This is a genomic window from Lysinibacillus parviboronicapiens, assembly GCF_003049605.2.
GTDB lineage: Bacteria > Bacillota > Bacilli > Bacillales_A > Planococcaceae > Lysinibacillus > Lysinibacillus parviboronicapiens.
Genome location: NZ_CP073713.1, coordinates 222672 through 280342, shown reverse-complemented (window position 1 = coordinate 280342; position 57671 = coordinate 222672). Strand labels below are relative to the sequence as shown.

Below are 57671 nucleotides of genomic sequence, written 5' to 3'. Positions count from 1 at the left end.
TTCAGATTCCACCTGTTGTAATCTATTTGCCAGCCATGTTTCGGACTCATTTTGTTCTGATTGATAAAGTGCTAAAAACCGCTGTACCTCTAGTAAATTCATGTCGATTTCCTCCATCTATTCTCATATTAGAACAATGGCACAGGATTCACCATGAAAAAATCTACTAGAAAACATACATATTGCATATATGAAATACTTTGTTCAAATTTAAGCTCATACTTTTTTCAATTATATTTTTGCCACTATAAAATCTTAGACTTTATCTCCATTAAAGAATGATGAAAAAGATTGTTATACCCCTCTACAATCTATAACTGTAGGCGTAAACTCACGTAGGACACAAAAAAATCAAAAAAAAGCATATAGCAACAACATGCTACATGCTTGATGACCCCTACGGGATTCGAACCCGTGTTACCGCCGTGAAAGGGCGGTGTCTTAACCGCTTGACCAAGGGGCCATGGCTCCGAAGGCAGGACTCGAACCTGCGACAACCTGATTAACAGTCAGGTGCTACTACCAACTGAGCTACTTCGGAATAATGGTGGGCCTAAATGGACTCGAACCATCGACCTCACGCTTATCAGGCGTGCGCTCTAACCAGCTGAGCTATAGGCCCATTTTGGAGCGGGTGATGAGAATCGAACTCACGACATCAGCTTGGAAGGCTGAGGTTTTACCATTAAACTACACCCGCATATATGGTGGGTCAGGACGGAATCGAACCGCCGACACTTAGAGCTTCAATCTAATGCTCTACCAACTGAGCTACTGACCCATACGTTCCATGCTAAGCTGCAAATATCTTTATCAGCCAGTCTCGTTTATTCAGTCACGTACTTAAGTACGCTCCTTCATGCACTCGTTTGCTTCTTCAATCTTTTTGCTTATCATGAATCTCTTATTATAAAAATGGCGGTCCCGACCGGGATCGAACCGGCGATCTCCTGCGTGACAGGCAGGCATGTTAACCGCTACACCACGGGACCATTTGGTTGCGGGGGCCGGATTTGAACCAACGACCTTCGGGTTATGAGCCCGACGAGCTACCACTGCTCCACCCCGCGATAATATGAATCGTTATAAATAACATGATGATACGCTTAATGTAAGATGACGTCTTCCACGCTTTGCTTGCGTCGACGTTAATCGCAATATTCGTATTGCGATTTGCTCCACCCCACGACAATATTATTTATACCGAGCTTTTAGAACACCATTTATAAAATATAAACTGGAGGAGGTAGAGGGATTCGAACCCCCGCGCGGTGTTACCCGCCTGTCGGTTTTCAAGACCGATCCCTTCAGCCAGACTTGGGTATACCTCCGTAACAATATATAAATGGTGGATTTTGTAGACCTGAACCTTTTTATAATAAATCAAAATTCATTGGCTTACAACTTGCAATATTCTAAAATGGGGCGACTGATGGGAATCGAACCCACGAATGCCTGAACCACAATCAGGTGCGTTAACCACTTCGCCACAACCGCCATGAAATTAATTGGCAGGGGCAGTAGGAATCGAACCCACACCAAAGGTTTTGGAGACCTCTATTCTACCGTTGAACTATGCCCCTATGAATTAAAAACTGGTGGAGGGGGACGGATTCGAACCGCCGAACCCTAAGGAGCGGATTTACAGTCCGCCGCGTTTAGCCACTTCGCTACCCCTCCGGCAATACATGGTGCCGGCGATAGGAGTCGAACCCACGACCTACTGATTACAAGTCAGTTGCTCTACCAACTGAGCTACACCGGCAAAAATGGTGGAGGATGACGGGCTCGAACCGCCGACCCTCTGCTTGTAAGGCAGATGCTCTCCCAGCTGAGCTAATCCTCCACATAAAAAATAAGCGAAGCGACGTCCTACTCTCGCAGGGGGAAGCCCCCAACTACCATCGGCGCTAAAGAGCTTAACTTCCGTGTTCGGTATGGGAACGGGTGTGACCTCTTTGCCATCATCACTTCACTTATTTAGTTAAAAGAACTTATTCTTTCAAAACTGGATAAACGGTGCATTGAATGTTTCAAACATTTTGGTTAAGTCCTCGATCGATTAGTATTCGTCAGCTCCATGTGTCACCACACTTCCACCTCGAACCTATCTACCTCATCGTCTTTGAGGGATCTTACTTACTTGCGTAATGGGAAATCTCATCTTGAGGGGGGCTTCATGCTTAGATGCTTTCAGCACTTATCCCGTCCACACATAGCTACCCAGCGATGCCTTTGGCAAGACAACTGGTACACCAGCGGTGTGTCCATCCCGGTCCTCTCGTACTAAGGACAGCTCCTCTCAAATTTCCTACGCCCACGACGGATAGGGACCGAACTGTCTCACGACGTTCTGAACCCAGCTCGCGTACCGCTTTAATGGGCGAACAGCCCAACCCTTGGGACCGACTACAGCCCCAGGATGCGATGAGCCGACATCGAGGTGCCAAACCTCCCCGTCGATGTGGACTCTTGGGGGAGATAAGCCTGTTATCCCCGGGGTAGCTTTTATCCGTTGAGCGATGGCCCTTCCATGCGGAACCACCGGATCACTAAGCCCGTCTTTCGACCCTGCTCGACTTGTAGGTCTCGCAGTCAAGCTCCCTTGTGCCTTTACACTCTACGAATGATTTCCAACCATTCTGAGGGAACCTTTGGGCGCCTCCGTTACCTTTTAGGAGGCGACCGCCCCAGTCAAACTGTCCGCCTGACACTGTCTCCTGCCCCGCTAAGGGGCATGGGTTAGAATTTCAATACAACCAGGGTAGTATCCCACCGACGCCTCCTTCGAAGCTGGCGCTCCGAGATCTCTGGCTCCTACCTATCCTGTACAAGTTGTACCAAAATTCAATATCAGGCTACAGTAAAGCTCCACGGGGTCTTTCCGTCCTGTCGCGGGTAACCTGCATCTTCACAGGTACTATAATTTCACCGAGTCTCTCGTTGAGACAGTGCCCAGATCGTTACGCCTTTCGTGCGGGTCGGAACTTACCCGACAAGGAATTTCGCTACCTTAGGACCGTTATAGTTACGGCCGCCGTTTACTGGGGCTTCAATTCGCAGCTTCGCTTGCGCTAACCACTCCTCTTAACCTTCCAGCACCGGGCAGGCGTCAGCCCCTATACGTCACCTTACGGTTTTGCAGAGACCTGTGTTTTTGCTAAACAGTCGCCTGGGCCTATTCACTGCGGCTCTCATGCGCTTGCACGCTCAAGAGCACCCCTTCTCCCGAAGTTACGGGGTCATTTTGCCGAGTTCCTTAACGAGAGTTCTCTCGCACACCTTAGGATTCTCTCCTCGACTACCTGTGTCGGTTTGCGGTACGGGCACCTCTCACCTCGATAGAGGCTTTTCTTGGCAGTGTGAAATCAGGAACTTCGTCCTTAAAGGACTCGCCATCACAGCTCAACGTTACAGTGTGCGGATTTGCCTACACACACGCCTTACTGCTTGGACGCGCACAACCAACGGCGCGCTTACCCTATCCTACTGCGTCCCCCCATTTCTCAAACGGTGAGGAGGTGGTACAGGAATATCAACCTGTTGTCCATCGCCTACGCCTATCGGCCTCGGCTTAGGTCCCGACTAACCCTGAGCGGACGAGCCTTCCTCAGGAAACCTTAGTCATACGGTGGACGGGATTCTCACCCGTCTTTCGCTACTCATACCGGCATTCTCACTTCTAAGCGCTCCACCAGTCCTTCCGGTCTGACTTCAACGCACTTAGAACGCTCTCCTACCACTGACATCGTAGATGTCAATCCACAGCTTCGGTGAATCGTTTAGCCCCGATACATTTTCGGCGCAGCGTCACTCGACCAGTGAGCTATTACGCACTCTTTAAATGATGGCTGCTTCTAAGCCAACATCCTGGTTGTCTATGCAACGCCACATCCTTTTCCACTTAACGATTACTTTGGGACCTTAGCTGGTGGTCTGGGCTGTTTCCCTTTTGACTACGGATCTTATCACTCGCAGTCTGACTCCCGTGTATAAATATCTGGCATTCGGAGTTTGTCTGAATTCGGTAAACCGGGATGGCCCCCTAGTCCAAACAGTGCTCTACCTCCAGTATTCTCATCACGAGGCTAGCCCTAAAGCTATTTCGGAGAGAACCAGCTATCTCCAGGTTCGATTGGAATTTCTCCGCTACCCACACCTCATCCCCGCACTTTTCAACGTGCGTGGGTTCGGGCCTCCAGTAAGTGTTACCTTACCTTCACCCTGGACATGGGTAGATCACCTGGTTTCGGGTCTACGACCACGTACTAATTCGCCCTATTCAGACTCGCTTTCGCTGCGGCTCCGTCTTCTAAAACTTAACCTCGCACGTAATCGTAACTCGCCGGTTCATTCTACAAAAGGCACGCTATCACCCATTAACGGGCTCTAACTACTTGTAGGCACACGGTTTCAGGATCTCTTTCACTCCCCTTCCGGGGTGCTTTTCACCTTTCCCTCACGGTACTGGTTCACTATCGGTCACTAGGTAGTATTTAGCCTTGGGAGATGGTCCTCCCAGATTCCGACGGAATTTCACGTGTTCCGCCGTACTCAGGATCCACTCAGGAGGGAATGAACTTTCGACTACAGGGCTTTTACCTGCTCTGGCGGACCTTTCCAAGTCGCTTCATCTAACTCATTCTTTTGTAACTCCGTATTGAGTGTCCTACAACCCCAAGAGGCAAGCCTCTTGGTTTGGGCTCTTCCCGTTTCGCTCGCCGCTACTCAGGGAATCGATTTTTCTTTCTCTTCCTCCAGGTACTTAGATGTTTCAGTTCCCTGGGTCTGCCTTCAAGACGCTATGTATTCACGTCAAGATACTACGCGATTAAACGTAGTGGGTTCCCCCATTCGGAAATCTCCGGATCAAAGCTCACTTACAGCTCCCCGAAGCATATCGGTGTTAGTGCCGTCCTTCTTCGGCTCCTAGTGCCAAGGCATTCGCCGTGCGCCCTTAATAACTTAACCTACGTCGGCTTCCAATACACTGCGTATTTCGTTGTCAGCTTCACTCGTTCAGTCAGTCACGTACTAAGGTACGCTCCTTTCCTCTCTCGCTTGCTTCCTAGAACTACTTGTGTCTTGAAACCCTACATTATCTGTTATTAAGCCTAAAAAACTTAAAAAATAAATGTGTTTGTTACTATTTCAATGTCGTTTTATCCAGTTTTCAAAGAACAAGTTTTGAAGTTATTCATTCAGAAGAATGAACCTTCAAAACTGAACGCAAAACGTAATCTTACAAACCCAAGGTTTGTATTCCGAAAATATCCTTAGAAAGGAGGTGATCCAGCCGCACCTTCCGATACGGCTACCTTGTTACGACTTCACCCCAATCATCTATCCCACCTTCGGCGGCTGGCTCCAAAAGGTTACCTCACCGACTTCGGGTGTTACAAACTCTCGTGGTGTGACGGGCGGTGTGTACAAGGCCCGGGAACGTATTCACCGCGGCATGCTGATCCGCGATTACTAGCGATTCCGGCTTCATGTAGGCGAGTTGCAGCCTACAATCCGAACTGAGAACGACTTTATCGGATTAGCTCCCTCTCGCGAGTTGGCAACCGTTTGTATCGTCCATTGTAGCACGTGTGTAGCCCAGGTCATAAGGGGCATGATGATTTGACGTCATCCCCACCTTCCTCCGGTTTGTCACCGGCAGTCACCTTAGAGTGCCCAACTAAATGATGGCAACTAAGATCAAGGGTTGCGCTCGTTGCGGGACTTAACCCAACATCTCACGACACGAGCTGACGACAACCATGCACCACCTGTCACCGTTGTCCCCGAAGGGAAAACTGTATCTCTACAGTGGTCAATGGGATGTCAAGACCTGGTAAGGTTCTTCGCGTTGCTTCGAATTAAACCACATGCTCCACCGCTTGTGCGGGCCCCCGTCAATTCCTTTGAGTTTCAGTCTTGCGACCGTACTCCCCAGGCGGAGTGCTTAATGCGTTAGCTGCAGCACTAAGGGGCGGAAACCCCCTAACACTTAGCACTCATCGTTTACGGCGTGGACTACCAGGGTATCTAATCCTGTTTGCTCCCCACGCTTTCGCGCCTCAGTGTCAGTTACAGACCAGATAGTCGCCTTCGCCACTGGTGTTCCTCCAAATCTCTACGCATTTCACCGCTACACTTGGAATTCCACTATCCTCTTCTGCACTCAAGTCTCCCAGTTTCCAATGACCCTCCACGGTTGAGCCGTGGGCTTTCACATCAGACTTAAGAAACCACCTGCGCGCGCTTTACGCCCAATAATTCCGGACAACGCTTGCCACCTACGTATTACCGCGGCTGCTGGCACGTAGTTAGCCGTGGCTTTCTAATAAGGTACCGTCAAGGTACAGCCAGTTACTACTGTACTTGTTCTTCCCTTACAACAGAGTTTTACGAACCGAAATCCTTCTTCACTCACGCGGCGTTGCTCCATCAGGCTTTCGCCCATTGTGGAAGATTCCCTACTGCTGCCTCCCGTAGGAGTCTGGGCCGTGTCTCAGTCCCAGTGTGGCCGATCACCCTCTCAGGTCGGCTACGCATCGTTGCCTTGGTGAGCCGTTACCTCACCAACTAGCTAATGCGCCGCGGGCCCATCCTATAGCGACAGCCGAAACCGTCTTTTAGTCTTTCACCATGAAGTAAAAGAGATTATTTGGTATTAGCCCCGGTTTCCCGGAGTTATCCCAAACTATAAGGTAGGTTGCCCACGTGTTACTCACCCGTCCGCCGCTAAATCAGAGGAAGCAAGCTTCCTCATCATTCGCTCGACTTGCATGTATTAGGCACGCCGCCAGCGTTCGTCCTGAGCCAGGATCAAACTCTCCATAAAAGAAATTTGATTAGCTCAAATTGTTTTGCTGGCATCAATTTTGATGTCCAAAATTTTGTTTTATTCACTAACCGAAGTTAGCTACTAAAAACGTTATTGATTACGTTTTGCTTGTTCAGTTTTCAAGGTTCATGTTTTGCTTGTTTTACCGTGTCACCTTGGCGACTCATATAATACTACACACATTTTTTAAAAAGGTCAACACTTTTTTAAAACTTTTTTTAAAGTTTAAAAACCTTCCTATTATAAGGACAATATTTTTTTAATACGTTAAACACTTTTTTAGTATTTCATAGGGTTTCGCTTATCGCGTTAGTTTATGATTTTAACATATCTCTCTATAAAAAAACGAGCAAAATTTTTTGGTTATTTTTTTATTTAAATATAATGATAGAGGTTGAGTCTATCTAGATTGTTCATGCGGATAAAAGAAAAAACTCGGTATAAAACCGAGTTTTTAAAATGGGAAGAAGAATGGAACAGCTATCATCATGACAATAAACATCACAACCTGTAGTGGTAAGCCGACTTTTACAAAGTCCATAAATTTATAGCCCCCTGCAGTCATAACAAGTGCATTCGTTGGCGAGGCAATCGGTGTAGCAAATGCCATACTTGCTGCCACCGCTACACCAATCATAAATGTAGTAGGGTTTGCATCCATAGCGATTGCTGCATTCATAGCAATTGGTGCAAACAGGACAGCCGTTGCGGTATTACTAATAAACTGACCAAAAACAACCGTTAAGAGATAAATCCCAATCAGCACCCCATAAGCGCCATAACTACCAAGCACATCAATAATACCATTCGACAAAATGACCATACCGCCGGTTTTTTCTAAAGCCGTGGCCATTGGAAGCATTGCTGCAACAAGGACAATACTTTCAAAATTCATATTGCTATATGCATCTTCCATATTACGCAGACAGCCTGTTAAAATCATTAGCACTGCACCAATCATCACAGAAATAACGGCCGGAAATACTTCAAAAGCCATCAAGATAATCATGAGCAGCATAATGGCGCCCGCAATACCTGCCTTACCAGTGGCAGCCGCCACACTTGCATGTTCTTTTGGCTGACCAACAACAACAACGTCTTGTGTTTCCCTTGCAAGTAGTAAGATTTCATCCCATGCACCCTGCACGAGAATGGCATCACCGAATTTCAACTTATGTGAAACCATATCCTGTAACTTATAGCCACCTTTGCGATTAATGCCAATAATATTGAGATTGTATTTTTCACGGAAGCCCAATGAGCTGACAGTCTCATTCGTGAAGCTAGAATTTGGCGTTAGTAGTACCTCTGCAATGCCGAGATGCTTTGATACCAATTCATCAGCTTCTCCCTCAACCAGTTCTTGCATCTCTAAGCCATAATCTAAAGCTAAGCGTCGAATGTCTTGTTCCTCACCTTGCACATAGAGTTCATCCGTAGCATGTATAACGCTTGTTGGACCAGCCATTTCCTGATAAGTCATTGGTAATAAATTTATACCTTCTTGCGATTTACGATGAATTTTCATCATACAGAGCGCATATTTCGCAGGTAGCTTCAATTCTGCTAGTGACATGCCAATAATGGCAGCGTCCTCAGGTACATATATTTTAAACAAACGATTGTTCAAATCATATTGCTTAATAATTTTCTTTGGCGAGAGTTTGTAGCCTGCATTTGTTTGGGCACGATTTTGTTCATTGGGCAATAATATATTTCGCACAAGCACCAAATAGATAATGCCGACAATCATCCCAACAATGCCTATTGGTGTCACTTCAAAAAAGCCCAACTTATTATAACCACGATCCACCAAAAGCTGACTAACAATTAGATTCGGCGGCGAAGCAATCAATGTCATAAGCCCGGAGAGACTTGCTACATAAGAAAGAGGTAACAAAAATTTGGAAGGACTTTCCTTCATACTAATTGCGATACTAACGACAATCGGCATCATTAAAGCTACTGTACCCGTATTACTCATAAAAGCGCCGACAGAGCCAACAATGACAAGTAGTAACACAAATAACTTCAGTTCACTATCGCCTGACCATTTCAACAATAGCTGCCCTGCCATCCCCGCAAGTCCCGTACGCAATATCCCAGCACCCACGACAAAAAGCCCTGCAATCATTAGTACAACAGAGTTCGAAAAACCTGCTAGCGCCTCAGCTGGCGTTAAAATATCCGTAATAATAAATGCGAGGAGCGACACTATCGCAACCAGATCAGCTCGTACACGATTCGTCATAAATGCAAATATCGTTGCTCCTAAAATGATAAATGTTAAAGTAAGTTGCAAATCTAATAATTTCCTTTCCATAAAGATGACAGTTCTATTTTATATTAAAAAGAGCACAAATAAGTCTATTTCAACTTATTTGCGCTTTTTTATTAAATATAAATGTATAAATCTAGACACAATTACCAATAAACGTTGCCTTTTTAACGGTAGGTTAAACCCCATTATCATTATGACCATCTAGACAAATTTTTTCTAGATATTAGGTAAACAGTAGCTAGATAAAATACGATAGATTATTTATAGAAGAATGCCATCCTGTACGACAATTCGACCATTTTTAATGACTGTATGGGTGTGATTCATACCGTAAAAATATTGTAGTTGCTTATAATTAGCAACATCGAGCATGATTACATCTGCTTGCTTTCCTACTTCAAGTGAACCAATTTGATGTCCTCGATTAAGAGCATATGCTGCGTTAATAGTCGTCGCTGTTAATACTTCCTCCAGCGTCATGCCCATATGCATACAAGCTAAATTCATGATAAACGGCAGACTCATCGTCGGGGAAGAGCCAGGATTAAAATCGGTGGAAATAGCAACAGGTACCCCTTTATCGATCATCAGACGCCCTCTTGCGAAAGGAGCGCGCAAGAAAAATGCGGTTCCAGGGAGCAATACAGCAATTGTACCTGTTGCTGCCATTTTTTGAATCCCTTCGTCTGAAGCAACTAGTAAATGCTCTGCCGAGATTGCACCCACTTCAGCAGCTAACTCCGCTCCTTTATATGGCTCAATTTCATCGGCATGGATTTTCGGTGTTAGCTGCAACACTTTCCCTGCCTCTAAAATACGGCGGGATTGTTCTGGTGTAAATACACCTTTTTCACAAAATACATCATTAAACTCTGCAAGCCCTAGTTCAGCGACTTTAGGTAGCATATCATCAACAAGTATGTCGACAAATTCATCTTCACGCCCTTTATAATCTCGCGGCACTGCATGAGCACCCATAAATGTACTCACTATATCTATAGCATGTGTAGCATGCAGCTTTTTAGCTACTTCTAATTGCTTTCTTTCATTTTCCCAATCCAAGCCATATCCCGATTTTGCCTCAACAGTTGTGATACCATGCTTTAGAAACACATCTAAATGGCGCAGCGTCTTTCCGTACAATTCATCAAAGCTAGCCTCTCTTGTTTGCTTCGTGGTTGCATGAATTCCACCACCTGCATTCATGATATCCATATAAGTGGAGCCATTTAAACGCATATTAAATTCCTGTTCACGTGTACCTCCATGGACTAAATGCGTATGGCAATCAACGAGGCCAGGCATAACGACCTTCCCTGTAGCATCAATAACCTCTGCCACAGTTAGTAAATCAGGGTAGTCTACTTCCAACTGTGTGAAGGGACCAATTGCAACAATACGGTCATTCTCTATTAAAACACTGCCATATGGGATAATTGCAACATCTTGCATTTGTTCTTTTATGCGAGGACCTTGCGCTACACTCTTGAAGGTAATGACCTCATTGGCATTTTTTATTAAAATCGTCACTTCGCATCATCCCTTTGCTTTAGCATAGGCATATGCACACCTTTTTCCTTTGCCGTATTGATGGCGATCTCATAACCAGCATCTGCGTGACGCACAACCCCTAGCCCCGGGTCTGCTATTAATACCCGAGCAATCTTATCTGAAGCAAGCTGAGAGCCATCTGCTACTAATACTTGACCTGCATGCTGCGAGAATCCTATTCCTACGCCACCACCATGATGGACACTTACCCAACTTGCTCCACTCGCCGTATTAACTAGTGCATTTAAAATAGGCCAGTCAGATACTGCATCCGAGCCATCTTTCATACCCTCTGTTTCACGATTTGGAGAGGCAACAGAGCCAGAATCTAAATGATCCCGCCCAAAGACAATCGGCGCTGATAACTCACCGCTAGCAACCATTTCATTGACCTTCAATGCAAATCGATGACGATCACCATAGCCTAACCAGCATATTCGGGCGGGTAATCCTTGCCATTTCACCATTTTTTGTGCCATATCAATCCAATTCACTAAACCTTTATCATGTGCAAACATCTCTTTTGCAAGTGCATCTGTTTTATAAATATCTTGTGGATCACCGGAAAGTGCTGCCCAACGGAAAGGCCCTTTTCCCTCACAGAATAACGGACGGATATATGCTGGCACAAAGCCCGGGAAATCAAATGCATTGGCTACACCCATTTCTTTTGCATATGCACGTATATTATTACCATAATCAAATACTTCTGCACCCGCCTGTTGAAATTCAAGCATTGTACGAACATGCTCTGCCATTGTTTCTTTTGCTCTTTGCTCATAGGTTTTTACATCCTTTTTACGCAAATTAAGCGCTTCTTCAAATGTCATCCCGTTTGGAACATAGCCATTTATCGGATCATGTGCAGATGTTTGGTCTGTTACAAAGTCAGGAATAATAGCGCGATCAAGCAGCTCACGATTTACATCTGCACAGTTGCCAACGAGGCCAATTGATGCAGGCTCCTTTTTTTCACGTAGTGCATTTACTAATTGAATGGCTTCCTCTACCGATTCAACAATATAATCACAGTAGCCTTCTTTTATTTTGCGTTCGATTCGCGCTCGATCTACTTCCACTACTAAAATCACGGCACCAGCCATTTTGCCAGCTAAAGGCTGGGCGCCACTCATGCCGCCCATTCCCCCAGTTAAAATGAATTTACCGCGCAAATCAGCTGTACCAAATACTTTTTTGCCAGCCTCCACAAAGGATAAGTACGTTCCTTGTAAAATACCTTGTGCACCGATATAAATCCAGCTACCTGCTGTCATTTGACCGTACATCATTAAATCGCGGTCCTCTAGTTCATAAAAATGCTCCCAGTTTGACCAAGCTGGCACTAGATTTGAATTTGCAATGAGAATGCGCGGTGCATTTTCATGCGTACGAAATACAGCAACCGGCTTTCCAGATTGAATGAGTAACGTTTCATCATCCTCTAATTTTTTCAACGAAGCAATAATTTGCGCGTAGCTTTCCCAATTGCGAGCTGCTTTACCGATACCACCATAAACAATTAGCTCATCCGGATTTTCCGCTACTTCAGGATCTAAATTATTCATTAGCATACGCATAGCTGCTTCCTGTATCCATCCTTTACAAGTAAGCGTTGTTCCTCTTGGTGCACGAATATTTGTTTGTGTCTCCATACTGCCATCCCCTTTGCTATTATTTCGACATTGCCACTAACTCATCACTCGTCAATAAATAGTTCGCTAACGCTTCTATTTCATCTCCAATCGGCTGATCGGTTGTAAGCGGTGGACAAATTGCACGTACCTTTTGCAAAAATTGACTTGTGGCCGGTGCTAATTGTTGCTCTGCTCTATCTAAATGAATGGCTTGCGAAGCGCAAATCATTTCTATCGCAATGACACGAGCAGCATTGTGCACAATTTGGCGTACTTGACGAGCAGATGTCGTCCCCATACTGACATGATCTTCCTGATTACCCGATGTAGGAATCGAATCTACACTTGAAGGGTGTGCCAATACTTTGTTTTCCGACACGATTGAAGCTGCTGTATATTGCGCAATCATTAGCCCACACTCAATCCCTGGATTTGTTGCTAAAAATGGCGGTAAACCCTCATTAAGTTGTGGATTAACCATACGTTCCGTGCGTCGTTCGGAAATATTGGCCCATTCACATACACCAATCTTTAAAAAGTCCATCGCCAGGGCAATTGGCTGTCCGTGGAAATGCCCACCAGATAATACTTCTCCATTCTCTAAAACAATAGGATTATCTGTCGTTGCATTCATCTCAGTTTGCACACGTTCCTCCGCGTAGAAGAATGACTGCCATGATGCACCGTGTACTTGTGGAATACAACGAAGTGAATAGGCATCTTGCATCCGGATTTCACCCTGCTTTGTCACTCGTTTACTGCCATCAAGCCACTTGCGAATTCGCCCGCCCACAAGCTCTAATTCCGGGTGTGGTCTTACAGCTAAGAGCGCTGGATCAAATGCTGCAGTAATACCTTTCAGTGCTTCAAGGGACAAACTTGCAGCCATATCTGCAGCAAGCCCTATACGTTCTGCCTCATTTAATGTTAATACACCAATACCTGTCATTGCCTGTGTACCGTTAACAAGCGCTAGCCCTTCTTTCGCTTGTAGTCGTACAGGTGTTAATCCCGCCTGCTGTAACGCCATACCACCACTTACAATCTCACCTTCAAACTCCGCCTTCCCTTCTCCTACAAGCACTAAAGCCAAATGTGAAAGCGGCGCTAAATCACCACTTGCCCCAACCGACCCCTGTGACGGTACTATCGGATGCACGCCTTTATTAATGCAATCCAGTAATAGCTGTACGGTCTCTTGTCGAATTCCAGAAAACCCCCGTGCTAATGCATTAGCACGTAAAATCATCATGGCGCGAACAACTACTGTCGGAAAGGGTTCGCCAACACCAGTGGCATCTGAGCGCAGTAAGTTCAACTGTAATAATTCATTATCCGCCTCATCAATACGAATATGACTAAGTTTTCCAAATCCTGTATTCACACCATAAATGGCTTGCCCTTCAGCTAAACGCTTTTCAATGCGCTCCCTACTTAATTGAATGCGTTTCTTACTTTCAGTGGATAACACAACAGTGGCATGCCCTTTCACGATTTCTTCTACTTGCTGTCTTGTTAATGTATTGCCATCAAGCTCAATGATAGACATCATTTAATATCCCCCTTGTTCTATATCTTGGGTAAATTATCTATATCGATAGAAATTCCTCTATTTACATTGTACAAACTCCCTTTTTCAGAAAATAGAGAATTTTAAAAGAGAAAACAGGAATTATTATTGATTTTTATGTTATTTTTAATAATATAATATTACTTTTTTACGAAACTAGATTATTTTAAGGCGGCTGATTGTTATGCGAATTTTATTGATTGATAGAGACCCTACAGAATTATCAGGTATTCGGTGGTTTTTACAAACTTACTTCCCTGGAGATATTGTAGTTGAAATATGTACGGCTATTTCTGAAGCAGCTGAAAGCGTTCAACAGTTTGAGCCTGAGGTAATTTTACTGAATATCGATTTAATTTCTAATAACCGTTTAACGAAGCTTTATCAGCTATTAAAAAAACACTCAGGCACTATTTTTGCAATAACGACAGAACCATTATTTAAAAATGCCATGAAAGCAATTGAATTACAGGTTGCACACCTTTTTGTAAAACCCATTGATTTAGAAATTTTAAAGCAAAAGCTCGCTACAATTTCGATCCATACAGCGAAGGAAAAGAAGGCCTATACCCCAGATACAGATGAAACATTTTACTATAAATTATTTTTAGATAGTGAGACTAGCTCTTTAGATACAGATATGCACTTCACAATGATTGAACCTGAGCATCCTGAAACATTAAATAAGTTGTACAATTGGATTCAGCAAACGCCAATTTACCAGCATATGAAAATATATCCATTATCAGATGGTATTGTCTGTCTATTTCAAATACATGATATGAAAACGGTAGAAAAAGATGTGCGCACATTGATGAATGAATGGAGACTCACGAATAATAGTTCTCTTAATATCGGGATTTACGACTACACACCTGCAACATTAAAAAATATGTATACCTTAACAAAGCGCGCACTTCATCAAAGTTTTTACGAAGGCTTCGGTCATATTTTTTATGCGACAAGACAGTTAGAAACGCAGCCATTCGATCCGTTATTAACACCAGAGGAGCAGCAGTTACTCATTAAAAGTTTAGAAGACGGTAATCTTGAGGAAATCAAAGCCTTTTTATATCGATTATCTAATGAAGGGATTTATTACGAACAGGATGACTTACGAATTCATTTGACGAGTGTTTTGGCTCAAATTCGACGCTTTATGCTGAAATATAAATTACACGAGAAAGCTGTGATTGAACAAAACTATCGTCAGCTTTTTCATCTAATCATTGAGCACCCCATACTTTATACAATACTTAATGGCATTATTGCTTTCACACAAACATTGATTGCTTTAGCTCGGCACGCTCGGATGGAGAAAAAAGCAGACTATGTAGAACTGGCACTAGAAATTATCGAGCAACAGTTTCAGGATAGTTCATTGTCCTTGCCTTTCGTCGCTTATAAATTAGGCATTAGCCCCAATTATTTGAGCACAATTTTCTCAAAGAAGCAGGGCTTGCCATTTAAACGCTCTTTACAGCAAATACGCATTCAAAATGCCACAAAAATGCTAGTCGAAACCGATTTTGCGATTAGCGAAATCGCACTTTTAAATGGCTTCGATGACCCAAACTACTTCATCAAAATTTTCAAGCAGCAAATAGGTACTACACCTAATCGTTATCGTAAAACTTGAAAATAGAGCCACTTACATTCACTATATTTTCAATTAGCATAATCTATTTTCAACACGTGTATAGTAGAAACGAAATAGAAGTATTTACTTCTATCTCGTTAAAAGTCATTCTATTTATTTATAAGCTTCACTACAGAAAGCGCCAACTAACAGTGTTAACGTCATTCAAATAAATCTTTTTAAATTGTTTCAGTCATCAAAATTGATGCATATACTTATTAGACTACGCATATAATAATAGTTTATATCTTAATATAGAAATTCTTTAACAATAATTATTATAATGTACTAGCAATTCTATTTTGGATTTGCTATAGTTATTAGTGAAGAGTTTGACTCACAATTTTATTCAGGAGGTAAACTAATATGACAAACACAAATGATCGTAGCCGTCGCTTTACAACAGCAGGTGGTGCACCAGTAGTTAGTAACCATGACTCAATGTCAGCAGGTCCACGAGGTCCACTTTTACTTCAAGACGTATGGTTAGTTGAGAAATTAGCCAACTTCAACCGTGAAGTTATTCCTGAACGTCGCATGCACGCAAAAGGTTCAGGTGCATTTGGTACTTTCACTGTTACCCACGATATTACTCAATATACAAAAGCAAAAATTTTCTCTGAAATCGGCAAGAAAACAGAAATGTTCGCCCGCTTCTCTACTGTTGCAGGTGAACGTGGCGCAGCTGATGCAGAACGTGATATCCGCGGATTCGCACTTAAATTCTATACTGAAGAAGGCAACTGGGATTTAGTTGGTAACAATACACCTGTATTCTTCTTCCGTGATCCACTACACTTCACAGATTTAAACCATGTAGTAAAACGTGACCCACGTACAAATATGAAGAACGCGAATTCAAACTGGGATTTTTGGACTTCATTACCGGAAGCCCTTCACCAAGTTACAATTGTTATGTCCGATCGTGGTATTCCGAGTGGCTTCCGCAATATGCATGGTTTCGGTTCTCACACTTACAGCTTTATCAATGCTCAAAATGAACGTGTATGGGTGAAATTCCACTTCCGTACAGAACAAGGTATTAAGAATTTAACGGGTGCTGAGGCTAATGAGGTAATCGGTAATGACCGTGAATCTTCACAACGCGACCTTTATGGCGCAATTGAAAAAGGCGATTTCCCGAAATGGAAAATGTACATTCAAGTAATGACAGAGCAACAAGCTCGTGAATTACCGTACAATCCATTTGACCTAACAAAAGTTTGGTACAAAGGCGACTTCCCACTAATTCCAGTTGGTGAATTCGAGTTAAACAAAAATCCAGACAATTACTTTGCAGAAGTAGAACAAGCAGCATTTGCACCTTCTAACATTATCCCTGGTATTAGCTTCTCTCCAGATAAGATGCTACAAGGTCGTATCTTTGCTTACGCTGATGCTCAACGTTATCGTTTAGGCGTAAATCACTATATGCTACCTGTGAACGCACCAAAATGTCCATTCCGTACATTCCATCGTGATGGTGCTATGCGCTTCGATGGCAATCTAGGTTCAACAATGAGCTATGAGCCGAATAGCTATGGTGAGTGGGAACACAACTTAGACCACAAAGAGCCTGAATTACGTATCGATGGCAATGCTGGTATTCACGATTTCCGTGAAGATGACAACAACTATTTCGAGCAACCAGGTAAGTTATTCCGCTTAATGACTGCGGATGAACAACAACGTTTATTTGAAAATACAGCAAATGATATGGCTTCAGTTGAAGAATTCATTAAACGTCGCCACATTTTGCACTGTTATTTAGCTGATCCAGCATACGGTGAAGGCGTAGCAAAAGCTATGGGTCTTTCATTAGAGGGTATGGACCTTACAAATCCATACATTAAACAACCAACTAACGTTTAACCATCCACTTATTATTGATATCCAAATCCAATTTTTTACCCCATGCGAAATTTGCATGGGTTTTTTTTGATAGAATGTATTGTTGTAAAACCACTTCTATATATTAAAAAAATTAAAAGGCAGCCTAGATATAACTAGACTGCCCTCTTGCTTTCTTATTGATAAAGTAACATAAATAATATTTTTTCTTTTAGTTATTGATAAATTTGACTGCCCGCCTTTTTAAATTCTTCAGCCTTTTCCTGCATGCCTTGGTGAATGGCTTGTGTCGTATTTAAATCTTTTTCTTTTGCATAGTTGCGAATATCCTGGGAAATTCTCATACTACAAAACTTAGGACCACACATCGAACAGAAATGGGCTGTTTTAGCGCCTTCTGCCGGCAATGTTTCATCGTGGTAATCCACTGCTCGCTCAGGATCTAATGATAAATTGAATTGATCACGCCAACGGAATTCAAAACGTGCTTTTGATAGTGCATCATCCCTTACCTGTGCCCCTGGATGACCCTTTGCTAAATCAGCAGCATGTGCAGCAATTTTATACGTAATGACTCCAACACGAACATCTTCACGATTAGGTAAACCGAGATGCTCTTTCGGCGTTACATAGCAAAGCATTGCTGTACCAAACCAACCAATCATTGCTGCGCCAATGGCCGATGTAATATGGTCATAGCCAGGAGCAATATCGGTTGTTAAAGGGCCTAACGTATAGAATGGCGCTTCCTTACACACCTCTAATTGCTTGTCCATATTTTCTTTAATGAGATGCATCGGGACGTGACCTGGCCCTTCTACCATGACTTGCACATCATGTTTCCAGGCAATCTGTGTTAGCTCTCCAAGTGTTTCAAGCTCCGCGAATTGCGCCTCATCATTGGCATCTGCAATAGAGCCTGGACGTAAGCCATCCCCTAAAGAAAAAGCTACATCGTACGTCTTCATAATTTCGCAAATTTCTTCAAAATGACTATATAAAAAACTTTCTTCATGATGAAATAAGCACCACTGCGCCATAATCGAACCACCACGCGAGACAATACCGGTTACACGATTAGCTGTTAGTGGTACATAACGTAGTAATACCCCTGCATGAATAGTGAAGTAATCAACACCCTGCTCGGCCTGTTCGATTAATGTATCTCGGTACACCTCCCACGTTAAGTTTTCCGCAATGCCATTTACCTTTTCTAGCGCTTGATAAATAGGCACTGTTCCTACGGGTACAGCAGCGTTGCGAATAATCCATTCACGCGTCGTATGAATATGCTTACCCGTAGACAAATCCATAATATTATCTGCACCCCAGCGTGTTGCCCATGTCATTTTTTCTACTTCCTCAGCAATGGAGGAGGATACAGCTGAATTACCGATATTGGCATTAATCTTCACATGGAAGTTACGGCCAATAATCATTGGCTCTGCCTCTGGATGATTAATGTTTGAAGGCATAATTGCACGACCTTCAGCAATTTCAGCACGTACGAATTCTGGATCTAAATTTTCGCGAATGGCTACAAACTCCATTTCTGGTGTGATAATGCCCTTTCTTGCATAATGAAGCTGCGTTACATTGCGCCCTTTTTTCGCACGTAAAGGTTTTCGATAAAGCCCCGGAAAAACATTTTCTTTAATACGTGGATCATCATCATTACGAAAGCCATTATCCTCGGGCTTAATCTTACGGCCTTCATATTCTTCTACATCCCCACGCTCTTTTATCCAACCGCTTCTCAAAGCAGGCAAACCTTTGGTAATATCTACTTTGTAAGTAGGATCTGTATATGGACCACTTGTATCATATACACGCACTGGCGCATTTTCTTCTTCCCCAAAGCTCCCAGTTGTTGGACTTAGCATAATTTCACGCATTGGCACTAAAATATCTGATCTTGAGCCTTCTACATACACCTTTTTGCTTCCATCAAAACTAGTCATAATGTTAATGTTTTTTTCGCTAACTGTTGTCATAAACTACTTCGCTCCCTTTTACATATTTTAAGAAGGACCGAATCTAGCTCACCCCAACAATTTACTTTGCTACATATGAAAAGCCGAATCCAAAAAAATTTGGATCCGGCTGTGAATGTAAGGGTTTATTATCGCAAAGTATAAGTACTGCGATAATCATTAACTTTCCCACGCTGGTATGAGCCAGATCAGGTCCAAAGGGTCAAGAAACCTCAATGCGTTTCCCTCTCAGCCTGACTCATCAGACTCCCCTAGTTAAAGCTATTCAATTTGATGTTAGTGTAGCAGATATTACTAATAGATGGAAGTTATATTTTAAAATCATAACAATTAATTAGTACACTTTATATTTTGGCACAAGCTATTTCATATATGACGAAGATACTTTATGTAAAAAGTATTTCTGCCACGTAAATGACGAGCGTCACTGTGATACAGCTAACAATAGTCGAAAATAACACGGTTTGTGCTGCAGTGGCTGATTCAACATCGTATTCTAAAGCAAGGCTTGAGCTATTGCGTGACGTCGGAAAGGCACTAGCTATAAAGAGTGACTGAGCTACAACACCGTCTAAGCCAAGCGTAAAAATAATGACAAGCGCCACAGCTGGTCCAATAATCAGCCGTGTAAAGCAACTGACAAAAACGGTTTTATTAAACATCAACTTGATTTCAAGCTGGGATAGTTGCGCTCCAAGCGTAATAAGTGCCACAGCGATAAAACCATCTGCTACATGGTCGATTGGAATACGAATAAACTGGGGGATACCAATATTGAAGAAATTCATTGCCACACCAATAATAAGCGCATGTATAATAGGCATTTTCAAGAAGTCCTTTATAATGGCGAGCCCAGATTTTGTCGAGGAAATAAGATTATATAAACCATATGTATACGTTGTCATATTTTGGAAAATAACTAGAATAACCTGAATGGCCACTCCTATCGGCTGTGTTGCGAATATCATTTGCGCAACCGGAATACCATAGTTACCTGAGTTAATGAGCACAACGCTGTTTTTAAACACTGCTGTTTCTGTTTTTGCTAAACCAAGTCCCTTTGCTAAAAAATGACTGAGCACCATTTGACTCCCGATAAAGAGAATAATAAACACCGCGACCTGTCCTAGTACCGACAGCTCCACAGTCGTTTCATATAAATTCATAAAAACCGCAGCCGGCATAAAGCAATATGTAATAAGTTGGGATAATGCTTTTAAATTAAATCGAAATTTTTTCTGCAAGACTGCTCCAAGTACAAGAAGCACTAAAATTGGGGCAACAATTTGAAAGAAAATCATACCGAGATACATCATGTAGTTTATCCCCCCTCATCTCTTTCTATAGTAGTGCTATCTGCGAGCTAGGTCAATGTGCTTTGCTTGACCCTTCTAATGACTTTAAAAACGATTTCATGTCATTGCTCGTAGTATTTTCGAATAACAAAAGAATCTGAAGACCCCTTCAGGAAAGTAAGTTAGGCAAGCCCCCTGGGTTGAGGAGGCTTGCGGCTTACTAGCGGCTTGACAGATTTCCTTTTCACTTTACTATATTCTCATTATAGAAGGATTTAGTACCAAAGCCATTTTTATAAAGAAGAGGAATTAAGCGAGTTTAAAGCGTTTAACAACTTCTTGTAATTCTTGTGAGATTTTATTCATATTATTTATTGATTCTGCAACCTTTTCTAGCTCTGCCTGCTGATCAATTGTTGAAGCACTTACTTCCTCGGCAGAAGCGGCAGTCTCCTCTGAAATAGCTGAAATGCTTTGAATAGCCATAAGTGCTTGATTTTTGTGCTCTAACATACCAGAAAGTTTAGCGAGTAACTCGTTAATTGAGGTTGCAATAGAACTAGAGAGCTCACTATTGTCCTTAAAGGCTATTTCCGTGCTTTGTACGGATTCATTTTGCGCTTGCATTAAGCTAGCATTAGCAGCTATTACTAATACTGTTTGTTTAGAGTTTTCTAATATACTATCCACAGTTGTCTTAATGACATCTGTTTCATTTCTCGATTGCTCAGCTAGTTTTCTAACCTCCTCGGCTACCACTGCAAAGCCCTTCCCATGTTCTCCTGCTCGAGCCGCTTCAATACTTGCATTAAGTGCAAGCAGATTTGTTTGCTCCATAATACCATGAATAGAGACAATAACTTGGTTGATATTCGCAATATTAGAAGATAATGATTCTATTTGCTGTTGTATTCGTCCATTCATTTCATTGGTTTCTGTATTACGTACACGCAAACTATCGACTTCTTTCATACCCTTTTCAGTTGTTGTTTGCGTCTTAGCAGACAGTTCTTCCATTTGAGAAGACAACTGTGTAATCGTATCAATCTGTTCGGATAGGTCCATCATTCGATAGTTTGTTTCTTCCGTATCTTCAGATTGCTTAGAAGCACCTTGAGCAATTTCGTTTATTGCTACTGTCACTTCTTGACTAGAGGCTACAATCTCATTAAATGCTTCATGGACATGAGTTGATGATTGGTTAAGCAAAGTCGTAGATTGCAATACCGTATGTATAGCATCATTCGTTTTGTCTAACATATTATTATAGGCAACTGAAACTGCGCCTATTTCATCTGACTTAATATATTTTTCGTCAATTTTTTTCGTTAAATCCCCATCCGCTGCTGTTTCTATTGATGCACGTAGAAGCTTCAACGGCTTCAATTGTCTATAGATAAACCATGCACTTACAGTTGCCATTAAAATAACGATGATAATTGCCGCTACAATCGTGAATATAAGTACCTGATTATAGGTTTCAAGAATTTTAGATTTTGGTACAACTAATTGAATCGTCCAAGTCTCATCAATTCCGTCTAAAATCATTGGTGCAAAAGCATTATATGATTTTTCTCCTAATTGTTTTGAATCCACATACATGGTGTCTGGTTTACCATCTTGCATAGAACTACTAACACTTGCCCAGTCGATTGCATCTTGCATATTTGTTCCATCTAATTTTTCGTTAATACTATTTACACTAAGTATACCGCCAGCAGTAATGATGCTCGCATATCCGCCATCTGGCTTGATGGCATCAACTAGACCCTTTAAAAAATCAATCGATAAATCAGCGGTTAACACACCAAAAAATGTCCCTGAGGCATTCACTAATGGGACAGATATCGTTGTCATCGAGATTGTTTCGCCATTAACCTTATAATCATAAGGTTCCGTTAGTACAGCTCGCCCCTCTTCTTTAGGAACCCAATACCATTGGGCACTACTCTTTTCTTCAATTCCTTCAATAGCAGTAGTTGATATATCATTACCATTTTTTGATACATAAGGTACGAAGCGTTCTTGCGTATCAATTAAAGAAACATCAATAGTTGGTTCGATTTTCGTGAAATCTTTTTCTAAAACAGCTCCTGCCGCAATCAAATCATCGCTCTTTGTTAGATTTACTTCCAGTATATTCATTAAACTTTCAGCTGAAAGTTCGCCATTATTATGCATCGTCTCCACTATGCGTTTAGTTGTTTGTAATGTATCATTTGCTTTCTTAAAACGTTCGCTCATCTTAGCAGCAGAAAATTGAGCATTTTGAAGTGTCGCGCTTTCTGAATCATCTACACTTTGATTATATAACATGAAACTTGTTACTACTGTATAAGTAACAAATAGCACTAAAAATAATCCGATGATTAAAGAAGATAATTTTAATGCAATACTTTTGGATTTCTTCATTACAAACACCCCCATTTTTTATAAATAATCATAATGTATGGATGTTCTTATCACAATAAAAGATTTATAATCTTAACATAGAAAATTAAAGTTTATTCGAGAGATTTCCCTACATTTTTAAAATTACTAGTTAGACAATACAAAAGGGCTTGTTTCAGCCCAAAATATCAGCTTCAGACGCAGCCCTTTTCTTCTTCCAACTAGTAAACCAGCTTTCGATTTTCTCATTCGGTTCTAGAGCTAATTGCTCCTCTAGCATTTTTTGCAGCGATAAGTATTGTTCCTCCACAGCATGGTATTGTTTCATACTTCATACAATTTCATAAGTGTAAAGTAACTATCCTCTTCGTCTGGGTGAATAAACTGTCGCCTTTCCTCTATTTTTACGGCAGCCCATTTTTCAAAATACGAACATGAAATGGTGGCTACTGAAATAAATTCTCTTGTAACAAGTCGTTCACACATTCTAATTGTTGATAATGATGCTGTTAATTTGCAGATACTAGCCAACGTGCTATCTACAGAGCCCTATGATATTGAAATTGCATTGAGTGGTACTGAGGCGCTTAAAAAATTGGAAGAAGCAACCTTTGATATGGTCATTTCTGACTTGAAGGTTCTATCCGTCACTTCCACCATTCTATCCGTCTCTCCAGTTATGAAAACAGCAGGCTACGGGAAAAATCCATAGCCTGCTCATTATTCTATAAAATTTCATTGTTCATAATAGTATATAAGATACACTTTCCATCAAAAAATATACAAACCATCTACCTATTCATCCAAAAAATGCATAAAAATATCCTAAGCTATGATAAAATTAGTAATTATAGAAATAGGAGGTTCTCCCATATTATGAAACATAAAAGAAGCCTTGCCTTATTTGCTTTAGTAGCAGTTCCTTCGCTCATTTTTACTACACCTACTACGTCAGCATCTGCTGCTGGTATCTCGGCAAATTCAAAGACAGCTTACATATACAATTACAATTACAATTACTATTATTACAACTCTAATGTTTCGAACGTTATACAGCTCATTAATAACATTAATGATACTGCTTCATCATTCCAACCAACATTAGAGGCAGCTAACAAAGCCTACAATGCTTTAACAGAAACAGAGAAGCAATACGTAACGAATTACAGCACACTGTTAAATCACCAGCAAACAAGGGTGGCCTATCGTCGACTGGCGACACAGATTGAAGAAAAGTTAGCTTCTGTCGAATCGACATCCATTAATTACTATCAAAACGTGATTGAAACGAGAGATTGGTATAACACATTAAATGCCGCACAAAAGTCCTTTGTTAGCGCAGATACACAAAAAATACTGACATCTTCTATCGCGCCCAATACATCCGTTGATAAAGTTGTTAATAAAATCCAATTATTGAATTCGTCTCGCATTAGCTTCCATAAAGATGTCGCAGAAGCACGAGCTGAATACAATGCATTACGTAGATTTTCAAATGTTTCTTTCCCTAGCGGTACTGAAAAACTATTACTAGATGCTGAACAACTTGTATTAAAGGATAAAGCAGCAGCTAAAGAAGTTGAAAACGCCATTGCTGCTTTATCGCCAAAGACTTCCACTAATCAAGATGTCCAAGCAGTAAAAACAGCCTTTGAAGCGTTAACACCTGTTCAACAGCAGCTTGTGCCGAATGTAGGGACATTAGTAGACTATGTGAATGGCAAATACAAACTTCCAGCTAAGGGGAGTACGATAAAAACCCCTATATTATCGGACACAGCAGCAGTACCAGGTAAAAATACAGCTATGTCCAAAAGTAGAAATACCTATAAAGCAAAAATCAATGTTGCTGACTCTGAAATCAGCACAGAGCGCTTTGTTTTGACGACAAAAGCAAACATGACCGTCATCGTTCCACCACTAGGGACGCTAGTTAATGGGGACGCTGGCGTAATGGATATCCAGCTCACAAGAAATCTAAATCGTATTACCTTCCAAGCAACTTTGAATAAAAAACCTGTAGAATTCGTGGCAGATATGGAAATAATCATTGAGAATTTACCAAAGGATGCTTCTATTGTTCGTATCAATGAATTCGGTGATCACGAACCGGCTTCTTACTCAGTCAATGACAATCAACACATCATTCAAACGAAAACATCTGGTACGTTCCAAATCATTAGAAATTAACATCCCCGTAAAGCGGCAATTTCACAATCACAAATTGAGGAGAGCATAATGCATGCCCTCCTCTCTTTATTACATTCACTATTTGCATCTAAACATTTTTTTTGAAGATGGTGCTTGATAAATTTCACATGTAGGGTAAATCAAATTATTTTCTTCCAAATGAAAAGAAGCACCATCTGCCATAAAGCTAACAATGGTGCTTCTTTTTCAATTACTCTACTTCTAATCACTAATTTTAATTTTTTGATTTGTTAGCCACATTGTTAATTCCTCAACCTGAGCTAAAACAGCGGTCGGATCGTAGTACCAAGAACGCTCCTCCGGCCAAACATAAAGACGATCGTTTTTTACCGCAGGCAAAGTTCCCCATAGTGGATCCGCCTTGAAATCTTCAACCGTTCGACTGTTAGAAGTCATAATAATATAATCACCTGCATAGCTTGCCAACAATTCCTCTGAAATTTGAGCCCATTGTTTCTCCATAATTTCATCTGCTATATTTGCAGGAGGCTTACGTCCAAGCGCTTGATAGATGGGCTGTCCCCCACGACCGAAATTATCTCCATACACATAAGTCTCCTTATCAGTGTATTCCATGATAGAGAAGCTTAACCCTTCGTCAAGAACTGCATCAACCTTTGCTTTAGCATCTGCAATTTTTTGATCGTAATGATCTAACCATGCTTCAGCTTCTTTTTCTTTTCCGAGTAATTGACCGAAATAAGTTAGTTCTTCATGAGCATTTTTTAGTTCACCATATGGCACAACAACTGTAGGGGCTATTTTACTTAACGCCTCATAGTTATCTCCATTCCCAGTTATGATTAAATCTGGGCTAAGCGCAAGAACACTTTCAGTAGATGGCGCGCTGTAATCACCTATATCGTCAATTCCAGTTAGCGCATCTTTGAAATAATAATTTTTAAGCGTTAATCCAGGGGCTCCTACTGGAATTATGTCTAATGCGATTAGACTACCTATGTATTCCACGGCTACAATACGCTTTGGGTGAATAGGGATTGTCACCTCTCCATTTACTGTTGTAATCGTTTTTGTCACGGCAGTTTCTTGTGTTTCTTCACTTGCCTTAGGTTTCCCCGTATTATTTGTTTCTCCACATGCCGTTAACATTAATAGCAAGCATAGAAATAACGGAACGATGAATTTCCTATATTGATATTGTTGTAAGCGCAATTTAAACCCTCCATTTCTAACTATTGATAACGATTCTCAATTGTTATTGTAAATTGGCGAGTAAACATTGTCTATGCACTAAAATGATTTATTACCGTTCATTATTATGATGTTAACACCTTCATTAGTTCATATAGCTGTGCTTTCGAAGACAACGGATCATAGCCATAAAACATGTTTGATTGGTTAATCACATATACTTGCTTCCGCTGCACAGCCTCCATCTTAAGCCAAGACTCTGATTGAAACAAATGACTCACACGCTTTTTGCCTGCTTTATTCAATGGAAGTGCTGTAATAAATATATGATCAGCGGGGTAATTTGCGATAGCTTCAATATCTATCTCAATATAGCCACTTTTTTCTATATTATGATGAAGCATAGAAATAGGTAAATGAAATCCCATATCGTCATACAAAATTTGGCTTCCTCTTCCAAAGCTGCTATTTATACAATATGCGGTATTTTCACCGATTTCCCACACAATGGCTGTCCCCCTTATGCCCAGATAGTGATCAAGTTGCTCGTTACATTGCGAAACCAAGTGATCATATTGGCTAAACCAAGCCTCCACTTGTTGCTGTTTATCTACAATATCTGCAATAAGGCGAAACTGTTCGCGCCAACTGATATGCATAAAAGGAATTTCAAGTACAGGAGCCACTGAAAGTAAAGACTTATTGTTCTTAGCTGTATTATAGTTGATGATTAAATCAGGTCGAACTGCTGCGATATTTTTATAGATGGATGTTGTATCCTGTTCATAATTATTTAGCTTGTATACGGGACTTACTTGCTTAACATCGTCTAGCCACTCAGAATACACCCCCAATTCAGGTATAATACCAAGTGCAAGTAGACACGCAGTATGATTCGTATTAAGAGAAACCACTCGCTTTTTCTTATTATAAAAAGCGGAAGGAGACATCCCCACTAACTGCTTAAATTTGCGGCTTAAATAGGTACCTTCTTTGTAGCCGACTTCCTGCGCCAGATTATCTAATTTAGGCATGTTATATAGCAACTTCTGCTGAGATTCACGAATCCGTAGTAAGGCAAGATAGGCACTAAAAGTTAGGCCTGTCTTTTTACGAAAAGCACGTGAGAAGTGCTCTGGGCTGACTTGTGCTAATTGGGCCATCTGTTCCCGTGTTAAATCTTCATGAAAATGTCTATCCATATAATTGAGTATTTGTTCTAGCCAGGAATCACTAGGTCGAATTCTATCTTCCATTTCCTTGTAAAGTGCTTCAAGAAGTTCTAAAAATAATTTTTGAAAATGAAATGGGTTACTGTTCATAGATTCGCTCGATATTATTTCTAACTCTGAAGCCATACGAATTATCTCGTAAGAGCAGTCCGAAAGCGGTTCGGAATGCTTCAATATGCTCGGTTCAGATTGGTCGTTCGTTAAACCATGGTATTGGATTAGCGTTCCTCGAAGTCCAGCATGTAACTTGGTTGTGATGTCTAATTCTTTTGCATTATGCCAAAGTACCACGCATCCACGTGATAGCCTGTATTGTTCTCCCTTTAAAGTAAGAAATCCATGTCCTTCATAAATAACTAAAATAGATGGTAACGAAGAAATTTCCTCAGATTTACTAACGACCTTTTCTAACCTAGCAATTTGTATCGGATAATAAAATGTTTGCGATAAAGGTGTTGCATCTTGTGAAATCAGATTAGCCATCTATGTCCTCTACAATCCTTTTACCTCTAACAAAATTGCTAGGATTGATTCCATATTTATCTTTGAAAGTTTGTGCAAAATAACTAGGGTTAGCGTAGCCTACTTGACTAGATACTTCATTCACATTCATCTTCCCTTCCTGTAATAATAAATACGCCTTTTCCAAGCGTTTTTCTCGCAAATAACCAAAAACCGTTGTGCCAAACATTTAATCCCGAAATCTGAATTCCTCTAACACCTTGCATACAAAAGCTAAGTTCAACCATTGGCTGTTTCGTAGACATTTGCATCTGATAATTTTGATAAAAAGCATAGTCAGAGATGACCACTTCTAAATCTGAACGCGGAATCAAGCGATGTATCGTTCCCTCTTTAACATTGGATTGGAATGCCATATACTCTGTTGGGGCGCCGTGTTTCTTTGATATGTCCAACGCATTGAAAAAATGGCTAAAGTTCTGATGAAAGTTAGTTGTCAATGTTTCATCACACCCTTCACAACTTTTATTGAGAATGATTTTCATTATCTGTTGAAAGTATAGCAAATTCAAAACTCTTTTGCTATTAAATAAAAATAGAAAAGGAATAGGTCAGAGTACTTTATTGTTACTAACAATGCCTTTACTGCACTTCTTTCGATTGAATCATCATGGCAAGAAGTACACACAAGAAGAACATAACTGCACCGAAACCGTATGCAGATATATAACCACCAGCGTATTCTATTAGTCCACCAGCAAGCACAAGGCCAATCATTTGGCCAACTGCATAAAAAATAGATATAAAACCAATTGCAGTCGCAACATACTTAGGTTGCACTTGTTGACTGGCTTTCATTTGAATTAGCACGAGAACACCACCAAGTGAAGAACCCCAAATAACTGCTGATACAATAAATCCTGCTATAGTTCCTTATACAATTGGAAGAATATCTCCAACCACAGACATTACTAAAGCAGCAAGTAACGTTGTTTTTACACCTATTCGATCAGCGAGCATTCCCCATAACGGAGCACCTCCAATTGAAACAATACCCGCTATCGCATAAACAGTTCCTGCCATTGCGTTAGAAAGTCCAAGCTCTTTCATATAACTTGTTTGATATAAATTCGGTATTAAATAGACAATACCAACAATAAAATAGAGCACTGCAATGAAATACAGTTCTTTACTTCTCCACCCCTTCGTTTTTTCGTCACTATCAATGTAGAAAAAACATTAGCTTTAAAGCCTGACCTTATTATCATTGCGACTACTGATGAAAAAACGTATTCACAGCTTGCTAAAATAGCTCCAACAATAGTGATTGATACATTTGCTCCTTTAAACAAACGTTTATCCGTACTTGGTGATATATTTGGAAAGCAACAACAAGCAACAGAATGGTTAAACAACTATAATGAAAAAACTGAAAAAATGTGGAAATCACTAGTTGATGACGGCACTTTCCAACCCAATGAAACAGCTTCAATTTTGACTTATTATCCTGGCGATCGTTTATTTGTCATGGCTCGTACTGGACTATCACAAGTACTTTAACGATTCGAATGGTGGCTTTAAACCAGGTAAAAATATTCAACAAATTCTTGATGAAGAAAAGGGCTTTGTTGAAATTTCCACTGAACTTCTTCCTGAGTATGCCGGAGACCGAATCTTCATACTGACACCAGTAGATGATGAAGCGAAACAGTCAACAAACGATATGATGGAAAGCACTATGTGAAAAAACTACCAGCTGACAAAAATGGACATTTCTATACGATTGATATCCAAAAGAGTGACAGTGATGCTTCTACAAGAGAATGGTTATTAAAAGAAACCCCTGCTTTGTTAAAAAAATAAATAATTTGTTAAGGGGCATTTCACCTAGTTGAAATGCCCCTTTATATTTTATACAATACTATTAATTGATAATCATTTTCACTTACATAAAGGAGCGAAAAAGTTGGACCATAAAAAGCCGATTTCTTGCGAAACAGCATTGCTTTTTTTCTATCCGATATTGACTTTTTTACTCGCTCCGTACATATCGAGTTTTATCAGAAATTGCTCCTACTGTTACGCATAACTCATGGGACACCCTTGAAAAGCGTATTGCTCTATTAGGACAATGGCTTGGCAAGTAACAAGTGGCGCAAGATTGGCTTTATCGTTTCAAAGAAAAGGAAGTTATGATGTGGCAACAATTACAAACAACTCTTGCACCTGGTGAAACAGCCTCTGTTTTTATTTTCGACCGAGGGAAACGTCTATTTGTGATGGGATGCACAGGTCTATCAACTGCTCTCTATCATCCATATGGTTTTCAACCAAACCACTTAATTAAAAATTTAATTCAATCCGGCGAAGGCTATGAAGAGATACCGTTAAATTTAATGCCTGCCTATGCAGGTGATCGAATCTTTCTGCTGTTCTCAGATAATCTTGAATCAAGACTAGCTACAGAGGCACTCATCAACAGCTCCCTCTGGAAAAGCCTACCTGCAGTGAAGAAAGGTAATTTTTATTTAGTAGACGCGAGAAAATGGAATTATAGCGATGCTTACACAAGGGAAAAGTTACTTGGGGCTTTGCCTCGATTGATTGGATATTGAAAGTTACTCAATTAATGCCGCCAATATTTAACCTGATTATAGATTTTTGGCTGAGAGGTGGATTCGCATGTTGCATAACGAGAAAACTCATAGCACTAAAATCGGGGACGTTGTACAGATGTCTCTAGACGATGTGCGAATTTTTATGGCAAATCATTTTGATCTACCATTAACTATTGATTATCTAGCGTTGATAACAGGCTTGAGCCCAAACTATTTTGGCGAAGCGTTTAAGAAATCATATGGACAAAGTGCTACCGATTATTTGACCGAACTTCGTATCGGACAAGCGAAACAGTTGCTTCGTGAAACAGATTTTTTGTTACGAGACATTGCACAAAAAGTCGGCTATAACGACGAGTTTTATTTCAGTCGAAAATTTAAGAAAGAAGTTGGTGTTTCTCCATCCTTATATAGTAAGGCTTTTCGAAAGCGAATTTCTACCTTTTGCGTTTCAGTAATCGGTAACCTACTAGCACTCGGTGTCATACCAGTAGCTGCCCCACTCAACGCTAAATGGAGTCCCTATTATTACTACTATTACCAGTCTAAAATTAACATCCACTTAAATATTTTTGATGCTGAGTCACAGGAAAATTTTAAAAAGCTAGCATCTGCGAAACCAGATATTGTTATTGTTCATGAAAAAACCTCTGTAAGTATGACTAATTGGCTTGAAAAGGCAGGTATCCAAATAATCAGTATAGGTAATGGAAATTGGAAAACACAGCTTAGAGAAATAGCTTTTGAAGTAAAGAAACAAAGTCAATGTGAAGACTTCATTCAATCTTACGAACAAAAAGCTTTGCAGGCACAGAAGGCTATTAAACACAATGTTGGAGAAGATCGTTTTGCTGTTCTCAGATTATCAGGAGATAAACTATATTTATATAGCAACAATGGGATACGAGATGTTATTTCTCAAGATTTACAGCTAAATATCATCGATGTACAGAAGGAACCCTGTAATGAGCAAATCTCCATTGACCAGCTGCTGGAGTTGAATCCTGATCGTCTGCTAATTCTCCTTTGCCCAGACACTGATACTCGGGTTTATTGGCTTTCGCTACAGCATCTTATTCACTGGAAAAAACTGAAGGCCGTACAAAATGGTTATGTTTATCTCATACCGTCTAATCCTTGGTTCGAGTATTCCGCCATTGCCATTAATCGGATGCTGGACGAAATGCTGTTAATGTTAACCGGAAAAAATCCAAATCCTTTTCCTGTTCCCGTCCATGGAGTCTTACCTAACACTGATTTATAATTCTATGTAAGAATCATTATCAGTGAAGGGAGATTTTAATTTTATATGCACCAAATTCTTAGCAATAAATACAGTTCGATTTTTAGGGCTTTCTGCATTCTAACAACCCTGTTAATTACACTCGTAATGCTCACTGCCTGCAACTCTAAAACAGTAGATAAGGAAGATACATCAGCCAACGCAATGGAAGCATCAACGGTTAACAATGCCGAGGAAAAAGACATCTATCCACTGACGGTAACAGACGAGCTTGGCAACGAGTTAACACTCACGACTAAACCAACTAAAATTTTTGCACCTGTGATGGAGGACTCCTTGCTTGCTATAGGAGTTAAGCCGATTGTGCAATGGTCGAACGGTGTTAAGCCGCAACTCTATTTACAAAATCAGCTAAATGATGTTCCAGAGATTAGCTTTGCAAGTGGCCCCCCATCTGCAGAAGCAATTCTGGCTTATCAGCCCGATTTAATTATTTTGCACAACGCCAATTATGCCGAGAAAGGTGTATATGACAAATACGCAAAAATTGCCCCGACCTACGTGTTCAAAAACGCACCTAGTGATTTAAACAATTCTATTAAAATTTTGGGCCAACTAGTCAATGAACCAAAAAAGGCAGAACAAGCTCTACAGCGTTATCGGGAAAAGGTTGATGCTGCGAAGACAAAGCTGACTGCTGTGGAAGGGAAGAAAGTAGCTTTAATGCGATTTAATGCAAAAGGTATGTTTTTTATGAATGATGACTATTTTGGAGGCTATGTGCTATCACATGAATTAGGATTTGAACAAAGCAACTTAGTGAAAAGCGGCGCCTTTGAAGTATCGTTGGAAATATTACCTGAATTGGACGCAGATTATATTTTCCTTATTAATGACGGAAATCTAGGCGATGAATACTTAACAGAATTAAAGGAAAGTAGCATTTGGCAAAGTACAGCCGCCGTCAAAAACAATCAAGTTTTTGAAACTTCAGGTGATTACTGGCTGAATGGCGGAATTCAAGCTCAAGGCGAAGTGATAGAAGACGTATTGGAGTTCCTAGCGCCATGAGTAACATGACTGGACTACCTTATAGACAAGAGAGCTATTTTGAACTGCAAATGACATCCCGTAGGAAACTTGACTACAGAATTTTGGTCGCGGCTCCAATGGATGAACCCCCTCCCAATGGCTATGCAGTTATCTATGCCTTAGACGGGGATGCCCTTTTTCAAACGCTTGCCGAAGCAGTAAAACTACAAACAAGAAAACCTAAAGGCTTTGATCCGATAGTAGTGATTGGAATCGGCTATCCTTCGCGTGAACCATTTGATATGGATCGACGATGTCGTGATTTTACAATGCCAGTAAATGAAGCTAGCCTACCATCCCGTTCTATAGGCAAACCATGGCCAACTAGTGGCCATGCTGATGACTTTCTAGACTTTATTGAGCAGGAACTAAAGCCTGCAATTGCCAAGGAATGGCCAATTAATGCTGGAAAGCAAGCTATTGTTGGTCATTCACTAGGCGGGCTTTTCACATTGCATGCACTGTTTGCAAGACCTCACTTATTTACCCATTATGTAGCCGGTAGCCCCTCTGTTTGGTGGGGAGAAAATGAAATACTAAAGGAATTAGACATGTTTAAGGAAACATGGAAAGGTGAGTATCCACTCAACCTTCTGTTAACGATCGGCGCGGAAGAGCTACCGGATATGCTGGATGGAGCCGAGCAGGTTTTTGAGCGAATGAAGGATCTAGCGGCCAGTGACATTCACACGAACTATGTAAAATTTGCTGAAGAAGAACATGTTAGTGTGCTCCCTGCAATGCTTAGCAGGCTTCCTCGATTTCTAAATTCCTAATGACAGGACAAAACCCAAGTGGCGGTGACTCCACTTGGGTTTTTACACTTCAAAATATTGTCGACTGTTAACCTAGCTCAAACTATATAGCACGAAACAATCTGGGTTTAATCCTGAATACCTGTTATGCATTAAAATGTTGGAAATAGCGTAGGACTAACGCTATTTCGCTAACATATTTGGCAATCCTCCAACAACATTTCACTCGTTGTCATATCATCATAATTCCATTTATCCTCTATATAATATACTTGATTGTTTTTTTACGGCAGGCAAAGCGTTCCACAAAGGCTTTTGCTGTAATTCTTCAAAGGCTTTTTGAGCCTCTTTATCCGCAGAAAGTAATACAAATAAATAATTACCAACAAGCGTATCATGCATGGATTCTTCAGAAATGTGAATATACGGCCCACTGTTCGGCTGTAACGCTTGTACCTTTTCATCCATAGCAAAACCTTCAGGTTGATACAATAAATCAGCTACCCCACCTGTTTTCATCACATACATATTTTTATTCCAAAAATATTGAAGTACCACAGCAGTTTCGTCTTCAGCCACTGTACCATTTATACGAAGCTTCTGCATCTTCTTCATACTGCTTCAGTTGTTGCTTTCCTTCTGCTTTTTTACCAACAATATCAGCAATAATAGGGAAACGTTCCTTTAATGGGAGCATACCATCGAAAAAACGACCATTTTACTAGTTGCAACATTTACTCATGATAAGTAAGCGGTTTATTCCCCACGATCGAATATGTCGCTGTACTTCTGCCTCTTTGACCAACGAGCAATAAGGTTTATCACAACAAATTTTTGCATAAAAATTAAATTCTAGTGGTCTAAGTTGATATCATAAAATAGTATGTACTCATGTACATTACGCCGTTCTTAAACTGTATGGTGAGTATAACGAGATTTAATCTTGAAGAAAATCAAAAAACCCGAATAGTCCACTTTAAGTGTCCACTATTCGGGCTCTGTCCATAATGAGATGAATGTCTTGTTATATTGTCTACTTATAGGGTTTAGTTTATTATTAGCGACTTATAGCCTTTTCGATTTCCTAGTTAAAGCTTTATATACTATAATCCACTATACCCAAAAGGAATGGGTATTATTTCGATATCTTATCTTGCACAAGATGCTTATTTCCATATTTATCAACTATAACGATGACAATATAATCTCCCTCAATGAATGGGAATATATTATTTGTAATAGGCTGCACTGTTCGACCATTTGTAAGTGGTGTCTTGCCTTTACCATCACTGAGGCTTGTTAATGCGCCTGAAGTGTTTGGATCAATGACCTCAATTGGTTTTACTTTATCGATGTCCGTTTGTGAATATGTCTTACTGTATACTTTGTAGTAGAAGTTGACCTCTTCGCCTGGTTGTACAGAAGGATCAGCAAACGTAAAGTCAAATGTTGCATTAATTTTATTACTTCTATCTACAGAAATTGGTTCTTGAAGCTTAGCACTTTCAATATTCGTCGTAAGGGTTCTATAGATATAAGATGCCGTTGGTTTACCATTCGCAAATGGTAGTTGTGTATTTGCAATCACTGCACTGCCTTTATCGGTAATATTCGCATTAACCGTTAAAGCAAAACTTTGATTCACTTCACTATTAAAGGTAATAATCATCTTACGTGGCTTCCATGTTTCTCGTGTCGAAGCACCATCTTCCCATGCCCATGCATAGCTTGGTAAGGTAGCTGTTGTCCCATCTAAATTAGTTAAATTAAAGATTGGTTGGTTGTTAGCAATGATGCTTCCTGGACTGGATGGGTCACCAACTGCTTCAGAGAATGTGATCTCAAATGTTTTCCCATCGATTCGCTTGAAGATAGGGTCTTCTACACGCGGTGCTGTGCCATCTGAGTAGAAATCTTGCTTCATCCAACCTGCATTCGTTTCATCATGATTGTCTCCTGCTGCATTGGCTTTGTAGACCGTGATATTACCGTAAGTATCCTCTGCACCTAAATAGACAACGTAGTCTGTATGTGGCGTTGCTGTGAAACCTGAGGCCTCTGTTAATGGGAATGTCCCTTTACCACTCTTTGTCACAGATGGACTAGATTTAAGTTTTTCCTCTAAGAATTTGCGTTCTGCCGGCGTGTTAATTGTTAAATTAGCTGAATCATTTGTTGTGCCATCTGTATTTTTTTTCGGTACAAACCAATAATGGAGTTTTGTCGTTTCATCGGTATTGAAACTAATCATAGCCTTTGTATCATCGTTTTCCTTTGGTTTCACTACTATATCTTTAATTAATGGTGCTTTCGTATCGCCAAGTATTTCTTTTGATGCTATTTTCGAGATTTCCCCACCACGATCCTTTAAGACCATATAAACAGAATAGCTTAAGAATGGATTAAGTTTGTCTTTTGAAATAGAAATTGGGAATTTTTTTGTTTCTTCCTCTAAATCTGCTGGCCCAGAGCCACGTTCAATATAAATATCCTGCCCGCCAAGTTGGAAGTAACCAGACTTTAATGATGATTCAATCGCAAATTCATTAACGAAATCGCGTTCTGTAATACCCTTATCTGTTAAATATTGCTTAAAGGTTTTTGTTTCACCATTGTCTACGACTATATCCGGTAACACCATGTAATAGTACGTACCAGCCTTGTTTGGTTTAAATTCAACTTCTACACGTTTAAAATTATCAGATTGGTCGGGTTTGCTAACAACATTTTTAATTGAAATAACTGGCATATCTAGTTTTTCATGCACGTATTCCGCATAGTTTCGAATATTTTTACCAGGCTGAACTGTATTTGCATTTTCAAAATCATTATCCGCTAAATCTTTTACGCTAGGTAATACCGTTACCCTTAATGTATCACCATAGACAAACCCTGTTCCAGATGGGATTGTTAATAATACTTTTTTATCGCCTTCTTTATATTCCACTGCAGAAGGCTTAATTTTATTTTGACCAGTTGTATTTACAATGACTGTTCCAGATAAATCATAGTTATTTACATTTCGGGCACTTTCAGGATCTAATGCTTCGTTAAAATACACGTAGAATTGGTTTTCCTTACCGGCTGGTTCGAGTTTCGTATTTTCCACAAACGGATGAATATTATCCAATGCACCTGTTTTGAATTCTTTTACAGCCTCTTTTGGAATCGGATCTACTGAGTTATTTCCAGAGTTGTCCTTCATTACTACATAAAGTTGATATTCTGTTTCAGCCTCTAAGCCTGTTAGAATTTCCGTAATTGCTAAATCACCTGCAACTGCCTTACCTTTTCCTGTTGGATTGGCAATGACATCTGCGGTTGTCGGATCTGCAGCGGTTGTTTTCTTACGTACATAGTAATAGTAATCTCCTGGCTCACTTGCTACGAATTTCATTTCCGCCCGTTTACCACCATGCAGAGGTAACACGGTTAAACTACTCACTTTCGGCGGCGAAGCATCCTTCATTTGGAATGTTTGTGATACAATGTCGGAAGCATTTTTCGCACCGTCAACTACCATCACGTAGATGACATATTCTTTTTTCTCTCCTAAATTAGATACTTTGATGGTATTCGTGCCGTTTACTGCTGCACCTGTTCCGTTCGCCACATTCTCAACAGAATGACGGTTCACCATTTCTCGTTTTGTCGGTACTTCAGCGCCTTTTTCACGGACAATATAGTAGTACGTACCGACTTCGTTGGAGTGGAAGTCTGCTTGAATCTCACTGCCGTTCAGTACCTTGACACCTGAGATGCTAATAATTGGTTTCGTTTTATCTGACGGTTTTTGATTGTCGATATCGTCCTTATCGATCGGTTTGCCGTCTGGGTCTGTAATACTTCCTACGTTATCTTTGTCTTCTAGGAAGTCATCGAATATATTATTTGGTGATTCGCCCTTTGGAATAATGACTTTGTCAATATACGTATAGTCGCCGATATCAATCCAACCATAAGCATTATCAACGTATAACGTACCTACTCGACCATCTATGTATAGCTCTAAATCCGTAAAGCTATTGTAATTGATCCAGTCGATATTACTATCTCCGTATATTGTCAGCTTTGTCTCTGTATCAAGATTGAGTGTGCCAATATTACCTTGAATTTCAAATTCACGGATATTGCCGATAATATCTACACGTGGTAATTTTGTATTCGTTTCGATTTTCGTACCACTTTGAGACACGACAAGGCGTGACACCGAGCTATTGTAAAATTCGATGTGCTTTTCAACATTTTTCATCGTCACCTTATCTTTTGACCAGTTGACAAATGGCTTGTCTTTATCAGGGTTCTGATTTGTCCAATTTTGCAGATCTGTTGATGGATTATTATTTGTCGAATTATCCTCTTCTGGTTTTTCTGGGTTAGACCAGTTGATAAATGACAGATTATTGCTTGCCACACGGCCAATGGCTAATGGCTTATAGGTAGAAACATTTAAATGTAAAGGTGGACGTACAGTTTCATTGACAAGCATGGTGCCTGTTAATGTTACATTGGAGAATTCAATATAGTTGCCATTGACAACGATTGTTGCGCCAAAGGATCCATTTTCTCCATCTAGCTCTAAAAATCTTGAACTCGTTCCGCTCGCATTTAACGTTAACTTGGACACAGAATACAGCGTTTTACCCGAAAGGTCTCCTTCAATAAGAGCACCCTTCAACACATCTGCGTTATACTCGTTAAAAATATGAGCAAGACTTTCTGGTACTGTGTATGGTTCAGCATTTATGTAGATAATGTCATCTTCAACACCTGTAACCTTGTATGATGTGGCATTACTCTTTTTGTCTTGAGAACGCACTATAAATGATGCAATTTGTCCACGTGTTACCGCATTGAATGGAGAGAATGTGACAGGTGTTGTCCCTTCCGTCACTTTTAAATCTACTAGAGTTTGAATATAGGCTGCGTTACTTGTTTGACTCGTGACGTCTTGGAAACTGTGGTTGTAATTAGAAGCCACTTCAAATTTAAAGCCAAGTACTAAAATTTTTGCTAATTGCCCTCGTGTTACAACTTCATTTGGCATAAATGTTCCATTTGAATAACCAGACATAATTCCTGCATTTTGAAGAGCAGCAACATATTTATAGTATTCGTTACTTTTTGGAACATCTTTAAAGTAAGGATCTTCGACATTTTTTACATCCAATTTTAACACCGTCGCCAGCATTTTAGCAGCTTGGCCTCGTGTTACATTTTGATTTGGACGGAAAGTTTTATCTGCAAATCCACTAATAGCACCCTGTGAGTATAATTTTAAAATATTTTCATAATGGCTAGAATACTGGTTAATATCTATAAAGGGTGAAGTAGCAGCCGCTGCCTTTTGCGGTGGGGGTATCACAACTGCAATTCCACTTGTAGCAAAAACAGTCGCAATAAGCGCCTTGTTTACTTTTTGGATTTTTGTTTTATCCATCTCACTCTTCCTTTCGATTAAAGATTGATGCGTGCAATATTATTTTCATCATACCCTTTATATCGACAGGTTGATAGCGTACCTTCATAGATAATTCTAAAATAATAGTAGGAAAAGCAAGGATACTTTCCTAGGTGTAAGTGGATTTTCTACCACCAAGCATTAGCTAATAAAGCTGTCGTTCCTAGCCAATAAAAAAACAGTTTGGACACTGTACACCGCAGTCATCCAAACCGTTCCACTAACCAACCACTTATCTTTTCCCGTATTTTAATCCCTTCAATCTAAATATACATCAGCCTGTATTGCACCAAGAGAATATTCCGATAGCTGTCCGAAAATGGCTAAATCGAGTTACACGAGTTTTTTGTGCAATATAAAAAGCCAAGAAGCATCGGTGCTCTCTTGGCCTTTACGATATATAGGCATACATCTAGTCGTCCTTGTAATGTCATAAGGGAAAGGGGGATAACCTTACGTCTTGCCAAGTCGATCGAGAGATGTGTCCCGAGTTTACGTATTATTTGAACGAAGTTATGAAGTCATCTGGTGAATGACTAAAAATAGCTTGCCCAAATGATCGTCGCATTAATCATGTACCCCATAATTAGAAATGTAAGCCTATCTATTTTCATTATTTTGCATTTGGTGTTGTCCGGGCCACCATAACTTGATTTCGTCCAGCTTGTTTTGCTCGATATAAAGCACCATCTGCTGCCTCGATAAGCCCTTCAATCGTATCAGCCATCTGCGGATACACGGCAATCCCTGCTGATAACGTTACTGGACGGCCACAAGGACTTATGGAATTAGCTAAATTTCCACGTAGTTGCTCTGCCACTTGTGCCGCTTCCTCAGCTGTTGTATTCGGCAATAGCATGATGAATTCTTCACCACCGTAACGACAACAAATATCTCCATCACGTGCAACGGTCTTCATATTTTGCGCTAAATATTGTAGTACCTTGTCCCCCACGGCATGACCATACGTATCATTGACACTCTTAAAATGATCTAAATCCAACAAAATAATTGCATGTGGTAACAGTTCTTCCTGCCATTTTGCAAGTACAGTATCCATTGTCCGGCGGTTTGTTACACCTGTTAAAGGATCAGTAGTAGATTGATCCTTAAAGTAAGACACTTGTCCCTGTAAAAACGACAAGCTTCTAACCAGCGCACTTTTCAAATAATAGGCTTCAAAATACCAGCTGCGAACAGATTTCAATCCCTCTACATTTTTCTTATTCAAGCTCTCCTCTGTTAATGTCGCTAATTGTTGCAATGGATGTGCAATACGTGTTGCTGCCCAAAGTACAATAATGATGGACACCAACATAAGAGGTAACGCTTTTATCCCTACATCCTGTACCCGATCGAATGACGGTTCTAATGCAACATTTAATGGTCGCTGTGAGACGACACCCCAGCCTGCTAACGGAACTGCACTATAACCTGCAAGCATTTCCACACCTTTTGTATTAACAACCTGTTGTGACCCGTTGTTTCCAGCAACCACCGCCTGAACAACTTTATTTTCAATCGCGATATCATTAATGCGGCTTGGATTTTGGTGATAAATAATACGTCCATCCGCGTCCACTACATACACATAAGAGCCATCATGGTAAAAATGCTCTCCAAGGAGGGAATAAAAGACGTTTTGCTCCTTCAAATAAATTGTTCCAGCCACCATCCCTAAGTATTCATCCGTCTCTGAAAAAATCGGATACGAAATAAAAATAATCAGTCGTCCTGTTAGCCCCTCATAGGGCTTGGAAACAAGAGGTTTTCGCTTAGATAATGCTTCTTTTGCTCCAACAGAAGTTAACACTTCCCCCTTCACTTCGACAGAAGGTGGAGAAACCGATAACACAAGACCGTCTGCATTGGTGACAAGTACTGAATTAAACATATTATTTTGCATTTTCAGGCGTTCTGTTACTTCATTTAATGCATTTTCATCATCCATTTTAGACTTAATGGTACCAGCACTATAGCCTAAGATCTGAAACGATTCCTCTAAATACGAACTCGCAGTTGTCGCTAACTTTTGCGCATATACACGATTTGTTTCTAGAGAATTTTCCCTTATGGAATCGACATTCATACGATAGCCGCTCCAAATGCTACCTATACTCGTGAAAAAGAATGCAGCCATCGCCACACTCATTATCAAATGCTTCAATTTTATTTGTCTTGATTTCATCTCTATTCTATGCCCCTATTTATAGTATTTCATTTAATGTATGACCATCTTTCCACAATAAAAATTCCGAAAATCTTTTCACTATTCCTCTATTAAAACACAAAATATTCCCAATTAAGCACAATTCATTGTTTTTTGTAGAAAAGAATATGTCAAAATAGTGTTGTTTTTAGAATGATGCTATAACCAAAGTCATATAGTTGGAGAAATACCAAAATCTTTTTATCGTATATCAGGCAAAAATATAGTAATTTTATATCTATAAAGCTACTATACTTTTGATATATTTCTATTATAATTTGTAATTTTACAAAAGAGGGTTTGATATATATGTTGCGTAAAACTGCTCCAATGCTTTTCAGCTTTAGTATGGCTTTTTGGGCGAACGCTTCGCTTGTTCACAAAAAAGGCGCAAATTCAAAAATGGCCGGAAACAATAGTCAATCTTTGGCATTCATGTCTCAACCGCTTGTAAGATACCAAAGTGAATACAACATGGTATGGAATCGTTATTATGATGATTACGCTCAATTTCATCTTATTGGTACTCAACATGGTAAAGCGGTTGGTGGCTATGAAACACGTCCTGGGTATAAAGTTTTTGGTATTCAAATTGGCGCTAATCGTACGGATGTAGAAAAGAAATATGGCTCGCCTCTCACGGCCATTCACCGTCATCGCACGAGTTATTTGCTTACTTATCATGATCCATCTGGTAGCCCTACCCATGGAACTTACCTAATTGATCAACACTATGTCACGTTTTTCTATGATTTGCATAAAAGTGATCTTGTTCGTTCTGTAACTTGGGTATCCACTGCAACTGAAATGACCAAGCCTGGTTATTATAATGGTCCTTCAGAAATTTTACGCACAGGGTTTGAAGATTTGATGGTTGAACTCATTAATCATGATCGTGTATGCGAAGGATTGCAGCCTCTAATTTATGAAAGAAAATATAAACATATTGCTCGTCAGCATAGCAGTAATATGATTACACATGACTTTTTTAGTCATAAGGATCATCTAGGTAATCATTCCAATGATCGCCTAGCGGCTGGTGAGGTAAGCTACTACTGGTATGGAGAGAATATTGCTTATGGTCAGTTTAATAGCATCTTTGCCCATGAAGCATTGATGAATTCAACAGGACATCGGAGGAATATTTTGAGAAAAGAATTCACACATGTTTTTGTCGGGGTTTCTTTTAAGGATAATGGTGCACCGTATTACACAATTAATTTCTATTCTGAGTAAAGGTACTATTTACGATTTTCACAAATTATAAGCGATGATTTACGCTGAGCGTTACATCTGAAAAATCTCTATGTACAACCCTATACCTAGAGATTTTTGTGTCTATTGTGTGACTGAATTTTCAAATAATAGACATTTGTTGTCTGAATTTTGCTAGAAAATCTATATTCTAAATTTTTTTACTTTTATTGTTATGCTGACATATAATTTTCTGACAAATTATTTTATAATGAAATTTAACATAGTCAAGTCAACTGCACATCTGTTATAATACTGATAAATTTATAATATTCTGTATTAATACAGATTTTAGTAAAACACGCTTTTCACAATATGGGGATAATGAGAAAAGCGCTACAATGGCTTCTTGCTTTTGTAGCCTACACAAAAAGGGGTTGGGAGATTTGGGTATTTTAAAGGGGTTAAAAATTCTCGATTTTTCTGCATTACTACCAGGGCCAATGGCGACAATGATATTTGCAGACCTAGGTGCCGAGGTCATTCATGTTGAATCTTCTAAACGAGTAGATTTAACACGTATTATGCCTCCATACGATGAAGATCATGAGGCTTTTATTCACCAACATTTAAACCGTTCCAAAAAGTCTCTTACATTGAATTTAAAATCACCAGAGGCTGTAGAAATAGTAAAATCTCTTGTTCAAGAGTACGACGTGATAATTGAAGGATTTCGCCCTGGAGTCATGCAACGTCTTGGCATCGGCTATGAAGCGTTAAAAGAAGTGAATCCTAAGTTAATTTATTGTGCCATTACAGGTTATGGTCAAACAGGCCCCTATAGCAATCGGCCTGGGCATGATAATAATTACCTGTCACTTGCAGGGGTACTCGATTATTCACGTCATAAAGACAAAAAGCCTGTCTCCATGGGCATTCAGCTTGCAGATATCGCAGGGGGCACAATGCACGCGGCAATTGGGGTACTTGCTGCTGCATTACATCGTGAAAAAACAGGGGAGGGGCAGTATGTCGATATTAGTATGACTGATGCTGTCTTTTCACTCAATGCGATGTATGGCTCGGCCTATATAGGCGGAAATCGTGTACCACAACCTGAACAAGAAATTTTAAACGGTGGCAGCTATTACGATTTCTACAAAACAAAGGATGGACGCTTTTTCTCCGTGGGAAGCTTAGAGCCACAGTTTCGTAAGCTACTTTGTGAGGCACTTGATATTCCTGAGCTAATTGATAACACGTTTAATGATTCGTACTACACACAAATACGTTTTAAAGAGGCAGTTCACGATGCATTTTTATCAAAAACCTATGAAGAATGGCTTGAGGTCTTTAATGAAAATTTCGAAGGTTGTGTGGAACCAGTATTAACCTTCCCAGAGGCATGTAAGCATCCACAGCTACAAGCTCGTAATATGATTGTTGATATTCCAAAAAACGACGGCTCAACGCAAAAACAAATTGCCTCAGCTTTTAAATTCGACGGTTATCAGCCTGTATACAAACATGTTGGCGCTAAACTTGGCGCGCATAATGAAGAACTTCTTAGCGCACTTGGCTATAGTAGTGAAGAAATTGCTGCACTACAAGAAAACGGTGTTTTAGAATAAAAACAGAGTGTCCTCGGACGTCTTGATAGGACGCATTGGACACTCTGTTTTTTTAAAAATTACACATACGCGCTTATAAACGTTCGAAGCTTCCCAAAATGATCGTCAATGAGTAAATATTTTTTATATACTTCCATTAATTTTTCAAATAGCTCATATTGTTCAGTCACAAATAAAACCTTTAATATATTCACCATGTGTAAAGACGAACTCTGCGCTACCAAATAATAAGGTGCATCTGGCTCACAGTAATTTTGACGCCACTCCTCCACAGATAGACCAATGTGTTGCAACGAATTGTTTACTTGTAGAGCAATATCTTGTTGTACTGACGCCTCCATCGCTATAAATTGCTCATTACTAAAGTTTTGTTGCACTAATGCCGCATGTATTTTTTTGTTAGATGCTAGCACATTCTCTTTGATAAGCGTTAACCCTTCATTATAGCGCTCCATTTTCACATAATTATCAAGTAATACAGCATACATATTTTCTAGATAATTGAGCGCATAATTTTTTATAATCGCCGGTGGTGTTGGCTTTCGGTTGGGCAGTAAATCTTTATATTCTAGCATAATCTCTATTGCGTAATTATTCAGTCGTTCATCCTCTAGTAAGTACTCCCCATAATGAATAACAGTTTCATGATCCTGCTCCCCATGCCCCATATGCAATAGAATGTACGCAATGAGTACTTTCTCTTTTTCAGTTAACGCATACATTGAATAACGCCAATCTGCTTCAAAAGAAGTAATCAAATCCTTCACACATTGAAAATCCCCTGCCGACAAACGGTAGTGCGTCACAATTTGATAAAGACGAAGTTGCTTTTTTGCCAAACAGCTAGCATTATGGTTATCCACAAAAGTTATGCACTTATCCAGATTTTTTCTGTAATTATGCACAAAGTTATTCACATGTGCATAAGTTATTTGCGCTGAATGTTCAAAATGACGCATCATTTCGTGGATAAATGTGAATTGTTCTAATGGTCTGTGGATAAGCAGTGAATAAACTTTTTTAGTAAAGAGCCAGTGCCAAAATAAAGCTTCTTCTTTATATATCATATGCACAAAATACTCATCTTTAAATTTATATAAAAATATTGTTTGTAAGTCATTCACAGGCAGCGTTACCTGCCAACGCTTTCCGAAAATAAGCCAGATTAACCGCTCTAAGTCCATCGTATGCTGTGCGAAAAGTTGCTCAAAAAAAGTTTCTTTCCCTTTTTGCGTATAAAAAAAGGCATTGAGTCGGTCATGGACAAATTTTTCATCAAGTCCATGCTTCTCAAAAAAAAGTTGCAGTTCGGTGGATACTCGTCCCCAGTATTTTCGAGCTGTAGAGAAAGCAATATTCATTGCCGCTTCTTCATTGACCAAAAATAAGTTTGGTGACAGCGTCATTCCTAATATTTTGGGATCCTTTTGTGTGCTGATTTCCGCCCATTTTGAAAGTAATTTTTCTGCACCCTTTTCGCCACTTTGACTATATGTCATGAATAAATGCTCATCACAATCCAACAGCATACAACCGGAGCCCCCCATCAAATTCTCCCAACAAAGATCTTCCCCTGTCATGTAAAAATACGTTCTTCTAAAAAACTTGAATACTCTTTCTCCAATATATCAAATCTTATCCAACATATGCTAAAAAATTATGGATATGCCTAACAAAAGTGCAAAAGCGCTTGTTCAAATTCGACAAACTTCTTCAAACACACAATAAGCCATCTAAAAGCATGCATATGCACCTCATAGATGGCCTACTTAATATAATTTTTAAAATAACATATAGCATAAAAATAAGGCAATGAGTCCGTTGGACAGTTGCTCATAAGTTGGTAGCCCAATCGCATTGTCACAAATAGCTCATTGCCTATGTGATATGTACAACTTCAAAAAAGTTATACACCATACCCGAATAACATCGAGAAACACTCATTCTCATAGCAGTAGACGTACAATAAAAAAAATAGTTACAAAAAAAGTGACTCAACTGAGACACTTTTTTCTGCACCGAACAGGAAGTCGGGCTATCATTTTTAATAGCGAATACTAGGCTTCCATACGGTAAAATTTCACCAAAACATCGGATATTTTCGAGTTTCTCGTAAATTATTTATCAGCACACCAAAGATTACAATAATAAGAGCACCAATTAGTACAGGCATGACTAAATAGCTCCAACCATAGCCCCCTAAAATAATAATAATCGGATTGGCTCCAGCCGGAGGATGTATCACCCCTGAAAGTGCCATACAAAAGATTGTTAAACCCACACCGAGGCTAATGGATACAATACCCGATCCTAACAGTGAATACATAGACAACCCAATTACAGCCGATATAAAATGCCCGCCAATAATATTGCGTGGTTGCGATAATGGTGCATTCCATACAACAAAGACAAGAACACAGCTGCCACCAAGAGATGCCATTAACCACGGTGCTCCTGTATAATTTGTTAAACAAAGCAAGACAAAAATACAGATTAAGCCACCAAACGCACCTGTAGCAGCATCAGCAAAATTTGTTCTTGAGGGAGCATGCCCCCCTCCGTTCATTTTGGATATGTATGTTTTTATTCGTTGATTTTTTTCTTCTTTTTCCTGCACTCGTACGAAATCTGCCATAACCCGCCATCCTTTATTTACAATAATTCTGTCGAACATAGTCTTTTTTCTAGCTTTTCTGAGCATTTTCTATTATATCAGCTAGTAAATAGAATTCAATTTCTATTTGTCATATTTTAGACAAAACTAACCTTTACGAGCGACTCTATTAATTACCCAAGAGATTTCTGACAGTGCTTATATTTGTTATCTATTTTCAGCATAAAAGGTATTCACAATAGCCCTATTAATGACTGTAGTACGCTTCGAGCAACTATTTTCCGTCATTTTTGGACTTTGTCATGTCCAATTAGCTAGCTTCTTCTAATTCATGGCAGCAAATACACGTTCAATTTTCCATGGTCCACCGTTCTTGATTCAGCTCTTCTTGACGTTTTGCCTCATATGCACGCATTTCCTTGCGCACGATTTTCTTTTCAAATTTACACTTGTTCGCACTCACTTTTATCTGTGTCAAATCAATAAAGACTTGGTCAGAGCTCCATAATCTTTGATTGCAATTTCTTTTAAGATGAGATAGAAATCTGCTGAGTCTTGAAAGTAACATTCATAATTTTTACCGAAGACGCACACTCGTTGATTGGAGCGCAGGCGGCGATTTCTGCGGGAATAGCATGAGCTGAAGACCCCGCAGGAGCGGAGTGATGAGGAGTCTGAGGCCATGCCCGCGAAAAGCGTTCGCCGTAGCGCAAATCAATGGTTTCATATAGTTACTTCTATTTGAAAAGAAAAAAGCCTACCACTTAAGGCAGGCTCCGTATTAATCATATTGTTTTTTCACTGGTTTAAAAATTCGCGCTTTCTTCAGCACCGTTTTCGGCACTTGGAAGGTTGCCGTTACTACGCCAGGATGACGACCGATTTCAATAGAACCTGTAATCGTCGCACGATTCATGACCTCCGGCTCGCTCATCTCGAATAACCGTGCAGCTCGACTAATAGCATTATCTGTTGCCTCATTCAATGTTGTACCTGATCCTACAACTGATACTGGGAAGGCTTCCTCTACCTGCTTAACACCAAATTCTTCAGCAAGCTCACGAGCACGTTTTTTTTCTTCTTTCGTAAACGGCTTCGCTGTATATGGCAAATCTTCTTCATTCGGTAAGATAATTGGACCTTCTAATGTCACTTTTTTCAAAACATTCACCTGAAGTTGAACTATTCCTGCTACATCTGTTGTATGCCCAGCAATTTCTCCATCACCCTGCATCGCATGCATATCACCAATATACACACCGCCACCAGTTACCTTAACAGGGCAAATAATCGTAGCGCCTTCGCGTACACGGCTAATATCCATATGACCATCTGTTCGATGTGTATCTAGTTCAGCTTGTGTAAACGCATATTCATGTGGTGCACCAATCAAAAACGACCCAAAATCACCAGCATTATGGGAGTCTGGCATCGCCTTCGAGGGCGTTGTCCCAAGTTGACCTAAAAACGGGCGCATTCTTGCCATAATACCAATTAAATCGCTTGGTGCCAAAGCAACAGCTGGATTTTGCACAGAATTTTCAGGTGTGCGCATATAATTTTTAGCATCGAGTGCAATGCGACGGGCACCTTCGCGACCAACTGTCACACCGATATTGCCCTTTTGATCTAATGCCATTGTGTAACCATTTGTCATTTTAAATGGTGAAGTTTCTGTATCACAAGTTGAACAACGAATTGCCTGTGGTCCAATACCTTTAACTACAGTACTTGGATGAAGCTTACCGCAGCCTGGGCATTTCACTGACACAAAAGGATCGCCAATAAATCGATCGATAATTGCCTCATCATGACCAGATGACGTTGCAAGAGATGTTACCTGAATCGACTTAATTGTAATGGCAATGGCATCTCCTACCTCAGCACCTTCTACAAAAATAGGCTTTGTTACTTCATGGCCGCCACGAATCCTAGGTGTTAGCATTGGCCCCCAACAACCTGGCGTTGTGTTAGCAATAATCATGCCCCCATCTTTTACAGGACCAAGCATTTTCTGCTGGGGATCTAAAATACCATCAATAAACTCATTTACGAATAATGTTTCCACGGCTTGCGGCTGCTGTACAATGACCTCATTTTCCGGTTGTTTAACTTTCTCATGTATTTGTAATTCGGTTATCATGATTACCCACTCTCCAATTCCTAAAATTTTTATATGTAGTAAATTTACTCCTTAAATAAGGGTAAAAGAGAGCTCTCCACTTAAACGAGCAGAGAGCTATAATCATTATTTATTAATATACAAATCGTAAATATGTGAGAAGTCTTCCTTAACGTACTTTTCTTTATGATCTATCATCCATTTACTTGCGAAGCTTGTAATTTCTTTGAATGACGACGCGGGTGATATATTATCATTACCAATGCGTCCCATTGATGCTGAGGCAATAGTAAGGCTCTGCTCCGCTACATTAAACTTGTACGCATTTTGCTTTTGCTCGTAACCAATGGCATGTAACGCCTTATACAAGTCCTTAATTTCATCAATAAAACGCTTATGAATGTCGATTGATAGCTTTATATCGCCTATTGTAAACTTAATTTCGACATCAAGATCAATAGTTCCTGCTGTTTCGAGAAAAACCTCACTAACTTTAAACATTGAATAGTCATAGCGACGTAGTAATCGCTTTTTACTCATCGCATTGGCACCATCTACATGGATGAGGGCACGGTTTGTAAAGCAATATTCATCTGCTTTGGTTTTAATCAAAAAATAGATTTTCTCGTCTAATTCATGCAGGATAAAATCATCCGCATCTGTTTTGTCAAAATCTTCATGAGATATGACTACCCCAATATCTGAAAGCCCTAGTGCATCTGCCGCTATTTTTTTAAACATCGTCATTCCTCCTGAATTGTTAATACTATTACTACGCTTAGGCTACCTGGAAAGTTTCATATAATTAAAAGGCCTTTGTGTACGTTTATACACAATTGACTTTAAGTTAATGCGACACACCTTAAGGGCAAATAGGAAGTACAAAGCCTGAATAATGTTCAATGACGTATTCAAGTGATCTTCTTTTGTTTTAGTAATCGACTTATCCTTACATCCGATCTGTTCGCTACTCTTAACTATATCGAAGCCCATTTGCTAAAATACTCATTTAATTTTTAGTTACATTCCACTACATTTCGTCTTCTTAGCAGGTTTCATTTATAATGAATTTTATAATGACTAATTGCGCTCCAAGCAACTTCCTAATATACAGGCGAAGCGCAATTATTCAGGATCTATCAGTTATGAACATAAATAAAAATGAAAGGGCGTGTGAAAGCATGCAGGAACCAATTATTTTAGTCGTGGATGATGAGGCTGACTTAGCAAATCTTCTAAAGGCTAGTTTACAAAAAGAGGGCTTCAAGCACATATATACCGCTGGCTCAATTTCAGAAGCTTGGGCGAGCTTTCAACAGACTTCGCCCAATATCGTGCTACTCGATGTGATGCTACCAGACGGTGAAGGCTACGATTTATGCCGACGTATTCGTGAAATATCACATGTACCTGTGCTTTTTATGTCGGCTAAAACAGAGGAGATTGATAAAATTTTAGGCCTTGCCATTGGTGGGGATGATTATATTACAAAGCCCTTTAGCCCAAAAGAGGTAGCCTATCGTGTGAAGGCCCAGCTACGCCGCGCAGGATATCAAACACAAGACGAACGGCCAACTCATACATTGGAAACCTTGCAGGTTGGACCTTTTCTGCTCAATAGTGATGAAACCGAAGTACATAAAGACGGCGATTTATTGGAACTAACTGCTAAGGAAATTGGTTTAATGGCCTGCTTTATGCACAATCCAAATCGGATTTTAAGCAAAGAAACGCTGTTTGAACGTGTATGGGGTGAGGATTTCTTCGGCTCTGACAACACTGTCATGGTGCATATTCGGCGACTCCGCGAGAAGATTGAAATCGATGCATCAAAGCCTGTTTTCATTACGACGGTCAAAGGACTTGGCTATAAATTTATGGTGCCTAAAGAGGCGCAGACATGAAGTGGAGACTTACAGCTCGTTTTCTATTTTCAGTAATCTCCATTGTCATCATTGTTATTTTTGTGAATACAGCAATTCTCATAGGGCTCCTTATCTATCAGCAAGTAAGACACTTTGATAATGCTACTACCAGTAATGAGGAAAGCTTTGTCCGAGCGTTTGAGCAGTATGTTGATGAGTCTGGTAATGTCAGTAATGAGGGACTTCAACAATTACATCAACAAAACGCATGGATTCAATTGCTCGATACAAACGGTCAGGTCATTGCCTCACATTTCGCTCCAGAAAATGCCCTTTCACACTATGCACCTGTGGAGTTAATTCAAGTTTACAAATATAAGGAGTTCGATGTTGATACAACGGTTTATGTAGGCAGTAAAGATGATATTAATTATTTAATCGGTATCAAAGGTAGTGGTGTTTCAAGGTATGTCGCCCACATATCTGGTGAATCGACTTTACAACTTGTCGGTAAATATGGGCTCCTTATCGTTTTTGCAGATTTGCTGGTGGCGACTCTTGTAGGTTGGCTATTCGGTCGTGCTTTAACCAAGCCTCTTTACGCAATGATTGAACGCATTCAACATTTAAAAAATCATAAACACGTACCCATTAAAACGCCCAAGGGTGTCTATCAGCCTGTATTTGAAAACTTAAACGAGGTGTCGAGCGAATTAGCAGTGCATGAACAAGAGCGAAAACAGTTAGAAATAATGCGCGAGGAATGGATAAGTAATGTCTCACACGATATGAAAACACCTCTTTCTTCTATTAGAGGTTATGCAGAACTATTGAATAATAAGGATTTAACACTTCAAGAGCAAAGTGAATACGCCCAAATTATCGAAAAACAATCATTGCATATGCAAGATTTACTCGATGATTTAAACTTAACGATGCGCCTAAGACATCAGCAGTTACCGCTTACTTTGACTGAGGTAAATATGGTTCACTTTATACGTGAAATCATAATCGACACTCTCAATATGCCTCAATACGAGCAAGCCCATATTGATTTTGATGCTAATGCCGACGTTATCCAGCACAATATTGACCTGCACTTTATGCGCCGTGCTGTCATGAATTTTTTACACAATGCATTGCTCCACAATGCACCAGGGGTAAATGTTCGTGTCCTTGTCGAAGAGAATTCTATTATAATTTCTGATGATGGCCACGGTATTTCCGCTGAAGATCTTACTCATATTTTTGAACGCTACTATCGTGGTACAAATACCGAGCGCACACATGGCACGGGACTAGGTACGGCTATTGCACGTGATATTATAGAAGCTCATGGAGGATCCGTGACCATTACTTCCGAAGAGCAAAAAGGGACAACGGTTAATATTCAATTAAAAGAAACAATCCAAGATGCCAAAACGCAGTAAAAATACGTGCCAAAGCTTTCACTAAACTTCTGCCCAGAGCTTGAATGTTGCTGGTGCACACTTTACATTCATACAAAAGGTATTCGAAATGATTATATGCCGAATACCTTTTGAAATTTTATCAGAAATATTCTTTGCAAATTGCCCCTATTTTATTAATGACCGTGTACGCTAGGCGCAACTATTTTCTGCCGACTTTGCCATGTCCAATAAGCTAGCTTCTCAATAAGTGAGCTTCACCTGCATGAACAACTTTTTAATCCCTCGTAAGGGTGCCCAACACTTACCATGCTTTTCTTTCGCATCTGCACATACACGTTCAATTGTTTCTTTTCAACGTGCATAAATTTGTTTCATGTCTCTTTGATAATGTATATGAACGGCTTCTTTCACCTATTACGCCCAAATAGGACGTTCAATGATTTTTCGATGTCAGCATTTCTAATGGATGTCATTCATTATTACTTATTGTTCGTCATCCTATCCATCGCCTCGATGACACTAGCTGATTGGAGTGCATGCGGATGACGGCATTCGCCTTTCACTACAGAGCAAAGCTTCCTGCGGGAATAGCATGCGAAGAGGGGCCCGCAAAAAGCGTCTGCTAGGGGATAATAACAGCTTCATATAGATGCTTCTATTTGATAAGAAAAAAGACTGAAGACAAACCCGTCATCAGTCTGAAAGAAGGTTTCTCAGAAATTAATTCTGAGAAACCTTCTTGCTAGTTTTTACTTTAGTTGTTTTTGTACCTTTGCAGGCATATCATCGAACTGTACTTCATCATATGACGATACTTCGTTTTCTTTTTTCACATAAAGCTTTAAATACGCATCATGGCGTAAATTTTTCTGTGCAGAAAACCTCAATGTCATTTCTTCACCCTTCTCATTAATGGCTGGAAGCTCGTACCAATACAACTCGAAAATTTGTCCGTCACTCGCCTTGTATTCCTCTACTTCGCCATCAGAAGTAATATGAACATAATATGTGTCTTTATTTAAACGGTTAAAGTCAACTGTCATAAGCACGACTAGACCTGCCACGAACAGTATAAATAATGCTCCGATACCCAAGAAAACCTTCTTCATTTTATTTGGCCCCCTGTCTCACAATTTTATAAAATGATCGTACTGTGAAGATATAATATAAACCATAGATTGCTGAATATGCGACCATCCATAAAATAACTGGCTTAGTCATATTCATATTAAATAACTTCGAAAATGCTATCAGGGCAAATGAACTATGCACGATGCCCACAACGAGAGGAGCTCCAAATATCACAGCTACCTGCCCCGCAACAGTTTTCAATATTTGTTTACTGTTGACACCAATCTTATTTAAAATGGCATATTTCGCCTGATCTTCTTCTGCTTCAGTTAAGATTTTAAAGTAAATGATGCTGCCAGTAGACGCTAGGAATACGAGCCCTAAAAAGCTCCCCACAAATAGTAGTGATCCAACTGTAGCGATACTGTCTTTATAGCTTTGCGGTACGCTTGAAAATCCCTCTTGGTGATCACTTGAAAGCTGTTCGTAAATCTCCTTAGACACGTTCAGTTGCTTTAAGTCATTGTCCATACCCACTACCTGCAACTTAACATCATCTGCATTTGCTGCTGCAAACTCTTTGTCATTGACTACAAGAACCGTACCAGCTGCAATAAAGTTTAACACACTATCTGTATACATTTCATCGACATGGAAGGAATCACCGTTCTGTAATTTAAATTTTTCACCTGTAAAATCATGCGAAAAACGTTCATCATAACTAGCATCCAGTAGGATTGTAGAACCATCTGCAATTTGTAATTCACGGTCTTTTCCCTGCAATTTTGCTAAACGATTGTAATCAGATTCCTTTAATAATGTATATTCAAAAAATGCAAATTCATTATCAACGCGTAAGCTTTTCGCAGTAAGTGATTCATTGTACAACACATTTTCTTGCGAAAACTCGACAGGCTCGCCTTTCCACATGAACGTATTTGGTAACATTTGACGTACTGACGCTTCTGTATTGTAATACATTCCAAAAACGCCACCACCTGCTGTAATAGTCGTTGCACTTAGTATAGCAATGATAGACAGCGATTTCGCATTTGCTCGAATACGATACAATAATTGCGATACCCCAATTAGATTCAAGCGTTTCCACGACCATGACGTCGCCTTTTTCAACGCTGTAAGAACAAACACGCTGACACTGTGGAACAGTAAATATGTCCCTGCGATTGTTACACCAATAACCATAAGGGGTGTACCTATTATTGTGAATAAGCGCCAAATTGAACTCGTAAAAATATCAGCAGCCGCGGTATAATACCCAAATGCAATGAGCGCCGTCCCAAGAATAGCCGCTACGAATGATGCACGAGGAATTTTCTCCCCCTGCTTTTCTGCATGGAATAAATCAATCAGCTTAAACTGATAAATTACTCGATAACCCTGTAATGAAGTGAATAAGAACAACAGTGCAAAAATCCCTGCAGTATTTAGCACTGCTTCAGATGAAAACGGTAAATTCGCTACGACCTCATAACCCATAAGGCGTACCAAGATTGTAAGTAGCACCTTTGACATAAAGAAACCAATGACAATGCCTAATACTAGTGATATCAGCCCAATAACTAGATTCTCAAAAAATAGCATTAAGCCAATTTTTTGCTTACGCACGCCAAGTAGCGAATAGAGCGCTACCTCTTTTTTTCGCTTCTTCATAAAAAACGAATTCGAATACGCAATAAAAATAATTATAAAGAATAATAGTACAACCGATGATGCACTCATCAGCCCTTTAATTTGCTTTGACATTCCTGTTACGGAAGAAATATCTTCATTATATTTTAATGTTACAAATGTGAAGTAAATCACGATACTAAATACCATCGAAGCAATATATAAAAAGTAATTTGACAAATTACGCTGTATATTTTTTCGAGCTAAGCTAAATAACGTCATTTACTCCACCTCCGATGCTAGAAAGCACCTGTAAAATCTCTTGGAAAAATTGCTTTCTTGTTTGTGTACCACGATGAATTTCTTTAGAAAGCTGCCCATCCTGGATGAATAAAATACGCTGGCAGAAGCTTGCCGCAAAGGCATCATGCGTAACCATCATAATTGTTGAGGCCTGTGATTGATTTAAATCACTCAAACTTTCTAGTAAATCTGTCGCTGATTTTGAATCCAACGCCCCTGTTGGTTCATCTGCAAAGATAAGCTTCGGCTCAGTTACTAATGCTCGAGACGATGCCGTACGTTGCTTTTGACCACCAGAAATTTGATACGGGTATTTATCGAGCAAATCGCCTATGCCAAACAACGCTGCTATCCGATCAACTCTTTCGTTTATTTCCTTAGTTGGCACTTTCGCAATTGCTAGTGGTAGTACTATATTTTCACGAACCGTCAACGAATCGAGTAAATTATAATCTTGGAAGATAAACCCTAGATTGTCTCGACGAAAATCTGCGAGTTCTGCATCTTTCATGCGTGCTAAATTTACATCACCGATGACAATATCGCCTGTCGTTGGCGTATCAATTGTCGCTAATACATTTAGCAAAGTGGATTTTCCGGCACCCGAAGGCCCCATTACACCAACAAACTCACCTTTATCTACTTGAAATGTTATATTTGATAGCGCTGTAAATGTATTCGCGCCCTTACCATACATTTTCCCTACATTTTGCACCTTTAATAATGATGTCATATACGCTCACCTCTTCCTTCTGACTAAAGTATACGACCCCAAACTTACATCAAAATTGTCGTAAGCTTACATCAACCTTAAATCAAATTCAATTTAACAAGATATGATAGAATTTTATTGAAATACATTTGAAATCCATCAACTTCCCAAGGCTATAAAAAAGATCCACACACAAAATTGTGTATGAATCCTTCAAATCCTATACTAGGCTTATTTCTAAAACTTCAACTGAAGCCGTAAAATCATATTTTTGATGCCGCATACACTATTAGCCTAACTTTGTCCTTTTACAGCAAAGATATATTTTATTCAATCTACCTGAATATCGTATATGCAGTTTTCTTTCTGTCTTCTGTCATTACAATATCACTCTATAAACGCCCATTCATTCTTGCGGCCTGCTGTAGCGGGTCCCAGACCCCATTGTATGGCGGCGCATACGCTAAATCTAAATCTAGTAAATCAGGTAAGGTCATTTTGTTGTATAACGCTGTTGCAAAGACATCTATACGCTTATCGACGCCTGCTGGTCCCACAATTTGTGCACCAAGTAACTGTTGGTCTCGCTTCCGTACAACAATTTTAATATACAATCGTTGAGCTCCCGGATAATAACCCGCGATATGACGTGCAGATAATTTATATGCTTCATATTCAAAGCCAAGTTCTTTTGCCATATGCTCATTCATACCAGTTGTTCCCACGGATAGATTAAAGAACTTCATAATAGACGTACCCACAATGCCACGGAATGGCGCACATTTCCCGGCCATATTCAAACCTGCTAGTCGCCCCTGCTTATTCGCTGTTGTTCCTAGTGGTATATAATCCAAGCGCTCCTTCACAATGTTGAAATGCATCGCGCAATCACCTGCGGCATAAATATTTTCAACAGAAGTTTCTAGATGTCGGTTGACGATAACTGCACCATTTTTAGCAAGGACAATTCCTGTTCCCTCTAAAAATTGCGTATTGGGTTTAATGCCAGTCGCAACAATCACTAAATCAGTAGCTAGCGCCCCAGACTTTGTAATGACACGCTCTACTCGCCCATTTCCCTCAAATGCTTGCACTGTTGTATTTAGTAATAATTCAATGTCCTGCTTTTTTGCTTCGTCATGGACATGTTGTGCTAGCTCGGGGTCCAGGATTTTTGTAACATGACTACCACGCTGAATAAGCCGTACTTTTTTGCCACAAGCATGTATGGTTTCCGCCATCTCAAGTCCAATATAGCCCCCACCCATGATTGTCACGTGTTCAATATCAGATGTTAAATCTGAAAGTAAATCTTCTAGTTGCGGAATGGTTTTAACCGTGTGCACACCCGCTAAATCGGCCCCTTCTTCCACTGGCATCGTTGGGGTAGCTCCCGTTGCGATGAGCAGCTTATCGTATGCTATTGTGAACGGCTCTCCGGAAGCGTTTGTCCCAAAAACAAGCTGTTTATCTACGTCAATCCGTTCCACCTCATGGCCAACGCGTGCATCAATGCCATACTTATCACGGAATGTCTCTACATCTCTAGCAATAAGACGTTTTGTCGATGAAATACGACCATCTACAACATAGGGCAATCCGCATTGTCCATATGAGTATATAAAGCCACGTTCTAAGGAGG

The 57671-nt window shown here is 40.0% G+C and carries 40 protein-coding genes, 13 tRNA genes, 3 rRNA genes, 2 pseudogenes and 1 riboswitch (2 of these 59 cut by a window edge); of the genes and pseudogenes, 15 read left to right on the top strand and 43 right to left on the bottom strand.

All coding sequences use genetic code 11. The features are described 5' to 3' along the window. The 21 genes from C9J31_RS01520 to hutH form a co-directional block, all read right to left on the bottom strand. A protein-coding gene (locus C9J31_RS01520) for a nitric oxide synthase oxygenase (protein WP_107948570.1) crosses the window boundary here: on the bottom strand, positions 1-102 show its start. The gene continues 945 nt to the left of window position 1, outside the view; the window shows 102 of its 1047 coding nt (coding positions 1-102); it begins with the start codon at positions 100-102; its stop codon lies off the left edge, out of view. A gap of 289 nt (positions 103-391) precedes the next feature. Then, positions 392-463 (bottom strand) — tRNA-Glu (locus C9J31_RS01515). 1 nt (position 464) lies between these two features. Further along, positions 465-541, bottom strand: a tRNA-Asn gene (locus tag C9J31_RS01510). A 4-nt stretch (positions 542-545) separates the two neighbouring features. Continuing rightward, positions 546-622 (bottom strand) — tRNA-Ile (locus tag C9J31_RS01505). A gap of 4 nt (positions 623-626) precedes the next feature. Then, positions 627-700: transfer RNA gene (locus C9J31_RS01500), tRNA-Gly, on the bottom strand. 5 nt (positions 701-705) lie between these two features. Continuing rightward, positions 706-781: transfer RNA gene (locus tag C9J31_RS01495), tRNA-Phe, on the bottom strand. Between the two features lie 135 nt (positions 782-916). Next, positions 917-992 (bottom strand) — tRNA-Asp (locus tag C9J31_RS01490). 3 nt (positions 993-995) lie between these two features. Then, positions 996-1070, bottom strand: a tRNA-Met gene (locus C9J31_RS01485). Between the two features lie 168 nt (positions 1071-1238). Further along, positions 1239-1331 (bottom strand) — tRNA-Ser (locus tag C9J31_RS01480). A gap of 90 nt (positions 1332-1421) precedes the next feature. Then, positions 1422-1497: transfer RNA gene (locus C9J31_RS01475), tRNA-His, on the bottom strand. 12 nt (positions 1498-1509) lie between these two features. Next, positions 1510-1583: transfer RNA gene (locus C9J31_RS01470), tRNA-Trp, on the bottom strand. Between the two features lie 13 nt (positions 1584-1596). Next, positions 1597-1680, bottom strand: a tRNA-Tyr gene (locus C9J31_RS01465). Between the two features lie 9 nt (positions 1681-1689). Continuing rightward, positions 1690-1765, bottom strand: a tRNA-Thr gene (locus C9J31_RS01460). A 5-nt stretch (positions 1766-1770) separates the two neighbouring features. Beyond that, positions 1771-1846 (bottom strand) — tRNA-Val (locus tag C9J31_RS01455). Positions 1847-1859: 13 nt separating this feature from the next. Further along, a 5S ribosomal RNA gene (gene rrf, locus C9J31_RS01450) occupies positions 1860-1975 on the bottom strand. 67 nt (positions 1976-2042) lie between these two features. Next, positions 2043-4971 (bottom strand): 23S ribosomal RNA (locus C9J31_RS01445). A 309-nt stretch (positions 4972-5280) separates the two neighbouring features. Then, positions 5281-6832 (bottom strand): 16S ribosomal RNA (locus tag C9J31_RS01440). The 16S, 23S and 5S rRNA genes sit together here with 13 tRNA genes alongside, the layout of an rRNA operon. Positions 6833-7289: 457 nt before the next feature. Beyond that, on the bottom strand, positions 7290-9158 hold the full coding sequence (locus C9J31_RS01435; protein ID WP_107925379.1) for an SLC13 family permease: 1869 nt from the start codon (positions 9156-9158) through the stop codon (positions 7290-7292). A gap of 219 nt (positions 9159-9377) precedes the next feature. Continuing rightward, complete coding sequence (gene hutI / locus C9J31_RS01430) at positions 9378-10646, bottom strand: imidazolonepropionase (RefSeq protein WP_107950709.1); 1269 nt, start codon at positions 10644-10646, stop codon at positions 9378-9380. Beyond that, positions 10643-12319, bottom strand: coding sequence for a urocanate hydratase (gene hutU / locus C9J31_RS01425; RefSeq protein WP_107950708.1), 1677 nt, complete (start codon positions 12317-12319; stop codon positions 10643-10645). The genes hutI and hutU overlap by 4 nt, the downstream gene beginning before the upstream one ends. Positions 12320-12338: 19 nt before the next feature. After that, positions 12339-13853, bottom strand: a complete 1515-nt coding sequence (hutH, locus tag C9J31_RS01420) for a histidine ammonia-lyase (protein ID WP_107950707.1) — start codon at positions 13851-13853, stop codon at positions 12339-12341. Between the two features lie 202 nt (positions 13854-14055). On the opposite strand from hutH, the gene C9J31_RS01415 reads away from it, so the two are divergent. Further along, positions 14056-15510, top strand: a complete 1455-nt coding sequence (locus tag C9J31_RS01415) for a helix-turn-helix domain-containing protein (protein WP_107950706.1) — start codon at positions 14056-14058, stop codon at positions 15508-15510. A 366-nt stretch (positions 15511-15876) separates the two neighbouring features. Next, entirely contained in the window at positions 15877-17382 is a 1506-nt protein-coding gene (locus C9J31_RS01410; protein ID WP_054768207.1) for a catalase, read from the top strand. A 194-nt stretch (positions 17383-17576) separates the two neighbouring features. Here C9J31_RS01410 and thiC read toward each other — a convergent pair whose 3' ends face one another. The 4 genes from thiC to C9J31_RS01390 all read right to left on the bottom strand — a co-directional run bounded on the left by thiC (position 17577) and on the right by C9J31_RS01390 (position 23369). After that, positions 17577-19355, bottom strand: coding sequence for a phosphomethylpyrimidine synthase ThiC (gene thiC, locus C9J31_RS01405; protein WP_107950705.1), 1779 nt, complete (start codon positions 19353-19355; stop codon positions 17577-17579). Positions 19356-19503: 148 nt separating this feature from the next. Beyond that, positions 19504-19618, bottom strand: a riboswitch (TPP riboswitch). Between the two features lie 123 nt (positions 19619-19741). After that, on the bottom strand, positions 19742-20671 hold the full coding sequence (locus tag C9J31_RS01400) for an AEC family transporter (RefSeq protein WP_107950704.1): 930 nt from the start codon (positions 20669-20671) through the stop codon (positions 19742-19744). 288 nt (positions 20672-20959) lie between these two features. After that, complete coding sequence (locus C9J31_RS01395) at positions 20960-23062, bottom strand: methyl-accepting chemotaxis protein (protein ID WP_107950703.1); 2103 nt, start codon at positions 23060-23062, stop codon at positions 20960-20962. A gap of 154 nt (positions 23063-23216) precedes the next feature. Beyond that, positions 23217-23369, bottom strand: a complete 153-nt coding sequence (locus tag C9J31_RS01390) for a hypothetical protein (protein WP_193767131.1) — start codon at positions 23367-23369, stop codon at positions 23217-23219. A gap of 111 nt (positions 23370-23480) precedes the next feature. Between C9J31_RS01390 and C9J31_RS01385 the strand changes: the two genes are divergently transcribed. Both C9J31_RS01385 and C9J31_RS01380 read left to right on the top strand, forming a co-directional pair. Next, positions 23481-23753, top strand: a complete 273-nt coding sequence (locus C9J31_RS01385) for a response regulator (protein WP_107950702.1) — start codon at positions 23481-23483, stop codon at positions 23751-23753. Positions 23754-23917: 164 nt separating this feature from the next. Next, positions 23918-25231, top strand: a complete 1314-nt coding sequence (locus C9J31_RS01380) for a hypothetical protein (RefSeq protein WP_107950701.1) — start codon at positions 23918-23920, stop codon at positions 25229-25231. Between the two features lie 222 nt (positions 25232-25453). Here C9J31_RS01380 and C9J31_RS01375 read toward each other — a convergent pair whose 3' ends face one another. From C9J31_RS01375 to C9J31_RS01360, 5 genes and pseudogenes are all read right to left on the bottom strand, one after another. Continuing rightward, positions 25454-26362 carry an ABC transporter substrate-binding protein gene (locus C9J31_RS01375; protein WP_107950713.1) on the bottom strand — a complete coding sequence of 303 codons (909 nt, stop codon included), beginning with the start codon at positions 26360-26362 and terminating at the stop codon, positions 25454-25456. 167 nt (positions 26363-26529) lie between these two features. Further along, the gene (locus C9J31_RS01370; protein ID WP_107950700.1) at positions 26530-28119 is read right to left on the bottom strand and encodes an ABC transporter substrate-binding protein; all 1590 of its coding nucleotides are present in this window, start codon (positions 28117-28119) and stop codon (positions 26530-26532) included. Further along, positions 28112-28327 (bottom strand): helix-turn-helix domain-containing protein, encoded by a 216-nt coding sequence (locus tag C9J31_RS24115; protein ID WP_338016385.1) that lies wholly within the window; start codon positions 28325-28327, stop codon positions 28112-28114. The genes C9J31_RS01370 and C9J31_RS24115 overlap by 8 nt, the downstream gene beginning before the upstream one ends. After that, a complete protein-coding gene (locus tag C9J31_RS24110; RefSeq protein WP_342345596.1) occupies positions 28236-28598 on the bottom strand; it encodes a hypothetical protein in 363 nt (120 codons plus the stop codon). The genes C9J31_RS24115 and C9J31_RS24110 overlap by 92 nt, the downstream gene beginning before the upstream one ends. Before the next feature lie 142 nt (positions 28599-28740). Beyond that, a pseudogene (locus C9J31_RS01360) lies at positions 28741-29283 on the bottom strand (MFS transporter). On the opposite strand from C9J31_RS01360, the gene C9J31_RS23475 reads away from it, so the two are divergent. The 7 genes from C9J31_RS23475 to C9J31_RS01335 all read left to right on the top strand — a co-directional run bounded on the left by C9J31_RS23475 (position 29239) and on the right by C9J31_RS01335 (position 33827). Next, on the top strand, positions 29239-29658 hold the full coding sequence (locus tag C9J31_RS23475) for an ABC transporter substrate-binding protein (protein WP_338016386.1): 420 nt from the start codon (positions 29239-29241) through the stop codon (positions 29656-29658). The pseudogene C9J31_RS01360 and the gene C9J31_RS23475 sit on opposite strands and share 45 nt — an antisense overlap. Further along, entirely contained in the window at positions 29621-29842 is a 222-nt protein-coding gene (locus C9J31_RS23470) for a hypothetical protein (RefSeq protein ID WP_238602169.1), read from the top strand. Before C9J31_RS23475 ends, C9J31_RS23470 begins: the two co-directional genes overlap by 38 nt. Continuing rightward, positions 29839-29961 (top strand): hypothetical protein, encoded by a 123-nt coding sequence (locus tag C9J31_RS23915; RefSeq protein ID WP_274520189.1) that lies wholly within the window; start codon positions 29839-29841, stop codon positions 29959-29961. Before C9J31_RS23470 ends, C9J31_RS23915 begins: the two co-directional genes overlap by 4 nt. A gap of 287 nt (positions 29962-30248) precedes the next feature. Then, complete coding sequence (locus tag C9J31_RS01350) at positions 30249-30713, top strand: TroA family protein (protein WP_238602168.1); 465 nt, start codon at positions 30249-30251, stop codon at positions 30711-30713. Positions 30714-30780: 67 nt separating this feature from the next. After that, on the top strand, positions 30781-31980 hold the full coding sequence (locus tag C9J31_RS01345) for an AraC family transcriptional regulator (RefSeq protein ID WP_107950699.1): 1200 nt from the start codon (positions 30781-30783) through the stop codon (positions 31978-31980). Between the two features lie 45 nt (positions 31981-32025). Beyond that, positions 32026-33030 carry an ABC transporter substrate-binding protein gene (locus C9J31_RS01340; protein WP_107950698.1) on the top strand — a complete coding sequence of 335 codons (1005 nt, stop codon included), beginning with the start codon at positions 32026-32028 and terminating at the stop codon, positions 33028-33030. After that, on the top strand, positions 33027-33827 hold the full coding sequence (locus tag C9J31_RS01335) for an alpha/beta hydrolase (RefSeq protein WP_107950697.1): 801 nt from the start codon (positions 33027-33029) through the stop codon (positions 33825-33827). The genes C9J31_RS01340 and C9J31_RS01335 overlap by 4 nt, the downstream gene beginning before the upstream one ends. Before the next feature lie 231 nt (positions 33828-34058). Here the strand turns inward: C9J31_RS01335 and C9J31_RS01330 are convergent, their stop codons facing one another. The 4 genes from C9J31_RS01330 to C9J31_RS01320 all read right to left on the bottom strand — a co-directional run bounded on the left by C9J31_RS01330 (position 34059) and on the right by C9J31_RS01320 (position 41455). Next, complete coding sequence (locus C9J31_RS01330) at positions 34059-34412, bottom strand: TroA family protein (RefSeq protein WP_107950696.1); 354 nt, start codon at positions 34410-34412, stop codon at positions 34059-34061. Further along, the gene (locus C9J31_RS23910) at positions 34378-34503 is read right to left on the bottom strand and encodes a hypothetical protein (protein ID WP_268807933.1); all 126 of its coding nucleotides are present in this window, start codon (positions 34501-34503) and stop codon (positions 34378-34380) included. The genes C9J31_RS01330 and C9J31_RS23910 overlap by 35 nt, the downstream gene beginning before the upstream one ends. Before the next feature lie 438 nt (positions 34504-34941). Beyond that, positions 34942-39246 (bottom strand): S-layer homology domain-containing protein, encoded by a 4305-nt coding sequence (locus tag C9J31_RS01325; RefSeq protein WP_107950695.1) that lies wholly within the window; start codon positions 39244-39246, stop codon positions 34942-34944. Between the two features lie 634 nt (positions 39247-39880). Further along, on the bottom strand, positions 39881-41455 hold the full coding sequence (locus tag C9J31_RS01320; protein ID WP_107925361.1) for a sensor domain-containing diguanylate cyclase: 1575 nt from the start codon (positions 41453-41455) through the stop codon (positions 39881-39883). Between the two features lie 330 nt (positions 41456-41785). Between C9J31_RS01320 and C9J31_RS01315 the strand changes: the two genes are divergently transcribed. After that, positions 41786-42712: a CAP domain-containing protein gene (locus C9J31_RS01315; RefSeq protein WP_107950694.1), complete on the top strand. Its 927-nt coding sequence runs from the start codon at positions 41786-41788 to the stop codon at positions 42710-42712. Between the two features lie 404 nt (positions 42713-43116). Continuing rightward, the gene (locus C9J31_RS01310; protein ID WP_107950693.1) at positions 43117-44301 is read left to right on the top strand and encodes a CaiB/BaiF CoA transferase family protein; all 1185 of its coding nucleotides are present in this window, start codon (positions 43117-43119) and stop codon (positions 44299-44301) included. 59 nt (positions 44302-44360) lie between these two features. Here C9J31_RS01310 and C9J31_RS01305 read toward each other — a convergent pair whose 3' ends face one another. The 4 genes from C9J31_RS01305 to C9J31_RS01290 form a co-directional block, all read right to left on the bottom strand. Next, positions 44361-45830 (bottom strand): hypothetical protein, encoded by a 1470-nt coding sequence (locus tag C9J31_RS01305; RefSeq protein WP_107950692.1) that lies wholly within the window; start codon positions 45828-45830, stop codon positions 44361-44363. 551 nt (positions 45831-46381) lie between these two features. Next, the gene (locus C9J31_RS01300; RefSeq protein ID WP_107950691.1) at positions 46382-46936 is read right to left on the bottom strand and encodes an HPP family protein; all 555 of its coding nucleotides are present in this window, start codon (positions 46934-46936) and stop codon (positions 46382-46384) included. A gap of 760 nt (positions 46937-47696) precedes the next feature. Beyond that, on the bottom strand, positions 47697-49058 hold the full coding sequence (locus C9J31_RS01295; protein ID WP_107950690.1) for an acetamidase/formamidase family protein: 1362 nt from the start codon (positions 49056-49058) through the stop codon (positions 47697-47699). A 105-nt stretch (positions 49059-49163) separates the two neighbouring features. Then, positions 49164-49778, bottom strand: coding sequence for a PH domain-containing protein (locus C9J31_RS01290; protein WP_107950689.1), 615 nt, complete (start codon positions 49776-49778; stop codon positions 49164-49166). Between the two features lie 440 nt (positions 49779-50218). Between C9J31_RS01290 and C9J31_RS01285 the strand changes: the two genes are divergently transcribed. Both C9J31_RS01285 and C9J31_RS01280 read left to right on the top strand, forming a co-directional pair. After that, the gene (locus C9J31_RS01285; protein WP_054768219.1) at positions 50219-50941 is read left to right on the top strand and encodes a response regulator transcription factor; all 723 of its coding nucleotides are present in this window, start codon (positions 50219-50221) and stop codon (positions 50939-50941) included. Further along, positions 50938-52332: a sensor histidine kinase gene (locus C9J31_RS01280; RefSeq protein WP_107950688.1), complete on the top strand. Its 1395-nt coding sequence runs from the start codon at positions 50938-50940 to the stop codon at positions 52330-52332. The genes C9J31_RS01285 and C9J31_RS01280 overlap by 4 nt, the downstream gene beginning before the upstream one ends. 155 nt (positions 52333-52487) lie before the next feature. On the opposite strand, the pseudogene C9J31_RS23460 reads toward C9J31_RS01280, so the two are convergent. The 5 genes and pseudogenes from C9J31_RS23460 to C9J31_RS01260 all read right to left on the bottom strand — a co-directional run. Further along, positions 52488-52725 (bottom strand): annotated as a pseudogene (locus C9J31_RS23460) (transposase); the annotation flags it as partial. Between the two features lie 338 nt (positions 52726-53063). Then, complete coding sequence (locus C9J31_RS01275; RefSeq protein WP_107925350.1) at positions 53064-53423, bottom strand: YxeA family protein; 360 nt, start codon at positions 53421-53423, stop codon at positions 53064-53066. A gap of 1 nt (position 53424) precedes the next feature. Further along, complete coding sequence (locus C9J31_RS01270) at positions 53425-55296, bottom strand: ABC transporter permease (protein ID WP_107950687.1); 1872 nt, start codon at positions 55294-55296, stop codon at positions 53425-53427. Next, positions 55283-56050, bottom strand: a complete 768-nt coding sequence (locus C9J31_RS01265; RefSeq protein WP_054768220.1) for an ABC transporter ATP-binding protein — start codon at positions 56048-56050, stop codon at positions 55283-55285. The genes C9J31_RS01270 and C9J31_RS01265 overlap by 14 nt, the downstream gene beginning before the upstream one ends. A 371-nt stretch (positions 56051-56421) precedes the next feature. Next, positions 56422-57671 carry the 3' portion of an FAD-dependent oxidoreductase gene (locus C9J31_RS01260; protein WP_107950686.1) on the bottom strand. Its footprint extends 85 nt past the window's final position, so 1250 of the gene's 1335 nt are visible here — the last part of the coding sequence; its start codon lies beyond the right edge, outside the window; the stop codon is at positions 56422-56424.

Bases quoted from the DNA above. Each gene is read 5' to 3' on its own strand.
- C9J31_RS01390 (WP_193767131.1), bottom strand. From the start codon at position 23,369: ATGAAACAATACCATGCTGTGGAGGAACAATACTTATCGCTGCAAAAA.
- C9J31_RS01275 (WP_107925350.1), bottom strand. From the start codon at position 53,423: ATGAAGAAGGTTTTCTTGGGTATCGGAGCATTATTTATACTGTTCGTG.
- C9J31_RS01305 (WP_107950692.1), bottom strand. From the start codon at position 45,830: ATGCTGTTGGATTGTGATGAGCATTTATTCATGACATATAGTCAAAGT.
- C9J31_RS01265 (WP_054768220.1), bottom strand. From the start codon at position 56,050: ATGACATCATTATTAAAGGTGCAAAATGTAGGGAAAATGTATGGTAAG.
- C9J31_RS01345 (WP_107950699.1), top strand. From the start codon at position 30,781: ATGTTGCATAACGAGAAAACTCATAGCACTAAAATCGGGGACGTTGTA.
- C9J31_RS01315 (WP_107950694.1), top strand. From the start codon at position 41,786: ATGTTGCGTAAAACTGCTCCAATGCTTTTCAGCTTTAGTATGGCTTTT.
- C9J31_RS01410 (WP_054768207.1), top strand. From the start codon at position 15,877: ATGACAAACACAAATGATCGTAGCCGTCGCTTTACAACAGCAGGTGGT.
- C9J31_RS01325 (WP_107950695.1), bottom strand. From the start codon at position 39,246: ATGGATAAAACAAAAATCCAAAAAGTAAACAAGGCGCTTATTGCGACT.
- hutH (WP_107950707.1), bottom strand. From the start codon at position 13,853: ATGATGTCTATCATTGAGCTTGATGGCAATACATTAACAAGACAGCAA.
- C9J31_RS01385 (WP_107950702.1), top strand. From the start codon at position 23,481: ATGGTGGCTACTGAAATAAATTCTCTTGTAACAAGTCGTTCACACATT.
- C9J31_RS01295 (WP_107950690.1), bottom strand. From the start codon at position 49,058: ATGATAACCGAATTACAAATACATGAGAAAGTTAAACAACCGGAAAAT.
- C9J31_RS01375 (WP_107950713.1), bottom strand. From the start codon at position 26,362: ATGTTAACGGCATGTGGAGAAACAAATAATACGGGGAAACCTAAGGCA.
- C9J31_RS01415 (WP_107950706.1), top strand. From the start codon at position 14,056: ATGCGAATTTTATTGATTGATAGAGACCCTACAGAATTATCAGGTATT.
- C9J31_RS01290 (WP_107950689.1), bottom strand. From the start codon at position 49,778: ATGTTTAAAAAAATAGCGGCAGATGCACTAGGGCTTTCAGATATTGGG.
- C9J31_RS23910 (WP_268807933.1), bottom strand. From the start codon at position 34,503: ATGCTCCCATTAAAGGAACGTTTCCCTATTATTGCTGATATTGTTGGT.
- C9J31_RS01380 (WP_107950701.1), top strand. From the start codon at position 23,918: ATGAAACATAAAAGAAGCCTTGCCTTATTTGCTTTAGTAGCAGTTCCT.
- C9J31_RS01335 (WP_107950697.1), top strand. From the start codon at position 33,027: ATGAGTAACATGACTGGACTACCTTATAGACAAGAGAGCTATTTTGAA.
- C9J31_RS01370 (WP_107950700.1), bottom strand. From the start codon at position 28,119: ATGGCTAATCTGATTTCACAAGATGCAACACCTTTATCGCAAACATTT.
- C9J31_RS01285 (WP_054768219.1), top strand. From the start codon at position 50,219: ATGCAGGAACCAATTATTTTAGTCGTGGATGATGAGGCTGACTTAGCA.
- thiC (WP_107950705.1), bottom strand. From the start codon at position 19,355: ATGACAACAGTTAGCGAAAAAAACATTAACATTATGACTAGTTTTGAT.
- C9J31_RS01400 (WP_107950704.1), bottom strand. From the start codon at position 20,671: ATGATGTATCTCGGTATGATTTTCTTTCAAATTGTTGCCCCAATTTTA.
- C9J31_RS01270 (WP_107950687.1), bottom strand. From the start codon at position 55,296: ATGACGTTATTTAGCTTAGCTCGAAAAAATATACAGCGTAATTTGTCA.
- C9J31_RS01320 (WP_107925361.1), bottom strand. From the start codon at position 41,455: ATGAAATCAAGACAAATAAAATTGAAGCATTTGATAATGAGTGTGGCG.
- C9J31_RS01395 (WP_107950703.1), bottom strand. From the start codon at position 23,062: ATGAAGAAATCCAAAAGTATTGCATTAAAATTATCTTCTTTAATCATC.
- C9J31_RS01280 (WP_107950688.1), top strand. From the start codon at position 50,938: ATGAAGTGGAGACTTACAGCTCGTTTTCTATTTTCAGTAATCTCCATT.
- C9J31_RS01300 (WP_107950691.1), bottom strand. From the start codon at position 46,936: ATGGCAGATTTCGTACGAGTGCAGGAAAAAGAAGAAAAAAATCAACGA.
- C9J31_RS01340 (WP_107950698.1), top strand. From the start codon at position 32,026: ATGCACCAAATTCTTAGCAATAAATACAGTTCGATTTTTAGGGCTTTC.
- C9J31_RS24115 (WP_338016385.1), bottom strand. From the start codon at position 28,327: ATGTTTGGCACAACGGTTTTTGGTTATTTGCGAGAAAAACGCTTGGAA.
- hutU (WP_107950708.1), bottom strand. From the start codon at position 12,319: ATGGAGACACAAACAAATATTCGTGCACCAAGAGGAACAACGCTTACT.
- C9J31_RS01330 (WP_107950696.1), bottom strand. From the start codon at position 34,412: ATGCAGAAGCTTCGTATAAATGGTACAGTGGCTGAAGACGAAACTGCT.
- C9J31_RS01435 (WP_107925379.1), bottom strand. From the start codon at position 9,158: ATGGAAAGGAAATTATTAGATTTGCAACTTACTTTAACATTTATCATT.